Origin of the sequence: Cobetia sp. 14N.309.X.WAT.E.A4, assembly GCF_030397495.1 — a bacterium.
GTDB lineage: Bacteria > Pseudomonadota > Gammaproteobacteria > Pseudomonadales > Halomonadaceae > Cobetia > Cobetia marina.
In genome coordinates, this window is record NZ_JAPNXT010000006.1 from 1 (window position 1) to 57516 (window position 57516).

The window sequence follows — 57516 nt, forward strand, 5'->3', positions numbered from 1 at the left end:
AACCGCTGACCTCAACACTGCCAGTGTTGCGCTCTCCCAGCTGAGCTAAGGCCCCACTGCGCGCTCAAGTTGCGCGCCATACTTCGCAGAGTTGACCCTGCATGCCGGTATGCTGGCATCTCGTGACATGGTGGAGCCTAGCGGGATCGAACCGCTGACCTCAACACTGCCAGTGTTGCGCTCTCCCAGCTGAGCTAAGGCCCCGTGCTCACGATGCAGCGAATACTACAGACCACATGACAAGCCGTCAACCCCTTATTTTTGCAGCGATTTCCCGCGTTCACCGTCACGAAGCACGCTGATGAAGGGTGGTCATCTTGCATGCGACGCACGGGATGACAGTGGCATCGACAAGCCCATGGCCAATGGGTACATTGAAAGCCATACTAACTAACACGCCTGATGACATCTTTACTGGAGCCGCCTTGATCAAGGTTCTTGTCGCTGATGACCACCACCTGGTGCGTACCAGCATCGTCCGTACCATTGAGCTAGAGGATGGGCTCAAGGTGATTGCAGAAGCCTCGGATGGCGAAACCGCGATCAAACTCTGCCGTGAGCACAGTCCGGATATCGTGCTGATGGACATTCGCATGCCCGGCGTCGATGGACTTGAAGCCACGCGCAAGATCGTTCGCAGCCTGCCGGAAGTTCGCGTGATCGTCCTGACCGCCTATCTCGAGGAATCCTTCGCCAAACGCCTGCTGGAAGCAGGGGCCTTCGGTTTCATCTCCAAGGGCACGCCCTTCGATGAAATGATTCGCGCCATTCGCCGAGTCGCCGGTGGCGAACGCTACCTGACCCCGGAGATCGCGCAACGCCTGGTGTTCTCGGGCATGGACACCGGATGCAGCAATCCCTTCGAGCAACTCTCGACCCGCGAGATGCAGGTGGCGCTGATGATCGTCAACTGTCATCGCGTCAACGAGATCTCCGACCGCCTTCACCTGAGCCCCAAGACCGTCAATACCTATCGCTATCGCATCTTCGAGAAGCTGGGCGTGACCAGTGACGTCGAGATGACGCATCTGGCCATGCGCCATCAATTGCTCGACGACTATGCTCTCGAGGCTCGGCCGCTGTCGGATTGAGCCACGCAGGCGACAGCGAAGTGATTCGCTGACGGGAAAGCCCACGGCCCGATGACACCATCCCTCAGGGGAGGCATCATCGGGCCGTGGGCTTTTTTCTTATCGTCTTGCTGGCCTTTCCTTCTCTCCACTGACATCTCTCCACGGGCATCGCTCGCCTGGCATCTCTCGATGGGCATGGCGGCGCCCGACATCGCCGGGCATCCCACCCCGCCGCGTCTCCTGCCCCCTTGCTGCGCGGGACACCCGCCCCAATCTGATCTGTTTGCCTGCCGATGCGCATTGCCCCTGAAGACAGCCACGGCACCTGAAGATGGACATGCAGCTCCCTTGATCGGGCCTTCGGCTTGTTTGATAGACTGGCGACATCTCCGAACGAGGAACCCCATGGCCAAGCAGCATCCCGATTCCACGCCACCGGAATCCGCCAACGAGTCCAACGCGAACCGCGAGCGCAGTGACGCCGCTCGGGTGTCCAGTCGTCTGATCACCAGCGATGCCTCCGTCCCGGCGGCCGAGGCGAATGATTTCGATCCGCGCCACTTCCTCAAGCATGTCAGTGATGCGCCCGGCATCTATCGCATGCTGGATACCGCCGGCGAGGTGCTCTATGTCGGCAAGGCAAAGCGCTTGAAGGCACGCCTCTCCAGCTATTTCCGCAATACCGGCCTGAATGCCAAGACCCAGGCACTGGTCGGGCGCATCGCGGATGTCCAGGTCACCATCACCCGTAGCGAAACGGAAGCGCTGCTGCTTGAGCAGACCCTGATCAAGGAGCTGCGCCCGCCGTACAACATCCTGCTGCGCGACGACAAGTCCTACCCTTACGTCTTCATCAGCCAGCATCACGACTATCCGGCGCTGGAGTTCAAGCGCGTGCGCCACAAGCGCAACGATGGCCGGTATTTCGGCCCCTATCCCAGCAGCGTGGCAGTGCGGGAATCGCTGACGTTGATGCAGAAGATCTTCCGGCTGCGCAATTGCGAGGATTCGGTATTCGCGCATCGTGAGCGTCCGTGCCTGCAATATCAGATCAACCGCTGCACTGCGCCGTGCGTCGATTACATCAGCAAGCAGGATTATCGTCGCGACATGGAACACGCGGTGATGTGCCTGAACGGCCAGAGCGATCAGGTCACCGATGAGCTGAGTCGGGCGATGGAAGATGCGGCCATGCGCCTGGAATTCGAGGAGGCGGCACGCCTGCGCGATCAGGTCGCCCAGCTGCGTCGGATGCAGGAGAAGCAATATGTCGATACCGGCACCGGCAATGCCGACATTCTGGCACTCGCCGAGCGCCCGGGTGGACTGTGCATCAGCGTGCTGTCAGTCCGCCAGGGGCGCATGCTCGGAGCGCGTCATTTCTCGCCGGGCAACGGACTGGACCTCACCAGCAGCGAGCTGTTGACCGGCTTCGTCAGTCAGTACTACCTGGGTCAGGATCGCGAGATGCCCGATGAGGTGCTCACCTCACTGGCACTCGAGGATGCGCCGCTGGTGGAAGGTGCACTGAGCGAGAAAGCCGGTCGCCGCGTTCGCGTGGCACACCAGGTACGTGGCCATCGCGCCCAGTGGCTCACGCTGGCACAGACCAACGCCGAGCAGTATCTGGCCACTCAGCTGGCCAGCCGCCAGCAGCTCTCCAATCGCTTTCTGTCATTGCGCGATGCTCTGGGACTCGCGGAAGTGCCCAAGCGCCTGGAGTGCTTCGACATCTCCCACAGCCACGGCGAGGCGACCGTGGCCAGCTGCGTGGTGTTCGATCACGAGGGCCCCATCAAGTCGGATTATCGACGCTTCAACATCGAGGGGGTGACGGCCGGTGATGACTACGCCGCCATGCAGCAGGCGCTGACGCGACGTTTCAAGCGTCTGCAGGAGGGAGAAGGCAAGCGCCCTGACATCCTGCTGGTCGATGGCGGCAAGGGTCAGCTCAACATGGCGCGTGAGGTCTTCGTGTCGCTCGGCGTGACCGACATCATCCTGCTCGGGGTCGCCAAGGGCACCACGCGCAAGGCCGGCCTGGAGACGCTGTTCATCGAGACGGTGCATGACACCCTGGATCTCGACAGCCATTCACCGGCGCTCCACTTGATCCAGCATATCCGTGATGAATCGCACCGCTTCGCGATTGCCGGCCACCGCGCCAAGCGTGACAAGGCGCGCCGCACCTCGAGTCTCGAGGGCATCGCGGGGGTCGGGCCCAAGCGCCGCCGGGAACTGCTCAAGTTCTTCGGGGGACTCCAGGGGGTCAAGCAGGCCTCCAAGCCGGAACTGGCGCGGGTGCCCGGCATCAGCGAATCCCTTGCCGAGGTGATCCATCAGGCACTGCACGGCTGACCGATCATGCAGCAGGGGATACATCGACACCCCACGCCGACCTCTGTCACCCTCAGCCTGCCGCACAGGCAGGGGTAACGGAAGTCGGCTTGAATATCCTGCGGTTTGGCATGGCTGAATACCTCACCGGCAGGCTAGAATAGACGACTTGTGCGGCGCTAGCGGAGCGATCTGCCCTTTCGGGGCGTCGCCCTTGATTTCGCCCAGCCACCCGACGCTTCATGCAAGGACTCGTGCCGTCACGATGAGCATTCCCAATATCCTGACTCTGATCCGCATCCTGTTCATTCCGCTGCTGGTGGTGTGCTTCTATCTGCCATATGACTGGAGCCTGCCCGTCACCGCCCTGCTGTTCGCCCTGGCGGCAGTGACCGACTGGTTCGATGGCTATCTCGCGCGACGCTGGAATCAGACGACGCCCTTCGGCGCCTTCCTGGACCCGGTGGCTGACAAGCTGATGGTCGCCGTGGCATTGGGACTGTTGATCGAACGCTACGACAGCCTGTGGATGACGATTCCCAGCTTGATCATCATCGGTCGCGAGATCGTCATCTCCGCACTGCGCGAATGGATGGCCGAGATCGGCAAGCGCGGCAGCGTGGCAGTCTCGTGGGTCGGCAAGCTGAAGACCGCTGCCCAGATGCTCGCCCTGTTCATGCTGCTGTACTTCTCCCCAGGCAGTCTCGGGGGCGATGCTGGCCTCGGCCTGCTGTATATCTCCGCTGCCTTGACGTTATGGTCGATGATCAGTTACCTGCGTGCGGCATGGCCGGAACTGATACGTTCCGTCTGACACGCGGCACATGTTCAGCACGACAAATGCTCAGCACGACGAATGTTCAGTACGACGCGGGCCCAGCAAGTTGCCCGACTGGCAGAGGCCAGTTCTCGAGACGCCCACCCGCCCTTTCGGCAGGTGGGCGTCGTCGTTTCCGACCACCAGGTCTGCGAGACATTTTTTCATTAACTGTTTGACAGCATGGGAATTATCCGTATAATTCGACCTCGAGTTCAGCGGGAATAGCTCAGTGGTAGAGCACAACCTTGCCAAGGTTGGGGTCGCGAGTTCGAATCTCGTTTCCCGCTCCAATGAAACAGGTGGCCTTGACGGCACTTCGACATTGACTCAATTCTCTTGCGCAACGCGCAGAGAAACCTCGGATCAGACATCAGTTTCGACTGACATCTCGATCATTGAGGCTGGATGGCAGAGTGGTCATGCAGCGGACTGCAACTCCGTGTACGCCGGTTCGATTCCGACTCCAGCCTCCATTTCAGAACGCCTGACATCCCCTGTCCTGCACTGAAATGGACAAGACACCTTCCCTCCTGGTCGTCTTGCTTTTCTACTTTATCCATCTCGTTTCATCTGTTGAATCACTGACACTCCCTGTCGGTCTTCTCTGATTTTCGCCTTCAGTACCTGCATCATTTCCCGCTGGTCTTTTCATTCCTCATCCTTGCCTGAACCCCTGTCGCACACGTCTTGTGCAGAGGATTCATTGCGCCTGTCCGCCGGATACCCGAACGCGCGTCATGTGCACCACTGCCCTCAGTGATGAGGCAAAGGGATTGCAGAACAATCAGTTAACCCTCGTATGTCACGCATTAAAGTTGACCTTGTTCTGAAATATGCTAAGTTATGCGCCAGTCTGCGCGGCCATGGTGGAATCGGTAGACACCGGAGACTTAAAATCTCCTGCCTTCGGGCGTGCCGGTTCGAGTCCGGCTGGCCGTACCATCGCTTCAGGCAGCACCACGCCAAGCAGGACAGACTCAAGCAGCATTCAAGAGCGTCGCCATGTCATGTTCATCATGTCCGGGCGGCGCTTTTTCATGCCTGTCGTCCAGAAACCTCGCCAGATGCCACCCCCTGCTGAGCTGCCATTACCTGCTCGATACTCACCGCCAGGTGCCCTGTGCGATTGAATTGGCTTCTCTGCTCCCCAAAGTCTATTTCCTCTGAGCCCACGTGAGTGTGCATTATCTCATTGCCGCCCCACCTCATTGCCGCCTCATGAAATGGCCGAAGGAACTCCCCATGTCCGACGATTCGTCCCACCGCCCTGCCGCCCAGTTCATCGCTTCCCGTGATGTGGCACAGGAAATCTGTCGAGAAGCCTGCGAACACATCCATACCCTGTCAGCCCCCCGCATTCTGGTACTGGCCATTCTGGGCGGCGCCTTCATCACCATGGGGGCGCTGTTTTCCATCCTGCTGTCGACCGGGGTCGAGACACATGGCTTGCAGCTGCTGCTTCAGGGGGTCGGGTTCTCGGTTGGCTTCTTCCTCGTCATCCTGACCGGTGCCGCCCTCTTTACCGAGGCCAATGTCATCCTGCCGGTCAGTGCGCTCAACTGCTCCCGCAGTGACATGCTGCGGCGCGGCCTGAAGTTCTGGGTACTGGCCTGGATAGGCAATCTGCTCGGCACGATGCTGACAGGCTGGGTGATCTCGGTGGCACAGGTCTACTCCCCCCAGCACTATCAGCTGCTGGCCGAACTGGTGGCGAAGAAGATGCACTATCAGCAGACAGGAGGTCCCGAAGGCTGGTTCTCGCTGGTGCTGTCGGGAATGCTGGGCAACTGGATGGTCGGGATGGCGGCATTTCTCGCCGTGATGGGCAGGACCATCATCGACAAGTTCGTGCCCATCGTGCTGGCCGTCAGTCTGTTCGTGGCAGGCAACTTCCAGCACAGCCCGGCCAACATGGCCTATTTCTCGATGATCATGCCGACGGGAGAAGGCCCCGGCTGGTGGGACGCCATGCGCTGGAACATCCTGCCGGCAGGCATCGGCAACCTGCTGGGCGGCAGCCTGCTGGTCGCGCTGCCATTGTGGTACGGACTGCGTCCGAAACGGTGTAAGTGACAGGCCGGGGTACGCCGTCATGACGCCCTCCCCGTGATGCTGGCGCGCAGATGCGCCTGCTGCGATGGCTACATGCGACTACACTGAAATGTGTCACATCGCTGTCAGAGTGGCTGTGTGACCCACTCCCCCACCACGCTCACGTGCAGGAGCCCAACATGCTGACATTGCTCAAGAGTCCCGCTGATCACGTCGTCGCCCTGCGGCTGGAAGGCAGCATCGATCAGGCGTCGCTCGCTCCCGTGATCCGCGAATGTGATGAGCGCCTCGCGCGCCATGAGCGCATCTCGTTGCTGGTGGAAATCGAGCGCTTCGGGCTGATCACGCCGGCCGCGCTGCTCAACGATATCGGCTACGCCCTGCGTCATCTTGGCGACTTCGAACGCGAGGCCATCATCAGCAAGGCCGAGTGGTTGCGTCACGTCACCGAATTCAGCAAGCATCTGGTGCGCTCCATCGAAGTCCGCCACTTCTCGCCTGCCGAGCGAGAAGCCGCCTATGCCTGGGTGGCCGAGTCGCCCCGTGGCAGCACTCCGAGCACCGATCCGCACGCCTCGGCAGAAGCCCGCCATCAGCACGACGAGGCCTGACAGCCTCCAGTCCGCACCTTGCTCCCTCGCCCTACGGCTTTCAGGGCAAGGTGCGGGTCAGCACCAGTCCCGCCAGCAGCATCACTCCCATCGCCATGGCCCACAGCGTCATCGCGCGCTCCACGGCGGGACGCTCAGGCACACGCAGCAGCTGGTACACGGTGATCAACGGCAGCATGTAGCGCGTCTCGATCAATTCCCGCGTGCAGATCATCAGCGCGAGCATCACCAGCAGCAGCCCACCATGCCCCAGTCTCAACGGTGCTCTCAGCCACCAGAAGGCCACGCTGGTCGACATCAGCAGGGTGATCCAGCGCGCGACCGGGTGCTCGTTCCACCACATCAGCCAGACATTACGAATCGTCCAGCGCTGGAAGTTGTAGTCATGGGTCAGCTCGAAGCTCATTGCCAGCACCAGCCACAGGCCGACCGCCAGCAGCAGCAACGGCATTCCTCGCCGCCACCCCTCCCGCGAACATGCACGCTTCATCCCCTGCCATTGACGCGGCAGGTCCGAAAGCCACAGCGGCAGGAACACCATGCCGATCACCGCCAGGTAATAGCCGAGATTGCCGGTGTGCCAACCGGCCTGATGGCGCGTGGTATCTCCCATGGCGATGCCGCCATTCCAGAGAAGGAAGCCGAGAAAGGCGACCACCGGTAGCCCGAGCACCCACCACCAGTTGATGAACAGTGCCCACCAGGTGGAGAGCCGAGAGAGCGGCGCGCGCAAGGGAGTCGCCAGTCCTGCCATCCGCGCCTCGCTCACGGCCTTGTGATGGGTCAGACACAGCAGCAGGCCGCCCCACAACCCCAGCAGCACGATGCTGTCCTGACGCAACCCCAATCCCGCCATGATCAATACCAGCAACAGCAGACGCTGTTCTCGCACCAGTGCGACGAGCTGCAACGCGACCAGCGCGATGATCCAGGGGTCGGTATACACCAGCGCCAGATAGGGAAAGATGATCGGCAGCCACAGCCACTGCCAGCACTGACGGCTGGCCTGGTGACGAGCGTCGTGCGCCTCCAGCGAAGGAGCGAGACGCCGGTAGCCCTGCGGCAATGCCCGCCAGAGGAGGAACGCCATGACGCTGAAGCCCACCAGCGAAAGACCGCGCACCCAGTCCACCGACGGCATCTGTGGCCAGCGTCCCGTCATGGTGGCTGTCGCCAGCGGCAGATTCAGCCAGTCCCCGAGCGTCTGGAGCGTCATCAGTACCAGCGCCATGCTGGCGTGATAGAGCGTCAGCGTGGTCAGCTTGGGATGCTGATGCCAGTCGCCCTCCAGAAACTGGCGGATCTGCGCGAAATGGACTCCCTCATCGACGAAGGGAATCGGCAGATGGTGGCTCACCAGCCACAGGGAAAGCCCCAGACATGACATCAGCACCATCAGCACCAGAGCGGTCCGCCACCGCGGGTGTCGTCTGACGGGCGCGCATCCTGCGTGATGATCCTGTGACGCCATGTCCACCTCTCCTTGTGCGACCCTCCCCGTCACCTGACGAGGCAGTCTTCGTCCTGCAGTGCCCTCATGCCTCTGACACAGGACGCCCTGCGCCCTGCACCAGTATCGGCAGGCCGGCGCACTTTTTTCCAGTCTGTCGCAGCACTTTGCCCCACAAAGCCTCGCGGCAGTACAATGCCCCCAGTCTGCTTCGCTGATACGCCCGCCGTTGGCGTGCCGAAGTCCTGCCTGTTCTTGCTTCGCGATTGCGAAGCGTACCGATCAAAGCGACAAGTCGAGGGATCGCTGAGCCCATGCGTGCCAGTCAACTGCTGATTTCCACTCTCAAGGAAACCCCGTCCGATGCTGAAGTCATAAGCCACCAGCTGATGCTGCGTGCCGGCTTCATTCGTCGCCTGACCTCCGGGCTCTACACCTGGATGCCGCTGGGTCTGCGCACCATGCGCAAGGTCGAGCGCATCGTCCGTGAAGAGATGGACCGCGCCGGCGGCCAGGAAGTGCTGATGCCCGCCGTGCAACCTGCCGAGCTCTGGCAGGAATCCGGTCGCTGGGAACAGTACGGCCCGGAGCTGCTGCGTGTCGTTGATCGTCATCAGCGCGACTACTGCGTCGGCCCGACCCACGAGGAAGTCATCACTGACCTCGCGCGTCGCGAGCTGAACAGCTACAAGCAGCTGCCGGCCAACTTCTATCAGATCCAGACCAAGTTCCGTGACGAGATTCGTCCGCGCTTCGGTGTGATGCGCTCCCGTGAGTTCATCATGAAGGATGCCTATTCCTTCCACCTGAGCGAAGACTCGCTCAAGGACACCTATCAGGTGATGTACGACACCTACGTGCGCATCTTCACGCGCCTGGGTCTCGACTTCCGCCCGGTCATTGCCGACAACGGCTCCATCGGTGGTACCGGCTCCCACGAATTCCACGTGCTGGCCGATTCCGGAGAAGACGCCATCGCCTTCTCTACCGGCTCCGACTTCGCTGCCAACATCGAGAAGTGCGAGGCTCTGCCCGCACCGCTGGGCGAGACGCCGCAACGCGCTGCACCGACTCAGGACATGCAGCTGGTCGATACGCCGAATGCCAAGACCATCGCCGCCCTCGTCGAGCAGCATGGCCTGGCCATCGAGAAGACCGTCAAGACGCTGATCGTCAAGGCGGCCGAAGGTGTCGAGGGAGGGCTGGTCGCGCTGATGGTACGCGGTGATCACGAGCTCAACGAGATCAAGGCCGAACACCTGCCACAGGTCGCCGAGCCGCTGACCATGGCCAGCGATGAGGAAGTGCGTGCCGCCGTCGGCGCCGGCTTCGGCTCGCTGGGCCCGGTGGGACTCGAGATGCCGATCATCATCGATCGCAGCGTCGCTCTGATGAGCGACTTCGGTGCCGGTGCCAACATCGAAGGCAAGCACCACTTCGGCCTCAACTGGGAGCGCGACCTGCCGCTGCCGGAAGTCGCCGATATCCGCAATGTCGTCGCGGGTGACCCGTCACCGGACGGTCACGGCGTGATCGACATCGCGCGCGGTATCGAGGTGGGTCATATCTTCCAGCTGGGCACCAAGTACTCCGATGCCATGAACGCCACCGTGCTCGACGAGAACGGCAAGGCCAAGCCGCTGTGGATGGGCTGCTACGGCATCGGCGTGACCCGCGTGGTGGCCGCGGCCATCGAACAGGGCAACGACAAGGGCGGCATCGTGCTGCCGGAAGCCATCGCGCCCTTCCAGATCGCCATCGTGCCGATGAATGCCCACAAGTCCGTGCGCGTCAGCGAGACCTCCGAGCGTGTCTATCAGGCGCTGACCGCCGCAGGCTACGATGTCCTGCTGGATGATCGTGACCTGCGTCCAGGCAACAAGTTCGCCGATGGCGAACTGCTGGGCATTCCGCATCGTCTGGTGATCGGTGATCGCGGTCTCGACAACGGCGAGTATGAGTACAAGGGCCGCACGGACGCGGACGCGACCATGGTCCCCGTCGACAACCTGATGGACTTCCTGGCCGAGCGCAGCGGCAAGTAAGCCTCAGGCGCCGCCCAGGGTGCTTCCTTGACGCGAAGCACGACAGCCCGCCTCCCTCTCGGGGGGCGGGCTGTCGTCGTTTCAGGCGGCTGATTGACTGGGTCATTAACGTCAACGCCGCGAACACGGCATAATGCCGGCATGACCGATACGCAGGGACTGCGCATGACCACACCACGCCCCGAAGGCGCTCGTACTCCACACCAACAACGCCTGCTCCGCCACCTGGCGGGAGCAGCCTGTCTCGTGGTGGGCAGCATGGTAGCCATGCTGCAGAGCGCGCCCCTCCATGCTGCGGCCGCCATCCCCGAGCACGGCCTCTCTCCGGCACTGCGTGAAAGCCTGAGAGAAGCGCTGGCAGAGCCTGAAGCCTTCGACGACCCCATCGATGCCCTGCACTGGGTGCTGAGCATGCAGCAGCGTCTGGAGCGCTACATGCCCGATCGCGCCGCCCGGATCGACCTGCTGCGCAAGATCCGCCGCGAAGCCACCCGCACGGGGCTGGCACCGGAGCTGATTCTGGCCGTGATCCAGGTGGAAAGCGCCTTCAAGCCGACGGCGGTATCCCATGCCGGCGCACGAGGGCTGATGCAGGTGATGCCATTCTGGAAGCGCGAGATCGGCGAGCCGGGCGACAACCTGCTCGACCAGGACACCAGCCTGCGCTACGGCGCCACCATCCTCGCCCACTACCTCAAGCGTGAGAAGGGCGACATCACCGATGCACTGGCCCGCTACAATGGCAGCCTCGGCAAGACCTGGTACCCGGAACGGGTGATGCGCGCCTGGACCACCCGCTGGTGGTATCAGGCTCCCGCTCCCTTCGTCGCCGAGCGCCTGCCGGACAGTGAAATGCCCGGAGAGAACATGCCCGAGCCTCCTGATACGGCCCACGACGAGCGCAGGATGGCACCACAGGACGCCTTGGCGACGGAGGCCATCCTGAGCGCCAACACCACCGGCAACCCGCTATCAGACGAAGAGGCGCTGGATGCGCCTGCCAGTCGCTCTCTGGCCGCCGGTGGCAGCCCCTGAGCCACGCCATGTCGCAGCCGTGATCCGAAGGCGGTGTCATCGCTGTCCGGACATGAAAACGCCTCGCTCGGTCACCCGAGCGAGGCGTTTTCGTCTGGCGTATCACGAGAACGGCGGTCGATCAGACCAGCGTCGGGCCCGCCGCGATGATCGCCTCATCCACTCCGGCGAACTTCTTGAAGTTCTCGACGAACTTGGCGGACAGGTCACGCGCCTTGCTGTCATAGGCAGCGCGGTCTTCCCAGGTCTCGCGCGGGTCGAGCAGACTGGAATCGACGCCCGGCACACGCACCGGCACATCCAGGTTGAGCACGTCGATGTGACGCGTCTCGATATCGGCGAGTGCGCCGTTCTGGATCGCGCTGATGATGCTGCGGGTGGTCGGGATGGAGAAGCGTGAGCCGCCCTCTCCGTAGGCACCACCGGTCCAGCCGGTGTTGACCAGATAGACGCGCGAGCCGAACGCCTCGATGCGCTTGATCAGCAGATCCGCGTACTCACGCGCCGGGCGCGGGAAGAACGGCGCGCCGAAGCAGGTGGAGAAGGTCGCCTCGAGACCGGCGGTGGAGCCCATCTCGGTGGAGCCGACCTTGGCGGTGTAGCCGGACAGGAAGTGATAGGCGGCCGCCTGCTTGCTGAGCACGGACACCGGAGGCAGCACACCGGACATGTCGCAGGTCAGGAAGACGATGGCATTCGGCTCACCGGCACGATTTTCCGGAACGCGCTTCTCGATGTGCTCCAGCGGGTAGGCCGCACGCGAGTTCTGGCTGAGAGTGTCGTCGCCGTAATCCGCACCGCGACGGTCGTCCAGCACCACGTTTTCCAGCACGGCGCCGAACTTGATGGCATTCCAGATGACCGGCTCGTTCTTCTCGGAGAGGTCGATGCACTTGGCGTAGCAGCCCCCTTCGATGTTGAAGACGGTGCCTTCGCCCCAGCCGTGCTCGTCATCGCCGATCAGATGGCGCGCCGGATCGGCGGACAGAGTGGTCTTGCCGGTGCCGGAAAGACCGAAGAACAGCGTGGTCTCGCCGTCATCACCGACATTGGCGGAGCAATGCATCGGCAGCACGTCCTTTTCCGGCAGCAGGAAGTTCTGCACCGAGAACATGGCCTTCTTCATCTCGCCGGCATAGCGCATGCCAGCCAGCAGAACGCGACGACGTGCGAAGTTGATCAGCACCACGCCATCGGAGTTGGTGCCATCGCGCTCGGGCTCACACACGAAGTGCGGCGCGTTGAGGATGGTCCACTCGCTCTTGTCCTTGGCATTGAAGCTGTCCGGACGCACGAACATGGTACGCGCGAACAGGTTGTGCCATGCCGTTTCCGTGGTGACACGAATCGGCAGGTAATGCTCGAGATCGGCGCCGACGTGCAGTTCGGACACGAAGCTTGTCTGCGCACCGAGGTAGTCCTCGACCCGGTCCCACAGCGCGTCGAAACGCTCAGGGCTGAACGGGCGGTTGACGCTTCCCCAGTCAATGGCGTCCGAGGTGGACGGCTCATCGACGATGAAGCGGTCGTTCGGGGAGCGACCACTGCGAGCCCCCGTCTCCACGACCAGCGCGCCGTTGTCGGCCAGACGTCCTTCGCCGCGAGCCACTGCCAGCTCGATCAGCTCTGCGCTGCTGAGATTGGTGTGAGTGGTCACCGCACTGTCTTGATGCTTGCTCATTCGCGTCTCCGCGGCTCAGGGCCGCCCTCTCTCTTGATGGCTCTTGCCAGATGCCGGCGGTACATGCCGCAGGCTTATTTTGGGGTATCGAACGATGCTGCCGGAATCGACCATGGCCTACAGGCCATGTTGCCGCAACGGAGCGTCCAGCCCCGTACTGGCAAGGCATTATGGCAAAAAGGGACTCGGGCGGAAACGCTGATTGCTGCAACGCCCGACAGCGCATTGACTGACACTCGAGACGTGAAATGTCCGACAATTTCACCTCGCTCGCTGCCCACCCCTGCCGCTGGCCTCATGATGGGCGTCCCTCCTGCACTCCTGCCCATCGTCGACAGCACCTGCCCATCGACAGCTGCTGCGCATCGACAGCCTACGCTCGAGACTTCGGCCAACACTGCCCGAGCTGACGCAAGGCAGGCCAACAGGCCGCGCTGGCGCCAGCGCGATTGCTGGACTCAGTGGACGATCGGGCTGCCTGCGGCCGGGTCTTCGATGATGGCTTCGACTTCCGCGGCATTGAAGGAATACCGGGTATGGCAGAAGTGGCATTGCGTGGCCAGCTCACCATGCTCGGCGACGATCTGGCGCAACTCGTCCGCGGCGATGCTGTGCAGTGCCGCGCCGAGACGCTCACGAGAACAGGTACAACCGAACCGCAGCGCCTTGGGTTCGAAGATGCGCACGGTCTCTTCGTGATAGAGACGGTGCAGCACGTCCTGCTGATCAAGCACCAGCAGTTCTTCGGCCTTGAGGGTGTCGGCGAGATGGACGACTCGCTCCCAGGCATCGGGGTCCTTGTTGGCATCGTCGTCAGGCAGCTGCTGGAGCATCACGCCACCGGCACGCTGTGCATCGGCCATCAACCACAGACGCGTCGGCAGCTGCTCGGACTGACTGAAGTAGCTTTCCAGGCAGCCGGCGAGGCTGTCCTGATCGATCGCCACGATCCCCTGGTAACGCTTGCCGTCACGCGGGTCCAGCGTGATAACGATCTGCCCCTGCCCCACCAGAGCCTGGAGCGTGGCTTCATCGGTCGGCAGCACGTCCTCGTCACTGAGACGGGCAATGGCACGCAGCTCACCGCCGGGATTGGACTCGGCCATCAGCTGACGCACGATCCCCGTGCCACGCACTTCCAGTGTCATGGTGCCATCCAGCTTGATGGTCTCGGTCAGCAGCGCCACCGCTGCCAGCATCTCGCCCAGCTGGCGCGAGATGGCCTGGGGATAGGCATGACGATCAAGGACTTCGGCATAGGCCTTGTCCAGGGTGACGATCTCGCCGCGCACATTGGTGGCGTCGAACAGGAATCGCTGGATCTGATCGAAATTCGGCGCCGTCTCTTCGTGGGCGTCGCCGGCTTGCTTGTCAGGGTCTTGCATGTCGTGATCACTCATTGGGGGCTCCTCGAACCGGGCCAGCGCTGCCACCAGCTCGTGGACCACGAGCGACGGACCGCGATGTACCTCGGCGACGACGCAGGCCTGCCTCGGCTTCGGCACCGAAGGCCGGGCCGTGCGTCATGAATTGGGTAAGTATCAACGTGACGTCCACAGGCTTTCCCCCTGCAAGGGTGGCGAGAGCCTGTGTCGTCAGCTTTCGGAATCCTGGCGCTGGAAGCGGTGGATGCTGCGCCGCTGCTTCTTGTCGGGACGTCCCACGGGCGGGCTCATGCCCTGATTGCCAAGGCGACGCACCTCGGCCTCCCGTTCGCGGCGCGCACGCGACTCCTGCGTCTCCTGATAGAGTGCCTGCGCCTGGGGCGCGCCACGGCGCTGGTCGCTGAGTGCCAGCACTTCGACCACCAGCCGATCCCAACCTTGCGGCACTTCGATCAAGGCGCCGACCTCGACGGTCTTGGACGTCTTCACCTTGCTGCCGTTGTACTGGATCTTGCCACCTTCAATGGCTTTCTTGGCCATGCCGCGCGTCTTGAAGAATCGCGCCGCCCACAGCCACTTGTCGATGCGTACCTGGTCACTCATCAAGACTCCTTGCGCTCCTCGTGTTCCAGATGAAGGCCGCCACCCGCCGTCAGCACGGCAAAGCCGTCCAGTCCGTGCACGTGCTCGAAGTCACGCGCTTTGCGCTTCGAGTCTGGCTGACGCACGCCCAGCAGATGCGCGATACCGTAGGTGCGCGCACTCTCCAGCACCTGGGGATTGTCATCGATGAACAGGGTACGTGCCGGCTCGAAGGGCTCGATCTCGTTGAGCCGATGCCAGAAGGCCTGCTCCTCCTTGGCGTGTCCGAGATCCGCCGAGGAGACGACGGCATCGAAGTAATCGCCCATGCCGGTCAGACCGAACTTGAGCTCGATCCCGTGACGGTCCGCGTTGGTCGCCAGTACCACGCGCTGCGGTTGATCCCGTAGCCAGGCGAGAAAGTCCTCTGCCTCGTGGCGATACCCGATCAGATGCTGCACCTCACGCTTGAGCGCGACGACATCCAGCTTCAGCTCGCGGCTCCAGTAATCGAGGCTGTACCAGTTGAGCGTGCCGGATTCGCTGATGATGCGCGCCTTGAGGTCCGCCTGCAGCGCGCTATCGAGACGATGCAGCTCACAGTAGCGGCGTGGCAGGTGCTCCAGCCAGAAGTGGCTGTCGAAATGCAGGTCCAGCAAGGTGCCATCCATGTCGAGCAGCACGGTGTCGATCGTGGTCCAGTCAATCATCGGTAGTCTGTCAGCCGGCGGGGAATTTGGGGTTGTATAGTGTAAAGCATGGTCCTGCGCTGCGCATGTGCCCACATGGGACATCAGCGATGCCGGCAAGCTCACGACAATTGCCCTGCCCGGCACAGCCTGCCACGATGGGCGCGACAGCTCGATGCTCGGGCATGACAGCCTGCCCGGCGCCCGCTTCTTGATCTCTGCCTTGAGGACTTCCGATGGATGATGCGCCACGCCCCGATCACTCGACCATCGGGCACTACGCCGATGGAGACGCGCTGACACCCCCCCGTATCGACTCGCGACGCGAGGTGGCTCGCTCGCGGCTGTTTACCGTCGAGGCACTGGAACTGACCTTCTCGAATGGCGCGACGCGCAGCTTCGAACGTCTCAAGAGTGGTGGCCATGGTGCGGTGATGATCGTCGCCATGCCAGACCCGGATCACGTACTGCTGATCCGTGAATATGCCGCCGGGCCGGAGCAGTACGTGCTGACCCTGCCCAAGGGGCTGATCGACCCCGGCGAAGACCCGGTGACCGCCGCCAACCGTGAACTGATGGAGGAGTGCGGTTTCGGCGCTCACGACATCGAGCCGCTGGCCGAACTGAGCCTGGCGCCCAACTACATGGATCACCGCATGAACGTCATGCTGGCGCGTGACCTGTACGAGAAGCGTCTGCCGGGGGATGAGCCGGAACCTCTGGTCGTCGAGCGCCATCGCCTCGACGAGCTGCCGGCATTGCTGGCACGCGAGGACTTCCACGAGGCGCGGGCCATCGCCGCCCTCTTCATGGCCAGGGAACGCCTGCTGGCCGGCGAGGAGCTCCATAGCCCCGACTGGTGGTAAGGCGTCGGGCGTGCCCTGGCCCTACCCTCTCGCGCTGTTCTTCAGACAACGACAAGCCCCCGCCAATGGCGGGGGCTTGTCGTTTCACCCGTGATGTCAGTGGACGGATCGTGCTGGCGACCTGCCCGGACACACCACGAGATCATGCCGTACCCGAGTCAACCTCGGGATCAGAAGACGTTCACTCGGTCTTCATGCTGCCATCGGCAGTGTTGGCCGAGCCGGACTCCGGGCTCACACCCATGTGGTCCTCGCCTTCGTCCATCACCTTGCCGTGCTTGGCGGATTCAGACTGTGCGGTCCCGCCTTCCACCATCATGGAATCCTTCTTGGTGTTGGCAGAACCACTTTCGGTATTGCGTTCGGCATCGTCTTGCACCATGCCACCTTCATGGCCAGCGGCTGTGCCACCCTCTACCTTGGTGGAGTGAGCACCGGTATTGGCGGAACCGGTATTGCTGGATTCGTGGTGATCGGCATAGGCAGCGGCGGTCGGCAGTGCAAAGGCAGTTGCGATGAGTGCAGCAGTCAGCTTGTTCATGATCCATCCTCCAGTAGCGGTCTGATGCAAAAGGCGAGCAGATGATTCACTCGACCGTTGCCGTTGAGCCGCGGCATGCATCGGGATCGAAGTGATCCTCTGTCATCCGGGCCAGGCAAGACGACGGGCGAGCGATTCACCTGCGTCTTGCGGATAAGGGTTGCCAAGACATCCTGTCGTGACATCGTCAGCGCTCGTGATCACTCGAAAACCGTCACTAGAGTTGTACCGTGAAAGCGTGACGAGCTGGCGAGTGATGACATTGATCTGATTGAGCGTGTTCCATCACACAGCGTCTGATGCCTAAAGATATGGAACTACTTGGGCTGAGTTTCAAGCACAGGAAGGAAAGAAAAATGATCTGCCAGAGAATTACTTGTACAAGAGTGAATTGTCGCGTCGCGTTTAATTAGCGCCCACCCCGCTCCAGGACAGCACGGCAGCAGGCTCCAGCCCGACGATGCAGCCATCCAGTGCGATCGGATGCCCAGGATTCGCTTGCAGTATTTTACTCAACGAAACATTTTGTAACTCTGTTTGAGAAGCAAGGACACTTCCTCGCGGCCACTCGCAGTGCACAGCACCATCCTCTCTACGGGCACCGCCACCGACATGCTGACCACGACAGGAGAATCACATGCCAGATGTGCTGATAGGGGGCCGCGCGGGACAAGGTTCGGCAGGCCACATCGCGCTGGACGCAGCATTGGCCAATCGCCATGGGCTGGTGGCGGGCGCGACGGGCACCGGCAAGACCGTCACCCTGCAGGTACTGGCCGAGGAATTCTCGCGCATGGGGGTGCCGGTGTTCACTGCCGACATCAAGGGCGATCTTTCCGGCATCGCTGCCGCCGGCACTCCCCATCCTCGCATCGATGAGCGCTTGAACAGCCTGGGGATCGATGATTGGCAGCCGCACGCCGCCCCCGTCAGACTATGGGACCTCCATGGCAAGAGCGGCCACGCGGTTCGCGCAAGCGTGGCATCGATGGGGCCCGAGCTGATGGCTAGTCTGCTGGAGCTCAACGAGACCCAAGGCGGCCTGATGCATCTGGCCTTCGATCACGCCGAGCGTGAGGGTCTGGAGCTGGTCGACCTCAAGGACCTGATCAGCCTGCTGAAGCACATCGAGCGCGAGCGTGACAGCTTCGAGGCGCGTTACGGCAGCGTCAGTCCGCAGAGCCTGGGGGCGATGCTGCGTCGGGTCCACGTCCTGGCCACGCAGGGCGGCGAACGCTTCTTTGCCGAACCGGCACTGGATATCCACGACATGCTGGCGACGCGCGGGCATGCAGAGCAGGCCCGTGGCTATATCAATCTGCTCGACGGTCGCGAGCTGATGCAGAGCCCTCGTCTCTACACCACCTTCCTGCTGTGGTTCCTGTCCACCCTGTTCCGCGAGCTTCCCGAGCGCGGGGATGCCGACCGGCCAGTACTGGTGTTCTTCTTCGATGAAGCGCACCTGCTGTTCGATTCAGCCCCCAAGGCACTGCTGACGCGCCTGGAGCAGACGGTCCGCCTGATTCGCTCCAAGGGCGTCGGTGTCTATTTCGTGACCCAGTCACCCGCCGACATCCCCGATGAGGTGCTCGGTCAGCTGGGCAATCGCATCCAGCATGCGCTGCGCGCCTTCACACCGCGTGACCAGAAGGCCGTCAAGACGGCCGCCGACACCTTCCGCCCCAATCCGGAACTCGATACGGCGCAGGTGATCACGGAACTGGGCGTAGGCGAAGCTCTGGTCTCGGTACTCGATGCCAACGGCACACCGACGCAGGTGGAACGCACGCTGATCGCCCCGCCGCGAGGACGCATCGGTCCATTGAGCGACGCGGAGCGTGCCACGCTGCTGGCCGATTCCTCCCTGGCCGGGCGCTACGACGAGCGCGTGGATCGTGAGTCCGCCCATGAGCGACTGGAGGCGCGACTTGCCGCCCAGGCGCAAGCCTCACATGCCACGAATCCCCGTGAGCCTGACAAGACCAGGCCCGGGGAGGCAGACCGCGACCCAAGCCAGCGTCCATCGGAAAACGTTGATTCTGAAGAAGCCCGGTCTGAAGGGGCGCAAGCCACCCGGCCGCCCGCTGCCGCCAGGCCCTCTCGGGACACCGGAGGTGGCCGCAAGCGCCAGGGCGTCATGGAAACCTTGCTGAAATCGGTGATGCGCGCGCTGGGGTCGCAGCTGGGACGCTCCCTGATTCGCAGCCTCCTTCGCTCATTCACACGTCGTTGACGCGCTGACCGGGCAAGACAATGACCGCCTCGCCCTTCCAGCTGCCACGAAGGGCTGCCCACGCTTCGGCATGGGTAGGCATACATGGTCAATGTCCTGCAGGTTTGCCTGTCTTTGACTGACATCAAGGCATCACACGATCTTCACTCGCGTCTTCCCGGAACCAGCCATACTGGAGAGTGCTGCTTACCGGCAGCACACCCATACACTCAATGGCTCGCCAACACTCTCGGGGAGGCTTCACGATGTGCATGAACGAAGAAGTGATCGATCACTGGCTTGACAGCAGCTGGTTCAGTATCGAACTGGCACTGGAAGACCTGGAAGCTCAGCAGCAGCCGGCACTACCGCTGGCCGAGGCGGCCTGACTCCCGCCCACGACTCGTGAGCAGTACCAGCAGACCGCCATCAACGTCCTTGCGAAGACACGCCAACCCATGGCGAAGGCAAGGAGCCCTCATTTCGGAGCCCCTCATCGAGACCCTCGCTGAGGGGCTCTGCCCTTGTCAGCCTGTAAAGACTGCCCGCTGCGTTTGCGAAAGGTTGAGACAATCGATTTCCTCGCCTGTCACGTCTCACGGCAAGTCGTATATTGAGGTGTGGTATGGAAAGCCCTCCCTCTCCTGCAGCATGTCAGATAAGGATATCGCATGATGCCAAGCTCATTCTCTGCCGTGCCCTTGCCTTCGGGCAACGCCGGACACCCCCATGATTCCCTGCTGCCAGAGCACCTGCAGGCACTGCTGGCGCTCAGCCTGACACCTGAGCCCTCCCACGAACGCCACGTGGAAGCCCATCTGGATGCCGGTTGCCGTCTGCTTGGCATGACCACCGCCATCCTCGGACATGCAGAATCCAGTCGCTATGAGATCATGGCGGCGGTCAATCCCCCTGCTGGGCGAGAAGTCGGAGGCGAATGCCCACTGGAAGAGACCTGGTGTTCCAGCGTCATCGCGCAGGCTGCCTGCGTGGCTCATCGCCACATCAGCGCTGAAGAAGACACTCGCGCTCACGCTGCCTATTCCTGCATGCCCTTTGAAAGCTATGTGGCAGCGCCACTCTGGTCTGAAGGTCGCCTGACCGGCACGCTGTGCTTCGGCGATGAAACACCGCGCCAACAGGACTTCACCGCCAGTGAGCGAGCCCTGGTGGAGACGCTTGCCACGGCACTGGGCCAGCTGCTGGATGTCCAGCGCGCGAAAGAGCGCACACGCAGTGAGCTCGACAACCTGCGTCTCGCCTACCAGAAAATGGAAGGACTGTTCTCCCATTGCAGCCTGCCCATGGCCCTGATGGACTTTCATGGCCACTGGACCCGCATGAATCCGGCCTTTTCCCGACTGCTGGGCATGGAGCCAAAGGAACTGACATGCAGTGCCCTGGAAGACATCTCGCACCCACAGGACATGCTGTCGTGCCGCGAGGCATTGAGCGCCATGCGGACGGGCGACATCAGCGAATATCGGCAGCCACACCGTTATCTCGGGCGTCATGGCCAGATGATCGACGTGATGCTGGAGCTGAAGGTGATCGACAGTCGCGCCGGGATCATTCTCTCCCAGCATGAAGACATCAGCGAGCGCCGTGCTCATGAAGCGAGCCTGACCAAGCTGCGCCACCAACTGGAAACTCGCTCGCCTGCCGCTGGCCGACTCCCCGGCTCGACACTCGACAAGCTGATGCCGTTCGAATTGATCGAGCAACAGCTGGACAACGAGATCGCGCGCAGTGCACGCCATGGCCAGCCATTGTGCATCCTGATCCTCAGCGTGGATGACCTTGAGGATTACACGCGCGAATATGGCCACGTGGCGGGAGAACGCCCTCTGCAGCAGGTGGCATCCATCCTGCGCAACGCCAGCCGCAAGAGCGATCTCCTTTGCATGCGTGAGGACAACTCCTTGATGGCGATCCTCACCAGTACCGATGCCAGCGGCGCGATCATCCTTGCCGAACGCGTCCGCCATGCCGCCGCCGAACTGTCAGGGCTGGATCGGCCGATCACCTGCAGTGTCGGCCTGACCGGCTATCATCCGGCCCCCGATACCATGAGACTGGCCAATCGACTCGAGTTGATGGACCGTGCCCAGCAGGCGCTCAAGAAAGCCCAGCGCCAGGGATGCAACCGGGTACGGTTTCTCGACCCAGACCCGGTCATGCCGCTTGACGCCGGTACGCTGACCAACCTGCCGCCAAAGCCTGCCGGTACTGACTGACTCAGGGCCCGAGGCGGCTGAAATGCACGGCAACCACTTCGAATGCCAGACATGCAAACGGCCACCCCTCGGGGTGGCCGTTTGCATGTCATTGGCGTCCTGCCTGGTGAATCAGTGCTGCCGGTCTTCAACAGGCACTGACCGCCAGCACCTTCACGGCGGCACTGGCGGACGGGATCAATCCAGCTTGCTCAGATCACGCACGGCGCCCTTGTCAGCCGAGGTCGCCAGCAAGGCATAGGCCTTGAGCGCGGCGGAGACACGACGATTGCGCTGGATGCTCGGCTTCCAGGCATCCTTGCCGCGCGCATCCATCGCTTCACGACGCGCATGTAGCTCGCTATCGCTCAGCTGGACATTGATGGTGCGATTGGGGATGTCGATCAGGATGGTGTCACCGTGCTCGACCAGGCCGATGGCGCCACCCGCCGCCGCTTCCGGAGACGCATGGCCGATGGACAGGCCAGAGGTACCGCCGGAGAAACGACCGTCGGTGAGCAGCGCGCACGCCTTGCCAAGTCCCTTGGACTTGAGATAGGACGTCGGGTAGAGCATTTCCTGCATGCCCGGACCGCCCTTCGGCCCTTCGTAGCGGATGATCACGACATCGCCTTCCTTGACCTTGTCGGCCAGGATGTCTTCCACCGCCTGATCCTGAGATTCGCAGACATAGGCACGGCCTTCGAAGACGAGGATGGAATCATCGACGCCTGCCGTCTTCACCACGCAACCATCCAGCGCGATGTTGCCGTAGAGCACAGCCAGGCCGCCCTGGGTGGAGAAGCAGTGATCGTAATCGCGGATGCAGCCCTGGGCGCGGTCACCATCCAGGCTCGGCCAGCGCGCGCTCTGGGAGAAGGCGGTCTGGGTCGGGATCCCCCCCGGACCTGCACGATAGAACTCGATCACCTCATCGGTGGGCGAGCGCATGATGTCCCACTCTTCCAGCGCCGCAGACAACGAGTCGCCATAGACGGTCGGCACCGAGGTATCCAGCACGCCGGCGCGGTCCAGCTCGCCCAGAATCCCCATGATGCCACCGGCACGATGAACATCCTCGATGTGATACTTCTGGGTGTTCGGCGCCACCTTGCACATCTGCGGCACGCTGTGGGACAGCTTGTCGATGTCGGACATGGTGAAGTCGACACCGGCCTCCTGAGCGGCGGCCAGCAGGTGCAGGATGGTGTTGGTCGAGCCCCCCATGGCGATATCCAGCGTCATCGCGTTGGCAAACGCCGCCCGTGAACCGATGGCACGCGGCAACAGGTGCTCTTCGTTGCCTTCGTAGTAACGGCGTGCCAGCTCGACGATACGATGCCCGGCGTTCTCGAACAGGCGACGACGATCGGAGTGAGTCGCCAGCACCGTACCGTTGCCCGGCAACGCCAGACCCAGCGCTTCCATCAGGCAGTTCATGGAGTTGGCCGTGAACATGCCCGAGCAGCTGCCACAGGTCGGGCAGGCGCTGCGCTCGATCTCGGCGACCGTCTCGTCGTCGACGCTGTCATCGGCCGCGATGACCATCGCATCGACCAGGTCGAGACCGTGGTCCAGCAGCTTGGTCTTGCCGGCTTCCATCGGGCCGCCGGAGACGAAGATGACCGGGATGTTGAGGCGCATGGCGGCCATCAGCATCCCGGGGGTGATCTTGTCGCAGTTGGAGATGCACACCAGCGCATCCGCACAGTGGGCATTGACCATGTATTCGACGCTGTCGGCGATCAGGTCACGCGACGGCAGCGAATACAGCATGCCGTCGTGCCCCATCGCGATGCCATCGTCCACCGCGATGGTGTTGAATTCCTTGGCGACACCGCCGGCCTTCTCGATTTCGCGCGCTACCAGCTGTCCCATGTCCTTGAGGTGGACGTGGCCGGGCACGAACTGGGTGAAGGAGTTGGCAACGGCGATGATCGGCTTCTGGAAGTCACCATCTTTCATGCCGGTGGCGCGCCACAGGGCGCGGGCGCCGGCCATGTTACGACCTGCGGTGGTCGTACGGGAGCGATACTCTGGCATGGTGTCCTCGTCAATGATGCTTGGCCACTCTCCTGCGCAGAATGATCGACGGAGAACATCCCCTAGCGCGGGGCTTGTCCGGGTGATCCTTCGCACGGGAGTGGCTTCTGTTTTGATCAGGCTGCGCTTCGCTTGTGAAAAGACGCAGACCTGGTGTCCAGTGGAGATGCGGGGCATGTGAGCCACCGCTATCTGCCTGAGCTCAATTCTGTCATGTCCCGCCCCTGCTTGCCTACCAGATAGCATCGCATGTACGCGGCGGCAGCGTGAAAGAAGCCGCGATGGCTCCCGAACGTTGAATGCCGCAACTCCTAGCGTGGGTTTCCCACGAGAGGCGCTGTTTACACTGGAAGACGACATATCAGGCAGTGTCAGACATCCCTCAAGGAACAGGAGTCATCCATGGCCGGAAAATTCGTCATCACCCGCGGCAAGGACAGCAAGTTCTATTTTGCACTCAAGGCCGGCAACGGTGAAAAGATCCTGCAGAGCCAAGGCTATGCCGACAAGCGCGGCTGCCTGAACGGCGTGGAATCCGTGCGCAAGAACGCCGCCGAGGAAAAACGCTTCACGAAGGAAGTCGCCAAGGATGGTCGCTTCTATTTCACGCTGCTGGCCGCCAACAGCCAGCAGATCGGCCGCAGCCAGATGTACAAGTCGGAATCCGGCCGCGACAACGGCATTGCCAGCGTCGGACGCAATGCACCGGAAGCCGCCGTGCTGGAACAGCTCGATACCGCCTGAATGCCCGCGAGCGCGACGTCTGCATGCACACGACGCCCCACGGAAAAGCAGAAGCCCCGCCGATTGGCGGGGCTTCTGCTTTTCGTCGGATGTCGCCATCCATTCTGCGCCGTGCATTGTCAGTGGCGCTGCGCGTTGTCGCTGTCAAAGACCACTCGTGCTACATCCGCGTAGCGGGCCGCGAAGTGGACGATCATGCCCTCCTTCAGATAGTCCGGCAGCTCATCATAATCCCGCTGGTTGGCCTGTGGCAGGATCAGTTCGAAGATGTCACTGCGGCGTGCGGCAATGACCTTCTCACGGATACCGCCCACCGGCAGCACCTGCCCGGTCAATGTCAGCTCACCGGTCATCGCCAGTCCCTTGCGCGGCGCCTGATGCCTGGCCAACGACATCAACGCCGTGGTCATGGTCACGCCAGCGCTCGGGCCATCCTTGGGCGTCGCCCCTTCCGGCACGTGCAGGTGAATGAAGGACTCATTGAAGAAGTCAGCCTCGGCATCGTAGGCCTCAAGATTCGCCAGGGTATAGGAATAGGCGATATTGGCCGATTCCTGCATCACTTCCCCAAGCTTGCCGGTCAGCTTCAAGCCACGCGTCAGGCCGTGCACACGTGTGGCCTCGATGGGCAGGGTCGCGCCGCCCATGCTGGTCCAGGCAAGCCCGGTCACCACGCCTTCGCCGGCCAGGACCTTCTCGCGACGGAAGATCGGCGCCCCCAGGAATTCCTCGAGATTCTTGACCGAGACCTTGACCGTCGGCAGGTCCTCCTCGAGCAACTTGACCGCCGCCTTGCGCACGATGCGGTGCAGCTGCTTCTCCAGCTGACGCACGCCCGCCTCGCGAGCATAGCCCTCGATCACCTGACGCAGCGCGGCGTCACTCAGATTGATGCGCTTCTTGGGAATGTTGTCGCGTGTCAGCAGCTTCGGCCACAGGTGATGCTTGGCGATCGCCATCTTCTCTTCGGCGATGTAACCGGAGAGGCGTATCTGCTCCATGCGGTCCAGCAGCGGCCCCGGGATGCTATCCAGCGTGTTGGCGGTACACACGAACAGCACCTTGGACAGATCGAGGCGCACGTCGAGGTAGTGATCGAGGAAGTCGACGTTCTGCTCCGGGTCCAGCACCTCGAGCAGCGCCGAGGCCGGATCGCCCTGGAAGGACTGCCCCAGCTTGTCGATCTCATCCAGCATGATCACCGGGTTCTCGACCTTGACCTCCTTGAGTGCCTGCACCAGCTTGCCGGGCATGGCGCCCACGTAGGTACGGCGATGCCCCTTGATCTCTGATTCATCGCGCATGCCGCCGACCGAGAAGCGATAGAACTCGCGCCCCAGTGCCTGGGCGATGGAGCGCCCGATCGAGGTCTTGCCCACACCGGGCGGGCCCACCAGCAGCAGGATCGAGCCACCGACATCGCCCTTGAAGGTGCCTTCGGCCAGGAACTCGATGATGCGTGATTTCACGTCATCCAGCCCGTCATGGTCGCGATTGAGCACCTTGCGCGCATGGGCGAGATCCAGCTGGTCGGTGGAGGTGATGCCCCAGGGAAGCGAGGTCAGCCAGTCCAGATAGTTGCGCGTGGTGCCGTACTCCGGCGAGCCGGTCTCCAGCACCGAGAGCTTGTCGAGTTCGTCGTCGATGCGCGATTGCACCCGTTCGGGAACCTTGAGCTCATCGAGGCGACCGCGGAAGGTATCCACATCATTCTCGCGATCATCCTTGGAGATGCCCAGTTCACGCTGGATGACCTTGAGCTGCTCACGCAGGAAGAATTCACGCTGATGCTTTTCCATCTGCGCGTTGACCTGCTGAGAGATCTCGGTCTGCAGCTGGGCGACCTCGATCTCCTTGCGCAGCAGCGGCAGTACCTTCTGCATGCGCTCCATCACCGGCAACGATTCCAGCACCTCCTGCAACTCCGGCCCCTTGGCCGAGGTGATGGCAGCGGCAAAGTCGGTCAGCGGGCCGGGTTCATGCGGGCTGAAGCGATTGAGGTACTGCTTGAGCTCTTCGCCGTACAGCGGATTGATCGGCAGCAGCTCCTTGATGCCATTGATCATCGCCATCGCGTAGGCACGTGCCTCATCGCTCTCGGCATCCACCGGCTCGCGCGGGTAGGTCACCTCGACCAGATAGGGCGGCTTGCGTGACAACCAGCGGGTGATCCGGAAGCGGCGCAACCCTTGAGCGATGAACTGGACCTGATCCTGGCCATCTTCGGGCTTGTGGACACGCACTGCCGAACCGATCTCGGGAAAATGCTCAGCCCCCATCTCGTCGACTTCGACATCACCGACGAAGGCCAGCCCCACTGCATGGTGTGGCGTGTTGCCGACCCGCTCCATGGTCTCTGCCCAGCGCTGCTTGTTGATGACCAGCGGCTGGACCTGAGCCGGAAAGAAGGGACGATTGTGGATCGGCAGCAGGTAAAGGCGCTCAGGTAGCTGATCACCACTGGGTACCAGCCCACCAGCCCCCGGGGAATGCTCAGGCTCTTCCTGACTGGCATCTTCAAAACCGGACAGAACGTTGTCGTGATCGGAGGTATCTTCGTGACGTGACATGCAACCCTCGTGAAACCGGGCCTCGGTTGAGGCGATCATCTTCACCAATGTGGTCTGTCGTGCACTTTATCAAGTACTGTCGGGCACTTGTCTGACGGGATACCTGTCTATCGGCACCGGTTCGCCACCTGCCGACGGATACGACAAGGCCCGCCAGAAGGCGGGCCTTGTCAGCTGTCCAGCACGATGGCAGACAGAAGGGTACGGTCAGATCCGAAGGTGGCTCAGTCACCTGTGAAAGACAGGTCGGCTCAGTCAGGCTGGCTCAATAGATCGGCTTGCCATTGACGAGCAGCGCATCCCCATCGATGGTCAGCACCAGGTTCTTGTCAGCGGAGTCCGGCGGGATGCCCGCCATCATCGCCAGCATCGGCGGCACATTGCGGAATTCGAAACGTCCACTCATGCGATCCAGGAAGGCACGCTGCCCTTCGATGGTCTGCAGTTCGGCGATGCTCAGATCGGTCATGCCGGCCCCATCGAGAATCAGCTGCCCCTCACCCTGCATGTCGACACCGAAGACTTCGCTGCGCGCCTTGAGGGACTCCAGCGTCAGACGAGGAGACGTGCTCAGCATGGTGAACAGCGGCGCCTCGACCTTCTCGAGCATGGCGACCTGCTGATCTTCCGTCAGCTCTTCAAACGGCTTGCCGGCTTCTTCCAGCAGGCCCTGCAGCTGAGTGATGAAATCATAGACCGCCGCGCCCTGAAGACGGTCGATCGACAGCGCCAGACTGCCGCTGGCCATCTGCTGATCACCGGCACTCACGTCCTGCACGGCCAGCTTCATCAGATAGCGAAGCTCGGTCGGGTCGAGCCGCGTCTCGCCGGAATAGCTGATATCGGTCGCCACCACCGGCGGCTGCCCCATGCCATTGTCGATGGTCAGCGTATCCAGCTCGATCTTGTCATCCTGGCGGAAGTCGTTGTCCGCACCACGATAAAGACCGTTCAGGCTCAGGGTACCGACGCTGATCTTCTCGTCACCATTGGTGATCTCGAAGGGAGAGACCTCGCCGTCGACGGTGATCTCGGGAGTATCACCGCCATCATGTGACGCCGTCAGCTCGCCGCCCTTGAAGTTGAAGCGCGTGCCGCTTTCCGGGTCCTGCCATTCAAAGACAGGCAGTGTCACCGTGGTATCACTGGCACCGCTGAAATTGTCGACGCTGCCGTCGAAGGCGATGGCCTTTCCATCCCCGATGACCTCGGAAAGCACATCGCGGGCCGGTGTACCGTACTGCAGCTTGATGTTGCCCTTCATGCTGGTGGAGAGCAGGCCATGACCGGCTTCATAAGGCAGCACGACACGCACGGGCCCTTGCTGCTCCCCCGTGGCAAGCTCCATCTTGAGTCGACCGCTCGAGTCGAACCAGCCGCTCTGCACGTCATCGCGGCTGGCCTTGATGTCGGCGCTGCTGTCGAGCTCCGCCACCATTCGCGCCATCTCGTCTTCGAAACGCTGACTGGAATACGCCACGCCACCGACATAGCCGGCAGCACCGATGACGACGACAGCCGCCGCAGTTACGAGTCCCTTGCCCATCGTTGTTATCCCTTGTTTATCATTGTTGAAGCGTCACACCCACCACGCAGTGCCTCGCTTCCTGTTCAATGCAGCCACAGCCATAGATGCATGGTCGACCAGGCGAAGATGCCGGCGAAGATGTCATCGAGCATGATGCCGAATCCCCCCGCCACACGACGGTCAGCCCAGCGGATCGGCCATGGCTTGAGAATGTCGAAGACCCGGAAGACCACGAACCCCCAGAGGGCAGCCTGCCATGAAAACGGCACGGCGACCATGGTGATCCAGTAGCCGACGAATTCATCCCAGACGATGCCGGAATGATCGTGGACGCCCAGATCCTTCGAGGTGCGATCACAGATCCAGATCCCGAGAACGGAGGCGGCCACCACGATGGCGATGTAGGGCCAGAGCCCCAGTCCCGCCATCATCCAATAGAACGGAATGGCGGCCAGGGTGCCGAAGGTGCCGGGCGCGAAGGGCGCCGTGCCACTGCCGAGCCCGAAGGCCAGGAAATGGACGGGACGACGCCAGACACTGGCAGGTGCACGATTCATGAGCTCACCTCCGTGGCATCCGCCGGTGGGAAGTGCTGCCAGCTGCGTCCCGCGGCGGCCTGCTCGACCCCTTCCTGCTCGAGGATGACACGCGGCTCGCTTCCCTCCACTGCCTGCATGCGCCCGATGACACTCAAGGACAGATTCAGGGGGCGCAGCGCGTTGATGGCGCTCTCGAGATGCTCTTCCGGCATCGTCAACAGCAGCTCGTAATCATCACCGCCATTGAGGACCGCCTCGCACGCGCCCTGCTCGCCCAGCGCCGCCATCAGCTCCGGCGCCAGCGGCAGTTCGCCAAGCTCCAGCGCCGCCGACAGCTGACTGGCACGACAGATGTGTGCCAGGTCACCCATCACGCCATCGGAGACATCCAGGCCCGCACTGGCCAGCTGGCGCAGTGCGAGGCCCGCCTCCACACGCGGCTCCGGACGCAGATAGGCGGCCAGACACGGGTCCAGCACATCCCGCGTGCCGGACTGCCATGCCTTCAGACCGGCATGCGCCATTCCCGGTGCGCCCGTGATGACCACCAGGTCGCCTTCACGGGCACCATCACGTCGCAGGATGGGGCGGGATACGCTATCCGGATGGACTGCATCCTCCAGCACCAGCGGCAGCTCGCCATGCACGGTGATCGTGATGGAGAGCGGGCCGCGTGTGACATCGCCCCCGACCAGGGCGATGCCATGACGTTCGGCCAGCGCATGGAAGCCGGCAGCGAAGCCATGCAGCCAGTCCTCGTCGACCTCCGGCAGCGTCAAGGCCAGCAACGCCCAGCGCGGCGTCGCCCCCATGGCGGCCAGATCGGAAAGATTGACCGCCAGGGCGCGATGCCCGATCGAGGACGCCGGAGCATCCGGCGGGAAGTGAACGCCCGCCACGGAGGTATCGACACTGATCGCCAGCTGCATGCCATCACCGGCGGCGAGGAGCGCACAGTCGTCACCCGGCCCCAGCAGCACGCCCGGAGCCCCGGACAGATCGCGCTGGAAGTAGCGGGCGATCAACTCGAATTCGCCCGGCATGTCAGCGCAGGCGGGCCTGGGTCACCTCGGCGCTGCGCAGCTTGACTGCCAGCTTGTCGAGGATCCCGTTGACGTACTTGTGACCATCGGTGGCACCGAAGGTCTTGGCCAGCTCGACCCCTTCGTTGATGGCGACACGGTACGGCACTTCCATGCGCTTGGAGAGCTCGTAGGCGCCCAGACGCAGGATGGCCAGCTCGATCTCGTCGAGATCCTGAAGACGACGATCCAGCAGCGGGCTGATGCTGGCATCCAGCTCTTTCTGGAAACGCGGCACGTTGTGCAGCAGCTCATGGAACAGCGCCTGGTCAGCGATGCGCATCACCTCGACCCAGTTCTCGTGCAGCTCGACATCGTCATCGACCTGCTGACCGCGAAACTCGGCTTCGATGGTGGTCATGCTCTTGCCGGTCATCTGCCACTGGTAGATGCCCTGGACCGCCAGCTCACGCGCGGCACGGCGTGCCTGCTGCTGCTTGGACGGCTCACGCTCGGAACGTTGCTGACGTTCGCTCATGCATCACCTCCCATGGCCTTGAGCAGCGAGACCATTTCCATGGCGGCCATCGCGGCTTCAGTGCCCTTGTTGCCGGCCTTGGTGCCCGCACGCTCGATGGCCTGCTCGATGGAGTTGACCGTCAGCACGCCATTGGCCACCGGCGTGTCGAACTCGAGCTGCAGACGAGACAGGGCGGAGTTGCATTCACCGGCGACATATTCAAAGTGCGGCGTGCCACCACGAATCACCGCGCCCAGCGTGATGACGGCGTGCGGCTTGACCTTGGCCAGCACGGCCTTGACGGCCAGCGGGATTTCCCAGGCGCCCGGCACGTGGATCAGGTCGATGTTTTCCTCATCGACGCCGTGGCGTACGAGGGAATCGACCGCGCCTTCCACCAGGCTATCGACGACGTGGTGGTTGAAACGCCCGACGACGATGACGTAACGGCCATCGACATTGGTGAAGGTGCCTTCGAGTTGAGCAATCGGTTGCATGGTCAGTCCACAATGCTAGCGCCCCGGCGAACCGGGGCGGAGATATCAATCATACCGGGAGCGACGACCGCGACTGGTCCCCACTCCCGCCATTTGGGTAGTGCCGGGGCCTTATGCACCCACGGTGTCTGTGCCACTGGCCGCGTCATCACTGCCGATCAGCTCGACCACTTCGAGGCCGAAACCGGACAGCGCAGAGAACTTCCACGGCGAGCTGAGCAGACGCATCCGGCCGACGCCGAGATCCCTGAGGATCTGGGCACCGGTACCGGTAGTCAGATAGTTGCCCGCACCATCGGATTCGTTGGTGCGCGGCGTACGACGTCGTCCGAGGAAGACATCGAGACGTTCCTTGTAATCCTGTGAATCACTGCCGGTGTCCAGCAGCACCAGCACGCCCGCATCAGCGGCAGCGACCTGTGACAGTGCATCATGGAGCGCCCAGCTGCTGCTGCCCGGCTGACGCAGGGTCAGGAGGTCACGCATCGGGTCCTCCACATGCACACGCACGGTGGTCAAGGCGTCAGGCGTCGGCGTGCCCTTGACCAGCGCCAGATGGTGACGGCCCTGGATGCGATCGCTGAAGCAGTGCAGCGTCAGCTCGCCGAAGGCCGTCTCGACCTGCTCGCTGTCCAGCACTTCCACGGTCTGTTCGTTGTGGATGCGGTATTCGATCAGGTCCGCGATGGTGCCGACCTTGAGATCATGCTCGGCGGCAAAGCGCTCGAGCTCCTCACGACGCGCCATGCTGCCATCGTCGTTCATGACCTCACAGATCACGCCGGTCGCGCCAAAGCCCGCCATGGAGGCCAGATCACAGGCCGCCTCGGTGTGGCCGGCACGACGCAGCACGCCACCCGGCTCCGCCATCAGCGGGAAGATATGCCCCGGCTGGACGATATCCTGCGGACGGGCGTTGCGGGCGGCAGCCGCCTGCACGGTACGTGCGCGATCAGCGGCGGAGATACCGGTGGTGACGCCTTCGGTGGCTTCGATGGAGAGCGTGAACTTGGTGCCGAAGCCGGAACCGTTGGCCTGCACCATCAAGGGCAGCTGGAGCTGCTCGCAATGCTCACGCGACATCGGCATGCAGATCAAGCCACGCGCATGACGCGCCATGAAGTTGATGTGCTCGGCTGTCACGGCTTCCGCGGCGATGATGATGTCGCCTTCGTTCTCACGATCCTCGTCATCCATGAGGATGACCATCTTGCCCTGCCGGATATCCTCGACGAGTGCTGCGATGCCTGATAGCGCCATGCTTGCTCCACATTTCGGACCGCGCCGACGGTTGCCCGGCCCACGCGTGTTATCAAAAAGTCGGGCGTCAGGGTACCCCGCCACCCGGTTTTGCGCCAGCGCCCCGCGACGCCACTGTCGCCAGACAGCGGCAAGTCCTTGCGCTGGCTGGCAATTTCTCTCAGTCAGTTCAGCCGACAGACTCGCCGTTGTCGGGCACTGCCGTGATGCGCCAGTCGCGCCCCACGGCACGAATCTCGCGGATCTCGACCCGCCGCTGCTGCGCCATGTGCTCGAGTCCGGGCAGGGCCAGCAACGGACGCGCCTCCCCGCCCAGCAGCGTCGGCGCCATGAACAGCTGCATCTCATCCACCAGCCCGGCACTGAGCATGGCACCGGCAAGCACCGCACCGGTCTCCAGCAGGACCTCATTGGCCTGCTCGTGCTCGGCCAGATGGCGCAACAGCGCCTCGAGATCCACACGTCCCTCCGGGCCCGCCGGCAACGCCAGCACCTCGGCGCCGGCCGCTTCCAACAGTCTGCGCCGTTCTGCCTGAGCCGCTGTCTCATCCGCGACACAGACCACCAGGGTTCTGCCGTCCTGCTCAAGGATTCGCGCCGCCAGTGGCAGACGCAGATGCGTATCCACCACCACGCGCAACGGCTGACGCGCCACCAGCGCCTCGAGCCCCAGCGGATGCGCCTCCAGCCCCAGCTGCTCGGCGCGCACGTTGAGGCGCGAATCATCGAAGATGACCGACTCGATACCGCTCATCACCACGCTGGAGCGTGCGCGCAGTCGCTGAACGGCGCTGCGCGCTTCCGGGCCGGTGATCCACTGGGATTCACCGGAGGCCATCGCGGTGCGACCGTCCAGACTCATGGCCTGCTTGAGACGCACGAAGGGGCGCCCGCGCTCCATGCGCGACAGGAAGCCGGGATTGAGCGCACGCGCCTCCTGCTCCAGCACGCCCACCGTCACGGCGATGCCAGCGCCCTGAAGCATGGCGATGCCACGCCCGGCCACCTGCGGATTCGGGTCCCGCATGGCGATCACCACCCGCGAGATGCCCGCCGCGATCAAGGCGCGTGAGCATGGTCCGGTTCGCCCGGTGTGCGAGCAGGGCTCCAGCGTCACGTAGGCCACGCAGCCCAGGGCTTGCTCACCGGCGGCGGCCAAGGCGTTGACCTCGGCATGCCCTTCCCCGGCGCGCACATGAAAGCCGGTGGCGATCACCTTGTCAGTGACGGGGTCGACCAGCACGCACCCGACCCGTGGATTGGGATGGGTGGTGTAGCTTCCCAGGCGCGCAAGGCGCAAGGCATGCGCCATGTGGCGAATATCGTGACCAGGCTCCTGGCCGACTGCGGTGTCATGAGAGGTGAGGGACATGCAATACCTATCGGCGTGTGACGACAACATGGACCGCCCCGACAGTCAGACCGCAGGACGGTCGGGCGATGCGCGGATCAGGAGCGGCTGTCTTCCTCGCCGGGCAGGAAACTGGGCTCCTGGGCGAGGCGGTCGATCTCGGCACGGAATTCGTCCAGATCCTGAAACCGGCGATAGACGGAGGCAAAGCGGATATAGGCGACCTGATCCAGCCGCTTGAGCTGCTGCATCACTTCGTCGCCGATCCGGCGCGCCTCGATCTCACGCTCCCCCGTGGCGCGCAGACGCTGACGGATACGCTCGACAGCCGCCTCGATCAGCTCCGAGGAGACAGGACGCTTCTCCAGCGCGCGCAACATGCCTGCCCGCAGCTTGTGCTCATCGAAGCTCTCACGGGAACCGTCACCCTTGACCACTCGCGGCATGACCAGCTCTGCCGTCTCGTAGGTCGTGAAACGCTCGCCGCAGGCCGCGCACTGGCGACGACGACGCACCTGGTCACCCTCGACCACCAGCCGGGAATCCGTGACCTTGGTTTCATGAGTTCCACAGAAGGGACAGTGCATTGTTGGGAGCCTGCTTGAGTGCGAGGTGGCGGCGTTGCGTACTTCGGCCTCCGGTACTGCCGAGCAGCGTCGGGCCACGGCAGCACAGCCGAAAGACATGGAATGGGCGCCATTGTAACCGTTAAGACTCGTGCACGGGAGCCTATGTCAGTCAGATCCTATCTGCGTTAGCCTTGAGGAGCGGAAGAGGAATCCGCATAGACTCCCGAGAACCGAGGCCGGCGAGAAACTCCCACAAGGATGCTCGCCACATGAGTGAATGATCTTCACGACCAAGTGCTTACTAATGACGCAAGGAGACGCGACATGGGAATCATCGCCTGGATCATCTTCGGACTGATCGCCGGCATCATCGCCAAGGTCATCATGCCCGGCAAGGACCCCGGTGGCATCATCGTCACCAGCATCATCGGCATCCTGGGTGCCGTGGTAGGGGGATGGATCGGCACGCAGCTCGGCTTCGGAGATGTCACCGGCTTCAATCTGGCAAGCTTCGTCATCGCCGTGCTCGGTGCCATCATCCTGCTGATCCTGTATCGAGTCGTTCGCAGGTAGCCCGCGACCCGCTCGCAGGCACTTCGCGAGCACGTCGCAAGCAGTGCGGGTGGTCCTGATCGGCTCCATGGCCTGACAGGAGCTGATCACATGGCTTTCCCCGCCGGTTTCACCCGCCATGACTCGACGACGGCCAGCCTGCACCAGTGGGCTGGCCGTCGTCTTGCATGGTCAAGTCACATGCACTGATGACTTCGAGGACCGCTCATGCCCGACATGCCACCTCCCGATCCTTCCACCTCTTCCTCACACGCCGCTCGACCGGGCCCACGCTCCCTGTCACACCCGCTCTCGAACGATGCCTTCGCCCGCCACGCCGAGACGCTGCTGGCGGTGATCTATCCCGAGCGCAAGGATGAGGTGCTGCGGCGTCTCGAGACACTGATGGAGCTGCATCGTTCGCGTCTTGCCCCCCGGGTTCCCGAGGGCGAACCGCTGTGGAGCGAACGCGATCAGTGGCTGATCACCTACGGCGACAGCGTGCAACAGGAAGGCGAGGCCCCGCTGGCCACCCTGAATGACTTCCTCGCGAGCCGTCTGGGTGACTGCCTCTCCGGGGTGCACGTCCTGCCCTTCTTCCCCTGGAGCAGCGACGACGGCTTCAGCGTCATCCACTACCGTGAGGTCAATCCGGCCCTCGGCGACTGGCAGGACATCCAGCGTCTGAGCGAGCAACGTGACCTGATGGCGGACCTCGTCATCAACCACTGCTCGCGGGAATCGCTGTGGTTCGCCGATTATCTGGCCGGCGTGCAACCCGGCCGCGATTACTTCATCGAGATGGACCCGGAAACGGACGTCTCCAGCGTGGTGCGACCACGCCCCTCGGCCCTGCTCACGCCGGTGCATACCCGTCGTGGCCTGCGTCATCTGTGGGCAACCTTCTCGGATGACCAGATCGACCTCAACTTCGCCAACCCCGACGTCCTGCTGGAGTTCATCGGTATCCTGCTCTATTACCTCGAGCAGGGCGCGCGCATGATCCGCCTCGATGCCGTGGCCTTCCTGTGGAAGCGTCTGGGCACCTCCTGCGTGCATCTGCCGGAGACGCATGCCGTGGTCCGCCTGCTGCGCGCCATCGTGGATCATCTGGCCCCCGGCAGCCTGCTGATCACGGAAACCAACGTGCCCCACGCCGAGAACATGTCGTATTTCGGCCTCGACCGCCTTTCCGAGCAGGACCTGACCTCCCTCGAGGGCAGCGCCCAGGCCGATGAAGCCCACATGATCTATCAGTTCACGCTGCCGCCGCTGACTCTGCATACCCTGACCTCCGGGGATGCCAGTGCACTGACCGAGTGGGCCGCCAGCCTGCCCTCTCTGCCGGCGGGATGCAGCTACTTCAACTTCACGGCCAGCCACGATGGCATCGGCGTGCGTGCGCTGGAAGGCCTGCTGCCGGACCATGAGCGCGATACCCTCGTGCGCCTGGTGCATGACTTCGGTGGCTACGTCAGCATGCGCGCCAACCCGGGACGCGCCGACACCCCCTATGAGCTGAACATCAGCTATTTCGATGCCCTCAAGGGCACGCGGCGTGGACGGGACCCGTGGCAGATCGAGCGCTTCATCGCCAGTCAGACCCTGATGCTGAGCCTGCAGGGCATTCCCGGCCTCTATCTTCATTCACTGACCGCCACCCCCAATCATCAGGAAGGGGTCGAACGCGACGGGCATCTGCGCGCCATCAACCGCCGCAAGTGGCAGCGCGATGAACTGGAAGCCCTGCTGTCCAGTCCCAACACCGCGACCCATGAGGTCTTCCATGCCTTGAAGCGTCGCATGACGCTGCGCCGCGAGGAGCCGTGCTTCCACCCCGATGCCCATCAGCAGGTGTTCGACCTGGGGCCGGACTTCTTCGTCTTCGAGCGCGTCACCCACGAGGGACGCCGCCTGCTGTTCGCTCTCAATGTCACCGACCAGCCGCGTGTGCTGCCCTTGCCGGAAAGCTGGCAGGGCCTCGCGTTGACCGACCACCTGTGTCATGACAAGGCCTTCGACCCCGCCATGGCGCGCCGCCCCTATCAGGCAGCCTGGCTGATGGAGCAGTCGGTGCGCCCACCGGCCATCGAGGTCGTCTGACCTGACGACGTGCCCGCCAACGACAACGGGGCTGCCAGTGGCAGCCCCGTTGTCGTTTTACCTTCCCGTGTCTGCCGCAACATGCGTGACCCACGTGAGCGGTTGGTGAAAGGTGTCGTTACTGGTTGTCCAGCTCCACCGCTTCATGCATGCGCTCGAGCAGGTCCGGCACCGCGGACTGCACCCGGTTCCAGCTCGGAATGAAGGGCTTGTCACGCGGGTTGTCGAGGAAGGCGCTGCCGGCATCCATGATGTTGGCGGCGAACAGCTCCACTGCCGCTTCCTCGCTGTGACGATCCACCGTCAGGCCATTCATGACGGCGTCGTTGTAATAGGTCTCGATCAGATCCAGCGCGATGCGATAGTAGGTCGCCTTGATGGTGCGGAAAGTCTCGCCATGGATCTCGACCCCCAGCGTCGCCAGCTTGCGATACATGGCCTTGGCGATATCCAGACTCATGCGATTGAGGCCGCCCAGCGCATCTTCCTCGGACAGCGGCTGATGCTTGTGATCATAGGCATCGGCGATGTCCACCTGGCACAGACGCTTGGTGGAATAGTTGCGATGCACCTCGGAAAGCACGCCGATCTCCAGCCCCCAGTCGCTGGGGATGCGAATGTCCGCCAGCACGTCGGTGCGCATCGAAAACTCACCGGACAGCGGATAACGATAGCTGTCGAGATAATCCAGATACGGCAGCGGGCCATAGACCTTCTTGAGCGCACGGATCAACGGCGTGACCATCAGACGTGCCACGCGACCATTGAGCTTGCCCTGGGCGATGCGCGAATAGTAGCCCTTGCAGAATTCGTAGTTGAACTGCGGATGGGCGACCGGGTAGATCAGGCGCGCCAGCAGGCCGCGATCATAGGTGACGATATCGCAGTCATGCAGTGCCACCGCCTCGGCGATGCCTGATGACTGCACGTAACCGGAGCAATACCAGACGTTGCGCCCCTTGCCGGCCTCCATCGGTGCCAGACCATGCTCGGTCAGCTCTTCATCCAGTGCACGCAGGCGCGGCCCGTCGTTCCACAGGATACGGTGATGCTGTGGCAGGTGAGAGAAGAACTCCTTGGCATGCTCGAACTGGTCGCGGTCGGCACGATCCAGCCCGATCACGATCTCGCTGAGATACGGCACCTGCGCCAACTCATCGACGATGTGCTTGAGCGCGGGGCCTTCCAGCTCGGAATACAGCGACGGCAGAATCAGGCTCATCGGCCGCTTGCGGGAGAAGCGCATCAGATCCGCTTCAAGGTCCTCCACCGGACGGTCGGTCAGGTTATGGAAGTTGGTGATGATGCCATTCTGGTAAAAATCGCTCATGTCAGCTCCTTGTCATACCGAAGACACGCATCAGGCAGGCGTCAGGCGCGCAGGCCTCTGGATGTCCATTCTTCCGGCTGGCCATTGGCCAGCCAGTGACGCAATCCCTCGACCCATCCCTGCGGCCCGGGGTGATTGGCGCGAAAACAGCGGCGTTCATCCGCCAGTAGCGGATACTCGGCAAGCTCCCGATCGCGCTGTGAGGTATCACCGACGCCGGGGATCAGGACAGCGTTGTCGACCGCGGCCAGCAATGGCAGGTCATTGGCGCCATCACCGAAGCCCAGTGTCCAGGGACGCACCCGCTCACAGAGCCGGTAGCGCGCGATCAGATAGCGCGCCGCCACCCCCTTGTCAGTGTCGCCCGTCACATGATGGAAACGCCCGCCCCGCGTCAGCTTGAGGCCATGGCTGGCCAGGCGCGTGCGGAATTCCTCGAGGCGCTCCGGCGCGTCCTGCCATACCAGCGGTTCACTGGCATCACGCTCCCCCGCCAGCGCCGCATCCGCCTCTCCCAGCCCCGTCAGCTCGCTGATTCTTGCCACCGACATCGCGGCAAAGCCTTCAAAGGCGAATTCCTCGCTCAGTCCCTCCAGCACCTCGAGAATCGCGCGGCGCGGCATGGCCACCGCGATACGGCACAGACCGTGCGCATCCGGGGCACTGGCCTCCTCCAGTGGATAGGCACTGAGCCAGGAGGCCGGCAGCGCCACGACGCCTCCGTTCTCGGCGATCCAGGGCTGACCCGCCAGCCCCAGCGAGCGCATCAAGGGCGTGAGTTCAGCCGCGGTCTTGGAGGTATTGGGCACGACCCAGGCGCCGCGAGCACGCAGGCGGGTCAGCCAGCTGCGCGCCGGACCCGGCGAGTAATCGTGATGGTCCAGCAGCGAGCCATCCAGGTCGGTCAGCAACAACAGCGGTGCTTGAGTCTCTGACATGTGAACTCTCCTCATGAAGTGCTGCAGCGTGCCAGGCATCCCCGCGGTGCGGTCTCGTTGCGCCAGGCAAGCCTGCCAAGAGCATTGCAGGGAATGTGCCAAGATGGTGCAGTCGCAATGACAGTCTGGCCTCTCAACTCTCAACTCTGATTCACCGCCGGCTTGCTTGCACCAACAATGAGCACAAATCCCCTGATGCATGTCGCGTCGCCACATTGCAGCGCAAACCTGTCGTCACGAACGACGACGCCCTCGCATCTGCGAGGGCGTCGAGTCTTCGGCCATCAGCAACATCTGTTGAGACTAGACCAGCCACAGTGACAGTTGCGGCCACAGCAGCAACATCGCCAGCACGCACAGCTGGATGGCGATGAACGGCAGCAGCGAGACGAAGATATCCTTGAGACTGATGCCTTCCGGTGCCACGCCTTTCAGATAGAAGGCGGCAGGCCCGAAGGGAGGCGACAGGAAGGACACCTGCATGTTGACCGCGAACAGCACGCCGAACCATACCGGGTCATAGCCAAGTTGGATGATGATCGGCACGAAGATCGGCAGGGTCAGCATCGCGATGCCGATCCAGTCGAGGAACAGCCCCAGCAGCAGCAGGATCGCCATCATCACCATGATGATCGCCAGCGGCGGGATATCGAGGCCGAGAATCATGCTCGACACGAAGCGGTTGCCGCCCATCAGGTTGTAGACCCCGACCAGCGCCGCCGCCCCGATACCGATCCAGATGATCATGCCGCAGGTGTTCATGGTCTGGGACAGCGCACGCTGCATCAGGGTGATGGAGAATTCACCCCGCAGCATCACCGCCACCAGCACGCCGAAGCTGCCCATCGCCGCTGCCTCCGTCACCGAGGCCACCCCACCATAGATGGAACCCAGCACCAGTCCCGCGATGATCGCCGGCACGCCGACGGCCTTGAGCAGCTCACGCTTGCTCTGGAAGCTGGCACGCCGTTCCTCCTCGGGCATCACCGGCCCCAGCGCGGGATTGCGCAGGCAGCGGATCAGCACATAGAGGATATAGCTTGCCATCAGCACGATGGCCGGGGTGATCGCCGCGGTGAACAGATCGGCAATCGACTGGTTGGCGATCAGGCCATAGATGATCAGCACGATGGAGGGCGGCATCATGGTGCCCAGCGAGCCCCCGGCACACACCACGCCGATGGCGATGTGCTTGTCATAGCCGAGCCGGAGCATCTGCGGCAGCGCCAGAATCCCCAGCAGCACGATCTCGCCGCCGATGATGCCGGACATCGCCGCCAGGAAAAACGCCACCACGATGGTCTGGATCGCCACGCCGCCGGGCAGGCGACCTGCCATCACGCGCATGGCATTGAACAGGTCCTTGGCGATCCCCGAGCGATCCAGCAGCGAGGCCATCAACACGAACATCGGCACCGCCACCAGCGAATACTCGGTGACGAAGCCATAGACACGACTGGTGACCAGCGGCAGCGCCATCGGGCCGAACCAGCCGAAGGTGTAGGCCAGCGCGACCAGGCCGGTGACGAAGGCCAGCGGCAGGCCGGTGACCAGCAGCGCGAAGATGCCGCCGACCAGCAGCATGGTAGCCGTTGCGATATCCATCAGCGCTGCTCCTTGTCTGACGTGGTACGCGTCTCTTGTGCCGGGTGGGCAGCGGCGTCACTTTCCCCTTCGGGCGGACGGGGAGAGAAGAAGGTCTGGTAGAGATGCCACAGCGCCTGCAGGGTCATCACCGCCAGCGCGAACAGGATCACGCCCTTGGTCAGCGCTGGAAACGGCGGGTTCCACGAGGTACCGGAGCGCTCCAGCTGCCATTCGCCCAACGGGCTGTGCGAGGCGCGCCAGAACATCACCCAGCCTGCGTAACTCATCGCCATGCAGAACACGAGCGTCATCACGTCATTGAAGCAGTCCAGCACGTAGCGAAAGCGCGTGCCGACCAGGTCGTAGAGCACACGCACGCGAATATGGCGGTTGTTGGCCAGCGCCGCCGGCCCGCCCAGCGCGAAGCTGGTCGCGACCAGGAAGATCACCGTCTCGTGGACCCAGGAGGTCGGCGAGTCGAGGCCATAGCGCATCACCACCTCGAACACGCTGATCGCCATCGCCAGCAATACCAGCCACGCCGCGGCGCGCGTGCCCTTGCCGACCAGTCGGTCCAGCGGCGTGCGCGTGCCCAGATTCGGGTCGTGGTCATCCGACGCCTCCGGCAGGCCCGGCGACGCCACATCATGTTCTGCCATATCGAATTCCTTGCTAACTGGCTTGCTCAAGGAGGATCGGCGCGCCCAGTGAGCACGCCGATCATCATCTCCCGCGTCTTTCCTGATCGTCTTGATCCTGTCGACGTCTCGCCCCGGCGACTCTTGTCACGCGGCCGATGACAGCGAGTGGACGCTTACATCAGGTTGCGGTCGGTGAGGAAGGTGACCACGGACTCGTAGACCTTGCCGGTCAGCTCGTTCTTCTCGGCCCATACCTTCCATTCCTGCTGGGCGATGCGACGGAACTTGGCGCGCTCTTCCGGTGCCATGTCGATCACCTCGATATCCGGATTGGCTCGCGCCGCGCTCACCGCCTTGAGGTCACGCGCCTTGAGGGTGAAGACCATGTCGTAGGCCATCGAGTCAGTCGCGGTCTCCATGATCGCCTTGAGATCCGCCGGCAGGCCGTCCCAGATGTCCTTGTTCATCGACACCGCCACCATCGGCAGCGAGTGGAAGCCCGGATAGGACGGGTACTTGGCGAAGCTGTGCAGGCCCTGGTCATCATTGGTGGCGAACACGGTGTAATCCGCCGCGTCGATCACGCCCTTCTCGAGACCGGTGTAGACCTCGGAGCCCGGCAGGTTGACGGGGGCTGCACCGGCCTTCTGGAAGATGTTGTAGACCATGCCTTCCGGCGCACGCACTTTGAGGCCCTTGAGATCATCGACGGTACGCACCGGCTTCTTGGAGACGAAGGACTCAAGCCCGGTGGCGCCTGCGCCGATCAGATGCACGCCGTAGGGCTCGACCAGCTCGTTGTAGAGCGCCTCACCGCCGCCGTGCTGCATGTACTCGAGATATTCCAGCGGATCCCCCCAGGCACCCACCAGGTTGCCCAGCATGCCGAAGGCCGGATTCTGGCCCGAGAAGTAGGACGGGTCCGTCAGGTGGCCCTGCAGGATACCGGAGCTGACGGCGTCCAGCGTCTGGTTGGCCTGTACCACGGCATTGACCGGCAGGATCTCGATGGCGATGCGCCCATCCGACATGGTCTTGATGTTCTCGGCCCAGGCCTTCTTGACCTCGAACTGCGGCTCACCGGCCGTTTCCGAGGTCTGGAAGGTCCATTCGTACTCGGCCGCCCAGCTGGGCGCGGCCATCGCACTGGCGGCCAGCGCCGTGGAAAGGGCAAGCGCCTTGAGCGCGAAACGCCCGGAGGCGAGGGACAGACGGTGAGACGTGGTGGAATGCGGCATAGTGGAACTCCTGGCGTGTTGTTATGACGTGTTATGACGTTCTTTGGCGGAGGGAAGACGTGCAGACACTTCCCGGCGTGGCGACGCCCAGGGCGCGGGTCACTCTCTTGACAGGGGGGCGGAGAGACTGGGCAGCTGACCGAAACGACGTAGCAGCTCCAGCGGCTCCTGGGCGCGCCCGACACCGTGCGGCCCATCGGCCACCTCGGGCATGGCGAGCCCGAGATCGCGCCCGGTGCGATCCAGCACATGCAGGGTCGCGGCATGGGCCGCCTCCGGCTGGCGCAGACGAATCGCCTCCATCACTGCGCGATGGCGGCCGAGGCTGTCACCCAGCTCCGAGGCGTTGTGGTTGGAAGTCGCCACCAGCAGGCTGATCGAGGGCTTGAGCACATGGCCGAGCTGCGCCCAGATGACGTTGTGGGTCGCGGCGAAGATGGCGTCATGGAAGGCGATATCGGCGCGATCGAACTCCTCCATGGCGCTGCCGCCATGCACCGCCGCCGCCATGCCGTCGTAGGCCTGCTCGATGGCGGACAGGTCCTGGGCGGTGGCCTCGGTGGCCGCCAGTGCGGCTACGAAGGGTTCGATGGAAATGCGGAAGGCGTAGATATCCCGTGCCAGCTGCGGATGCGGCATCGCGTAGCGCGTCATCCAGCCGGTCACGCGCGGATCGAGCAGATGCCACTCGCTGAGCGGATTGACGCGGGTGCCCTGGCCGGTGGTGCGGGTCAGGATGCCGGCATTGACCAGACTCTGGATCGCGGTGCGTACGGTGGCACGGCTCTGGGCGTGCTGATCGCAGAGATCCAGCTCACGAGGGATCAGACTGCCCGGCGGATAACGATTCTCGAAGATGGCCTGCGCCAGCCATTCCGCCACATCGACACGGGCGGTGGTCGACGATTCACTGGCGGTCGCTGACGCTGGGGATGACGTGCTGGCGCGCGGGTGGCCGCCTGCAGCACTCCTGGGTGGCGTGGGCATGATCGAACGTTCCTTGATGGCGTGGCGCGTCAATTGTGGCTCGCTCACCTTCCTCGCAGGATGGGTCGCGGTGCGCTCTTGTCCGTCAAGGAATAGCCCATGTCAGACATGCCAACAAGACACCTTAGACCAAGGGTGAGACCCGACTTTGGTCACACCTTTACGCAACTCCATGTTGCGCAAGGATTATTCAACTTCACCAGACTTCGCGCCATCTTCGCTCATGTCGCGAACCGGACACGACCGATCATCACCGTTCGCTCGGCGCCGCTGTCGGCCACCACCGTTCTCACCGCGGCCTCGCCTGCCGCGCCGAAGCTTGCCGAGAGCTCGATCTGACTGACCCCCTGAGCGATCAGCTCACTGACCAGTCGCTCGGCCGCCTTGAGCGAGCCCAGTGTCGCGACGGAGAGTCGCATCTCCCCGCTCCCCTGGCTGCTCAGCGAGGTATTGCCACTGTGCTCGACCAGAATCAGGAAGGCATGGTGCATAACGTCGTGCGTCTTCACGGCCATGAAAGTCTCCTCACCACGAGATGGATCACGCATCAAGAAGCCTAGCGTGTCCCCGCGAGCATCAGGACTGATCTTTCTGAGCGCTTGTGGACCACGGATCAACGACATGTCGTCCTATCTGGACGTGAGCCGGGCACAAAAAAACGCCTGCCGCTTTCGCGACAGGCGTTCTCGAGCACCTCATTCCGAACCGGTGGCCAGCTCCCTCATGATGCGAACATCATGTGTCGGCAAGCGCCATCCGTCAGGAACTCAGGCGTAGACCGGCAGACGTGCACAGACCTCGGAGACCTTGGCCTGTACCTCGGCTTCGGCAGCGGCGGAATCGCCGGCGACCATCGCCTCGAGGATGTCGCAGATCCAGCCCGCCAGATCCAGACACTCCTGCTCCTTGAAGCCGCGTGTGGTGACGGCCGGAGTGCCGATACGCAGACCGGAGGTGACGAACGGCGACTGCGGGTCACCCGGCACGGCATTCTTGTTGACGGTGATGTGGGCACGGCCCAGTGCCGCGTCAGCGTCCTTGCCGGTCAGGCCCTGCTTGACCAGTGACAGCAGGAACAGGTGATCCTCGGTGCCGCCGGAGACGACTTCGAAGCCACGCTCCAGGAACACGGATGCCATGGCCTGGGCGTTCTTGACGACCTGCTGCTGGTAGGTCTTGAAGGACGGATCCATCGCTTCCTTGAAGCAGATCGCCTTGGCCGCGATGACGTGCATCAGCGGGCCACCCTGGCCACCCGGGAAGACGGCGGAGTTCAGCTTCTTCTCGATGTCGGCATTGCCTTCGGCAGACAGGATCAGGCCGCCACGCGGACCGCGCAGGGTCTTGTGCGTGGTGGTGGTGACGACATGGGCGTGGGGCAGCGGGCTCGGGTAGACACCGGCGGCGACCAGACCGGCCACGTGGGCCATGTCGACCAGCAGATAGGCACCGACTTCGTCGGCGATCTTGCGGAACTCGGCCCAGTCGATGATCTGGGAATAGGCGGAGAAGCCGGCGATGATCATCTTCGGCTTGTGCTCACGCGCCAGACGCGCGACTTCGGCGTAGTCGATCAGGCCGTTCTCGCCCAGACCGTACTGCACGGCGTTGTAGTGCTTGCCGGAGAAGTTCGGACGTGCACCGTGAGTCAGGTGACCACCCGCGTCCAGGCTCATGCCCAGAATGGTGTCACCCGGCGAGACCAGCGCCTGGAAGACAGCGCTGTTGGCCTGGGAACCGGCGTGCGGCTGAACGTTGGCGTAGGTGGCACCGAACAGTTCGCAGGCACGATCGATGGCCAGCTGCTCGACCTTGTCGACGAACTCGCAACCGCCGTAGTAACGCTTGCCCGGGTAGCCTTCCGCGTACTTGTTGGTCAGCTGGGAGCCTTGCGCCTGCATGACGCGGGGGCTAGCGTAGTTCTCGGAGGCGATCAGCTCGATGTGAGCTTCCTGGCGAACGACTTCGTCGTCCATGGCGCTCAGGAGCGCATCATCAAAACCGGCAATCTGCATGTCACGGGTGAACATCGGGTGTCCTCGCCTGAAGGGTGATGACGACAGCGAATTCCGGCGCGGCCGGATCGCCATCTAGGGGTAAGATCAGGACCAGCATGATACCTCAGCCGGCGGTCCGATTCACATGAATCAGCATCATTGTTAACGCAGGATGGCCTCACGATCGACACGACGATCCCGAGGCCATCCTGCGGCGGCGTCATGCACTGCGCTGATGCTGCCTTTCCATGCTCACTGCAGGGCGCGCAGCCCTGCCATGGGCGGCTGGCGGCGCACTTCCCGCGACAGCCAGAAGCCCAGCCCGCCGACCAGCACAGCGCCGATCAGCGGCAGGCCGAGCCACAGCCACGGATGCAGCACCACCGGCAGGCCCAGCCAGCCGGAATAGAGCCCGACCGCCGCCCCTTCCGCCAGCATCGCGCCCAGCAGACCGCTCAACGCCCCCAGCAGCACGAACTCGGCAGCCTGCAGGCGGGCCAGCAGGCTCTGCCCGGCACCGAATACCTTGTAGAGCGCGCCTTCGTGTTCTCGTGCGGGGCGGCTGGCCACCAGGGCCGCGTAGAGCACGCTGGCACCGGCCAGCAGTACCAGACCGAGAATCAGCTCGACGGCCCGCGAGACCTGGGCGATCAGCTCCTGCACCCGCGTGAGAATCGCGTCGATGTTGATCAGGGACACGCTGGGGTAATCGCGCACCAGCGGTGCCAGCGCTCCCTCCTCCTCGAGATGAAACGCCGTCATGTAGCTGTGGGCGAAGCTCTCGAGCGCCCCGGGCGGGAAGATCACATAGAAGTTGGGCATGAAGCTGTCCCAGTCCACATGGCGCAGATTGACCACCTGCGCCTTGAGGGTCTCGCTGCCGATGGTGAACGACAGGCTATCGCCGATGGACAGTCCCATGCGCTGCGCCAGGTCTTCCTCCATCGAGACCGGCACCCCCTGCGCCTCGGCGATGGCCTGACGGCGCGAGGGTTCGGCATCCGCGAAGTCCTCGAGCGGCGCCCAGTCACCTGCCGTCACGCGGTTGTGATCAGGCAGATCACGATGCCAGGTGAGATTGAGCTCACGCTGGGGCACGCCGCGTGAGGATTCAGCCTCCCCGGTGCCTTCCTGCATGCCACCGGCCGCCTGTTCCGTGTCCGGCTGACGTTCACGGGTAGCGGCATTTTCCAGCGCCCGCTGCTGTGAGCGACCCAACAGGGATTCGCCTTTCAGGGCGGTGATGCGCCCCCGCACCATCGGATAGAGCTCACTCAGGCCGTCTTGGGGCGACTCCGCCCCTTGCGCCTCCACGATGGCCGACAGCTCCTCGCCGAAGGCCTGCTGCTGGCCCGGCTGGATGTTGATGGCGAAGTGGTTGGGGGCATTGGCCGGAATCTGCGCCTGCCAGCGGCTGATCAGATCACCACGCACCAGCGCGATCAGTGCCACGGCCGCGAAGGTGACGGCGAAGGCCACCAGCTGACCGAGACTGGCGCCGCGACGCCGCGCCAGCAGCCCGCCCGCCAGACGGACCGGCCGACTCCAGCCGCCCTGTCCCCGCGTACGCGCCACCACCTTGACCATCAGTGACAGCAGCAGCTGCCCCACCACCAGCAACAGTCCCAGCCCGATGATGCCACCGACCAGCAACCCGGCCGCCAGCATGAGATCGCCCGAGTAGAGCCACATCAAGGCGCCGAACACCAGACTGGCCATCGCCACCACCACCCACGCCGAAGCCGGCAGCGGGGCCAGTTCACGCCGCAGCACCTTGAGCGCACTGACCTGACGCAGGCGCAGCAGCATCGGACCGGCGAAGCCGGCCAGCACCGCCAGTGCCGTCAAGATCCCCAATGCCAGCGGCAAGGGGCCCGGCGCCGGCAGCTCCAGCGGCAGGAAGCGCTCCAGCAGTGCCACCAGCCCCATCTGCCCCAGCAGCCCCAACACGGCCCCCAGGGTGCTGGCCAGCAGCGCCAGCCAGCCAAGCTGAGCGGCAAACAACCGTGACAGCTGACGCTGGGAAGCCCCGAAGCAGCGCCATAGCGCGGCACTGTCCAGATGGCGTTCCACATAGCGGCGCGTCGACATCGCCACCGCGACCCCGGCCAGCAGCACCGCCACCAGCCCGGCCAGACTCAGATACTTGTCGGCACGCTCCAGTGAGCGCCCCAGTCGCGGGCGATCCTCGCGCACGTCCTTGAGGCGCACCTCGGCATTGTCGGCACTCGCCAGCAGCGGCGCGATGGCATCGCGCGCCTGCTGCACCGCCGCCGGATCGCCAGCGGCCAGCAGGCGATATTCCATGCGTGAACCGGGCTGGATCAGACCGGTCGCCTCGAGATCCGCCATGTTGAACATCAGGCGCGGGCTGAATTCGGAGAAACCGCCCTGCTGGTCCGGCTCACGAGTGATCAGGCCGGTCAGGGTCAGGGTCTTGCGTCCCATGGTGAGGGTATCCCCCGGCGACACTCCCAGCGCCGTGGCCAGGCGTGGTACCAGCCAGGCCTCCCCGGGTGGCGGGATGGCGGGGCGTGTGGCGGCTCTCTCACCGTCAGCCGACCCGTCGTCGGCAGGCTTGCCGTCCGCCCCCGCGATTCGGGTCTCGGGCGTATCGGAGGCAAGCTCGATCTGCCCCATCAGCGGATACCCCGGCGAGACTGCCTTGAGGCTCGAGAGTACGAAGCTGTCGCCATGCGAGGCCATCGAGACCATGCCCAGCTGCGGCGACATCTCGAGCCCGGCCTCCTCGAAGGCCTGCCGGAAACGCGGGTCCAGTGGATTGCTGGACTCCAGCACCAGATCTCCCCCCAGCAGCTGTCCCGCCTGGCGCGTGAGGCCACGATCCAGACGATCCAGAAAGAAGCCGATCATGGTGGTCGCGGCCACCGCCAGCATCAACGCCAGAAACAGCGCCCGCACATCACTGGCACGCAGGTCCCGCAGCAGGCCACGCAACGCAAGCGGCAGACGCATGGCGCCCCCGCGCGGCGATCGCGCGTCAGATGTCATGCTGGCATCAGTCATGCTGCCCTCCTTGCGGTGTGGCCACCGCAGGTGCCGAGGCATCGTCCTGCCATTCGACCAGCTTGCCGGCTTCCAGCGTCAGACAGCGATCACAGCGTCTGGCCAGGGTCAGATCATGGGTGACCAGAATCAGCGTGGTGCCGCGCTCACGGTTGAGGGTGAACAGCAGCTCCGCGATGCGATCACCGGTAGCGGTATCCAGATTGCCGGTGGGCTCATCGGCGAACACCAGCCCCGGTCCCGCCACGAAGGCGCGGGCGATCGCCACCCGCTGCTGCTCGCCACCGGACAGATGACGCGGCAGGTGATCAAGACGCTCTCCCAGCCCGACCCGCGCCAGCCAGTCACGTGCCTTGGCCTCGATATCGCCCCGGGGCGCCAGCTCCAGCGGCATCAGCACGTTCTCCAACGCCGTCAGGGTCGGCAGTAGCTGGAAGTTCTGGAACACGAAGCCCACCTGCCCCGCGCGCAGCGCCGCACGCCCGTCTTCATCCAATCCGGCAAGCGAGGTGCCGAACAGGCGAATATCGCCCTGGGTCGGACTGTCCAGCCCCGCCAGCAACCCCAGCAGCGTGGATTTTCCGGAACCGCTGGCCCCGATGATCGCCACGCTCTCGCCGGCTGCCACGGCAAGCTCTAGATCTTCAAGAATGGTCAACTGGCCGTCACCGCTGGTGACACGCTGGGTCAGACCCGTGACATTGAGGACTGCCGTCGGCGCCTGCGGATTCGCTGCTGACGGTGCCGCGACTGACGCTTGATCCGACGCAAAGGGGGCGTCGTTAATGGAGGCGTTATGTGACATCGTGTCTGCTCGCTTATGGTTGTGAACGGGATGGCCATGAACGCCAGTCCCCGAAACGGATGTGAAACGTGTGCAGATGATGGAGATGAGGAATGCAGAGATGGCTGGTGAATCGCCGTGAAACGCAACGTCTGTCCCGAGTCGCCGAACCGCGCGTCACGCGCAAGACTGCCGGACTCACGCGGCTGCGCAATGCGCTTGCCAGTTCGGCACTGACCCTCGTGGCCGTGCTGGCGCCTCAGGTGGCGCTGGCAGATGCGCCGGCTCCCTGGCTGGTGGTCGGCGACTCCCTCTCGGCCGGCTACGGCATCGACAGCAGCCGGGGTTGGGTCGCGTTGCTCGACGAGCGCCTCGAGGACACCCTGGGCAACGATGCGCCGGAGGTCATCAATGCCAGCATCAGCGGCGATACCACCGAAGGCGGCCTGAATCGCCTGCCGGCACTGCTCGACCGACACGACCCTTCGCTGGTGATGATCGAACTGGGCGGCAACGATGGCCTGCGCGGCCTGCCGCCTGCGCGCATGCAATCCAATCTGGCCAGCATGATCGATGCCGTGGAGGATGCCGGCGCCCAGCCCGTGCTGCTGGGGATCGAGATCCCGCCCAACTATGGCCCGGCCTATACCGACGCCTTCCGCCAGGTCTATCGAGACCTGGCCGACGAATACTCCGTGCCGTTGGTGCCCTTCATTCTCGAGGGCATCGCCACGGCACCGGCCGGCCAGAAACTGATGCAACAGGACCGTATCCACCCGACGGCCAAGGCCCAGCCGAGGTTGCTGGACAACATCTGGCCGACGCTCGAGCCGCTCGCGCTACCTTCCACACAGTGACCCTGCACGTGTCTACCTTGCCTGAACATGACATGGGGCATCCCGGTCAGAATCAAAGGTGACGGTGGTTTCCCGAAGGGCGTGTCCTCTCGATACGCCCTCTCGACAAGCCCTCCCGACAAGCCCTCTTGTCATGCCCTGCCGCCACGCTTCTCATCACGCTCGTCCATCGTGCCCCGCCCGGGGCGCTTCGCCCTTCAGAGCACTGAGGATTCCACCATGAGCCAGTCCCGCAAGGCAGTCCCCGGCAAGTCAGCCCCCACAGCGACACCCGCGCATGCGGCAACCGGGCAGCCCCCGTCGGCCCCCGAGACTCCCCACATGACGCTCGGGCCGGTCTCCAGCGACGCCTACCCTTACGACAAGCGGCTCAAGCGCAAGGTCTACGAGGCCGAGAAGCGGGCCCTGCAGATCGAGCTGCTCAAGGTCCAGCATTGGCTGCGTGACAGTGGCGAGCGGCTGGCCATCGTGTTCGAGGGGCGTGACGCCGCCGGCAAGGGCGGCACCATCAAGCGCTTCATGGAATATCTCAACCCGCGTTTCGCGCGCATCGTGGCACTGGACAAGCCCAACGAGACGGAGAAGGGACAGTGGTACTTCCAGCGCTACGTCTCGCGCTTTCCCACCAGTGGTGAAGTCGTGCTGTTCGATCGCAGCTGGTACAACCGTGCAGGAGTCGAGGCGGTGATGGGCTTCGCCAGCCCTGACGAAGTCGAGCGTTTTCTCATCCAGGTGCCACAGCAGGAGCGCCTGTGGGTCGAGGATGGCCTGCATCTGGTCAAGCTCTATTTCTCGGTCTCCCGGGAAGAGCAGTCCAATCGTTTCGCCAAGCGCGCCGCCGACCCGCTGACGCGCTGGAAACTGTCACCGATGGACGCCGTGGCCCAGGAGAAGTGGGACGACTACACCACCGCGGCCGAGGCGATGTTCGCGCGTACCCACAGTCGCCACGCGCCCTGGACGCTGATTCGCTCCGATGACAAGCGTCGTGCTCGCATCGGCGCGCTGCGCCATGTGCTCAGCCAGCTCGACTACCCCGGCAAGGACACACGGCTGATCGGCACGCCGGACCCATTGATCGTGGTGGATGCCGGCCGTCTGATCCTGCCCACGGACTAGTACGCCCCTGAGGATGCAGGCGCGGGCGGAGCGCGCTCATGTCGTGTGTGACAGTGTCTCCGGCGCCTTCTGCAGCTGCTGCAGGCCCAGGCCTGCCAGAATCAGCACCAGCCCCGCGAGTGTCGAGGTCAGGATCGGCTCGCCGACGATGAAGTGCAGCAGCGTCAACGACACGGGGGGAGACAGGAAGATCAGATTGGAGACCTTGGCGGTACGCGACACCTTGTGGACCGCCAGCTGCCAGAGCACGAAGGCGATGCCCATCTCGCACAGGCCGACATAGAGCCCGGCCATCAGCGCCTGAGGATTGGCGTCTTCCCCGATGAAGTTGCCAAACCCCGGCCCGATGGCCACCAGCAAGGTCAGGACCGGCAAGGCGACGCTGAAGTTCTGCCACTGGGCGACCAGCGGGGCGCGGGCATCCCGCGCGTTCAGCAGCCAGTAGAGGGCCCACAGCAGGGTCGAGCCCAGCGCCAGTCCGACGCCGAGGGGATCGGCGAAGGCGACATCGAACACCTGCCCGCGGGTGGCGATGGTCCACACCCCGGCGTAGGCGATCAGCCCTGCCGCGACATCGATGCGCGTCAGGCGCTGCGCGAGGATCGGCACGGCAAGAAAGGCCATCGCCAGTGCCCAGGTATAGTTGAGCGCCATGGCCTCCTGCCCCGGCAGACGTGCATAGGCGCCGAACAGCACCAGATAGTAGCCGACCGGGTTCATCAGTCCGGCCCAGGCCGCTGTCCGCCAGCCGCCTTTCCAGCCGCTGGCGAGCGCCTCGCGCAGCCGACCCTGACGCCACATCAGCACGCCGATCAACAGCCAGGAGACCAGCGCTGCCAGCCACACCAGCTCCAGCGGCGACATCTGCGCCAGCGCCAGCTTGAAGGCCGTTGCCACGGTCGACCACAACCCGACCGCTCCCAGACCATAGAGCATGGCCTCCCTGTCCTGACTCATGGCATGCTTCCTCGCAATTCGGACACCGCCATCCTGGCGGTGTCGACCTGACGCCCATGCCCGCCATGCGCGTCGCAGGCTTGAGCATCGCGCGCGTGGCGTGCAGCTGCAAGCCCGTGTACGCAAAGGACGCTTTACGATGACCACCAGCCCCTCTTCGCAGCTACCGCACGCCAACCCGCAGCCCGATCCCCCCTCCACGGCGCTGGTCAGCGCCTACCGTCTCGACGGCAAGGGCAGCGCGACCCTCTTGAGCGATGATGAGCTGCGCCAGGCCTGGCAGGAGCCGGAGGCCTTGATCTGGATGCACCTCGATTACACGCGAGGCGACGTCAATGATTATCTCGCTGGCATCGCGCAGCTGGATGATCCCAGCATCGAGGCCCTCACCGAGCTGGACACACGCCCACGCGTCGCACGTTTCGGCGGCGGCATCGTCACCACCCTGCGCGGCATCAATCTCAACCCGGGTGCCGCGCCGGAAGACCTGCTGTCACTGCGCCTGTGGATGAGCCCGACTCGCCTGATCACCCTGCGCCGCCGCCCCTTCCAGTCGATCACCCAGGTGCGTGAGCTGCTGGAAGCCGGCCAGGGAGCCGAAAACATCTCCTGGCTGCTGGCGATGATCAGCGATGCGCTGGTCGATCGCGTCGCCGAGCTCAGCCACCGTCTTGACGATCAACTGGCGATCCTCGAGGAGGATCAGCTCAATGACGTGGAGATCGATCCCGACGACATCACGCGGCTGCGCCGCCCGTTGATCACCCTGCGGCGCTTCATGGGGCCTCAGCGCGACTGCCTGGCCCAGCTGGCTCAGGGGCCCTTGTGGATCGATGAGCAGGCGCGACTGGACCTGCGCGAGATCGCCAACCAGCTGTCGCGTTACGTGGAGGACTTTCAGGCCATGCAGGAACGCGCCCTGATCCTTCACGAGCAGCGCATGAGTGAGCACAACGAACAGCTCAACCAGCGCATGTACCTGCTCTCCGTCATCACCGCCGTCTTCCTGCCGCTGGGCTTCCTCACCGGACTGCTGGGCGTCAATGTCGGCGGGATTCCCGGCAGCGAGAGCCCATGGGGCTTCACGCTGTTCGTCGGCATGACGCTTGGGGTGGTCGCGATGCAGATGTGGCTGCTCAAGCGCAAGAAATGGTGGTGACGCGGATCGGGGCACTCGTCACGGTGTCGGAGTGCCCTGTTCGCGGCTGGCGCGGTCGATATGGCCGAGATCGCGCTCCGGGTCGAGCACATCACGCACGCGTTGCTTGAGGTCACGGCTGTCCGGGAAGCCGCCATCCCGCTTGCGCTCCCAGAGCACCTGCCATTCGGCGTCAGGCGCAGGCTGGCAGAGCACCTCGAAGTGCCCGCCGTGACTGGGTGCGAGAGCGACCTCATCCAGCGCTTCCCCGAAGGTGGAGAGCAGTTCCTGGGCATACCAGGCCGCGCGCAGCAGCCAGTTGCAGCCGGTGCAGTAGTGAATGCGAATCTTGAGCGTGGACGGTTGATCCATGAGAGCGAGCGTTCCAATCGTGAGTGAAGAGTTGCCGTTCCCACTTCACTGCAGCGAGGCGTTCGGGTCAATGCCGAAATGCGTGCAGGGATGAGAGCGTCGACAACTGGCACTGGGCATCCCCGCACGGGCACGGAATAATGAGGTTTCAGCCGCCGACCTTCGGAGCCATGCATGTCAGACCCGTCATCGTCCTCGTCCCCATCGTCTCCCTCCTCGCGCTCGGCCTCACGCTCGGCCTCAAGCCCCTCGTCAGATGCCTCGACGGAGGCCACGATGACAGGGACGCCTGCCCCCCAGAAGGAGCACGCCACGGGACAACGCCCGGAGCAGGACCAGGACAAGGACACCACCAGCGGCGCCCAGAGCCGCTTCTTCGAGCGCATGACCGGCGATGAAGACTCGCGCATGTGCAAGGATATCTCCGAGGATGCCTGCCATCAGCAGCCCGGCAATGTCTGGCGCCATCTGCTGGCCTCGCTGGGGACCAAGCTGGCCGACGAGCTGGCAAGTGCACGCCTGGTGCTGCCGTGGCTGCTGGGATTGATCGGCGCCCCGGTGTGGATGGTGGGGCTGCTGGTGCCGATTCGTGAAGCCGGCGCCCTGCTGCCGCAACTGGTGGTGGCGGGCTTCATCCGCCCGCTCCCGCGGCGCAAATGGGTCTGGGTCGCGGGGTCCGTGCTGCAAGCGCTGATGGCCTTCAGCCTGGTGATCATCACGCTGCTCTCTCGAGGCGACGGTGACAGTGGCCTGGGCGGCAGCCTGGCCGGTGGCCTGGTGCTGGGGTGTCTGGTCGTGCTGTCACTGGGGCGTGGCGTGGCCTCCATCGCCACCAAGGACGTGCTGGGCAAGACGATCGCCAAGCAGCGCCGTGGCCGCCTGATGGGATGGAGTGGCAGCCTGGCCGGCGCCATGACGTTGCTCGCGGGGGGTGTTCTGATGCTGCTGGGCGAACAGCCCGGTCAACAGGTGCTTGCCACCCTGATGGCGATCGCGGCACTGGGCTGGAGTTTGAATGCTTTCTGCGCGGCGCTGATCAAGGAAGATCGCGGCGCCACCAGCGGCGGTGCCAATGCCTGGGACACCGTGCGCCAGGGGTTCAGCCAGCTGCGCCATGACGCCGCCTTCCGCAATTTCAATCTGGCGCGTGCGCTGTTGCTCTCAAGTGCCCTGGCCCTCCCCTACATCGCGCTGCTGGGCCAGCAGCAGAGTGGCGAAAGCCTCGGCGGACTCGGGGTACTGGTGGTCGTGTCAGGCCTGGCGGGCATGGTCGCCAGCCCCATCTGGGGCAAGCTTGCCGATACCTCGAGTCGGCGCGTGATGCGCAACGCCGGCGCCGGTGCCGCCGTGTGCTGCGCGCTGGCCGGCAGCATGGTGTGGTGGCCCGGAGCGCTTTCCGACAGCGTCTGGAGTTATGCCGTGGTCTACGGGCTGCTGGTGATCGCACATTCCGGCATCCGCCTGGGACGCAAGACTTACGTGGTGGATCTCGCCAGCGCTGACAATCGCGCGCTCTACGTGGCTCTGTCCAATACCCTCACCGGCGTGCTGATGCTGGTGCTGGGTCTGGCCATCGGCGGTCTGGCCCAATGGCTGGGCAGCGAGTGGCTGCTGCTGATTCTGGCTGGTGTCGCCACGGCGGCCGCCCTGTGTGCGCAACATCTGCCAGAAGTGGAAGACGACTGATACCGGACAGAGCGGTCTGCCAAACCTCGCGACGGGGGCCCGGGACAGGCGCTGGCCCCCGACACATTAGCGGCTGCGATTGCATAAGCCGCGTCTCCCCGCCATAGTGAAACCGATGATGGTGCTGGAATGTCCGGGCACACGGACAGGCACCCGATACCCGTACTCTCGGGCTCGGTCACAAGGGCCGGGTTCTTTAGCCGCAAGGATCAGTGCCAGATGAAAAGACCCCACATGATCAGCCCCGAGCTGCTCGAGAGAGTGGTGAATGCCTCGGACGATGGCATCGTGGTGGCCGAACAGGAAGGTGACGAGAACATCCTGATCTACGTGAATCAGGGCTTCGAGCGCCTTACCGGTTACAGCGCCGACGAGATTCTCTACCGCGATTGCCGTTTTCTGCAGAATGACGACCGTGACCAGCCACAGCTGGACAACATCCGTGCCGCGCTGCGCGACAAGCGCCCGTGCCGCGAGATACTGCGCAACTATCGCAAGGATGGCAGCCTGTTCTGGAACGAACTCTCCATGACACCGGTCTTCGACGAGCACGACAATCTCCAGTACTTCGTCGGTGTCCAGAAGGATGTCACCAGCCTGATGACCGCGCATGAGGAGCTGGAGCGCCTGCGGGAAGCCCGCAAGAGCGATGTCGAGTGACCACTGACACGCTCCCCTCCTTTCGGTCATGAACGACTCGCCAACGCCCACCACCCGGTGGGCGTTGGCGTTCGTGCGCGGACGAAAACTTCCCCGCGACCCACCAGAGCATGCTTCCACGCACACAGGACTTGTCATCGAACTTCACCAGCGCTATATAGCGAAGGAGCCTTCGGCAGGTCGCCGCAGGCGGTGTCTGACGCCTCGCGTCTGGCAGACTGATTCATGATCGGGAGGTCCGCCCATGGCCCGCGAACAATTCCTCGACGATATCGATGCTACCGCCCTGGCGGAGGAAGCCACCAACGACGTGGACTTCGAACTGTCTTCCAGCTCCACCCCCGCCAGGCCCCAGCGCAGCGACTCGCGCCAGCGTCTCGAAGCCCTGCTGGAAGAACGTGCGCTGGCACGCTCCATCCGTGAAGGCTGGGACGATGAAGCGGATGATGATGACCTGCTGGACGCCAGTGACTGGGGAGAGGAGGAGTGAGCGCCTCGCGATGAGGCCGGGGCTGGCCTCGAGATGCCCCTTCAGGGAAGGTTCGCCACACCGCTTCCCGGTGAAGGCCAGGGGGTTCAGCCCCGTCAGCGAACCGGCCATGGAATGGCCGCCGTCACGCCAACGATGGCCTTGACTGGTCAAGCGTGACCACGGGCACTATCATCAGCGCGTCATTCCATTCTCCAACCAAATTGGGATTCCATGGCGCAATACGTCTATACCATGAACCGGGTGGGCAAGGTCGTCCCCCCGAAGCGCGAGATTCTCAAGGACATCTCGCTGTCCTTCTTCCCGGGTGCCAAGATCGGTGTGCTCGGTCTCAACGGCTCGGGCAAGTCCTCGCTGCTGCGCATCATGGCCGGCGTGGATCAGGACTACAACGGCGAAGCGCGTCCCATGCCGGGCCTCAATGTCGGCTACCTTCCCCAGGAGCCGGAGCTGGATGATTCCAAGAACGTGCGCGAGTGCGTCGAGGAATCTCTGGCCCACATCAAGAATGCCCAGGCGGAGCTGGATGAAGTCTATGCCGCCTACGCCGAGCCGGACGCCGATTTCGACGCCCTCGCCGCGCGTCAGGCCAAGCTCGAGGACCTGATCCAGGCCTCCGACGCCCACAACCTCGAGCGCAAGCTGGAAGTGGCCGCCGAAGCGCTGCGCCTGCCGCCGTGGGATGCCAATGTCGGCGTGCTGTCCGGTGGTGAGCGTCGCCGTGTCGCCCTCTGCCGTCTGCTGCTCTCGAGCCCCGACATGCTGCTGCTGGATGAGCCGACCAACCACCTGGACGCCGAGTCCGTCGCCTGGCT

Annotated in this window: 48 protein-coding genes and 4 tRNA genes (1 of these 52 only partly in view); 23 read left to right on the plus strand and 29 right to left on the minus strand. The window is 63.6% G+C overall.

Annotation, left to right across the window (positions count from 1 at the left end; genetic code table 11):
• Nucleotides 1-128: 128 nt before the first annotated feature.
• Nucleotides 129-204 (minus strand) — tRNA-Ala (locus OW493_RS09580).
• A gap of 221 nt (nt 205-425) precedes the next feature.
• Between OW493_RS09580 and uvrY the strand changes: the two genes are divergently transcribed.
• The 8 genes from uvrY to OW493_RS09620 all read left to right on the plus strand — a co-directional run bounded on the left by uvrY (nt 426) and on the right by OW493_RS09620 (nt 6893).
• Nucleotides 426-1091, plus strand: coding sequence for a UvrY/SirA/GacA family response regulator transcription factor (gene uvrY, locus OW493_RS09585; protein WP_077374938.1), 666 nt, complete (start codon nt 426-428; stop codon nt 1089-1091).
• Between the two features lie 387 nt (nt 1092-1478).
• Entirely contained in the window at nt 1479-3431 is a 1953-nt protein-coding gene (gene uvrC / locus OW493_RS09590; RefSeq protein WP_289863985.1) for an excinuclease ABC subunit UvrC, read from the plus strand.
• 244 nt (nt 3432-3675) lie between these two features.
• Nucleotides 3676-4224: a CDP-diacylglycerol--glycerol-3-phosphate 3-phosphatidyltransferase gene (gene pgsA / locus OW493_RS09595; RefSeq protein WP_077374945.1), complete on the plus strand. Its 549-nt coding sequence runs from the start codon at nt 3676-3678 to the stop codon at nt 4222-4224.
• A 221-nt stretch (nt 4225-4445) separates the two neighbouring features.
• Nucleotides 4446-4520 (plus strand) — tRNA-Gly (locus tag OW493_RS09600).
• Nucleotides 4521-4629: 109 nt separating this feature from the next.
• Nucleotides 4630-4703, plus strand: a tRNA-Cys gene (locus OW493_RS09605).
• Between the two features lie 384 nt (nt 4704-5087).
• Nucleotides 5088-5172: transfer RNA gene (locus tag OW493_RS09610), tRNA-Leu, on the plus strand.
• A 300-nt stretch (nt 5173-5472) separates the two neighbouring features.
• The gene (locus OW493_RS09615) at nt 5473-6303 is read left to right on the plus strand and encodes a formate/nitrite transporter family protein (protein ID WP_289863986.1); all 831 of its coding nucleotides are present in this window, start codon (nt 5473-5475) and stop codon (nt 6301-6303) included.
• 158 nt (nt 6304-6461) lie between these two features.
• A complete protein-coding gene (locus OW493_RS09620; protein WP_167592971.1) occupies nt 6462-6893 on the plus strand; it encodes an STAS/SEC14 domain-containing protein in 432 nt (143 codons plus the stop codon).
• A gap of 40 nt (nt 6894-6933) precedes the next feature.
• Here the strand turns inward: OW493_RS09620 and OW493_RS09625 are convergent, their stop codons facing one another.
• On the minus strand, nt 6934-8364 hold the full coding sequence (locus OW493_RS09625) for a hypothetical protein (protein WP_289863987.1): 1431 nt from the start codon (nt 8362-8364) through the stop codon (nt 6934-6936).
• Between the two features lie 293 nt (nt 8365-8657).
• On the opposite strand from OW493_RS09625, the gene OW493_RS09630 reads away from it, so the two are divergent.
• Nucleotides 8658-10388 carry a proline--tRNA ligase gene (locus OW493_RS09630; protein ID WP_077374956.1) on the plus strand — a complete coding sequence of 577 codons (1731 nt, stop codon included), beginning with the start codon at nt 8658-8660 and terminating at the stop codon, nt 10386-10388.
• Nucleotides 10389-10553: 165 nt separating this feature from the next.
• Nucleotides 10554-11423, plus strand: a complete 870-nt coding sequence (locus OW493_RS17220; protein WP_354670151.1) for a lytic transglycosylase domain-containing protein — start codon at nt 10554-10556, stop codon at nt 11421-11423.
• A 121-nt stretch (nt 11424-11544) separates the two neighbouring features.
• Here the strand turns inward: OW493_RS17220 and OW493_RS09640 are convergent, their stop codons facing one another.
• The 4 genes from OW493_RS09640 to OW493_RS09655 all read right to left on the minus strand — a co-directional run bounded on the left by OW493_RS09640 (nt 11545) and on the right by OW493_RS09655 (nt 15781).
• A complete protein-coding gene (locus OW493_RS09640) occupies nt 11545-13104 on the minus strand; it encodes a phosphoenolpyruvate carboxykinase (protein ID WP_077374959.1) in 1560 nt (519 codons plus the stop codon).
• 458 nt (nt 13105-13562) lie between these two features.
• The gene (gene hslO / locus OW493_RS09645) at nt 13563-14489 is read right to left on the minus strand and encodes an Hsp33 family molecular chaperone HslO (RefSeq protein WP_176493583.1); all 927 of its coding nucleotides are present in this window, start codon (nt 14487-14489) and stop codon (nt 13563-13565) included.
• Between the two features lie 210 nt (nt 14490-14699).
• Nucleotides 14700-15092 carry a S4 domain-containing protein gene (locus OW493_RS09650; RefSeq protein WP_077374962.1) on the minus strand — a complete coding sequence of 131 codons (393 nt, stop codon included), beginning with the start codon at nt 15090-15092 and terminating at the stop codon, nt 14700-14702.
• On the minus strand, nt 15092-15781 hold the full coding sequence (locus tag OW493_RS09655; RefSeq protein ID WP_289863988.1) for an HAD-IA family hydrolase: 690 nt from the start codon (nt 15779-15781) through the stop codon (nt 15092-15094). Before OW493_RS09655 ends, OW493_RS09650 begins: the two co-directional genes overlap by 1 nt.
• Nucleotides 15782-15996: 215 nt before the next feature.
• On the opposite strand from OW493_RS09655, the gene nudE reads away from it, so the two are divergent.
• Nucleotides 15997-16626: an ADP compounds hydrolase NudE gene (nudE, locus tag OW493_RS09660; RefSeq protein ID WP_077374968.1), complete on the plus strand. Its 630-nt coding sequence runs from the start codon at nt 15997-15999 to the stop codon at nt 16624-16626.
• Nucleotides 16627-16807: 181 nt separating this feature from the next.
• On the opposite strand, the gene OW493_RS09665 is transcribed toward nudE, so the two are convergent.
• Nucleotides 16808-17167 carry a hypothetical protein gene (locus tag OW493_RS09665; RefSeq protein ID WP_065392586.1) on the minus strand — a complete coding sequence of 120 codons (360 nt, stop codon included), beginning with the start codon at nt 17165-17167 and terminating at the stop codon, nt 16808-16810.
• A gap of 637 nt (nt 17168-17804) precedes the next feature.
• Between OW493_RS09665 and OW493_RS09670 the strand changes: the two genes are divergently transcribed.
• Together OW493_RS09670 and OW493_RS09675 are read left to right on the plus strand one after the other, a co-directional pair.
• Nucleotides 17805-19400 (plus strand): helicase HerA-like domain-containing protein, encoded by a 1596-nt coding sequence (locus OW493_RS09670; protein ID WP_289863989.1) that lies wholly within the window; start codon nt 17805-17807, stop codon nt 19398-19400.
• 650 nt (nt 19401-20050) lie between these two features.
• Complete coding sequence (locus OW493_RS09675; protein WP_289863990.1) at nt 20051-21616, plus strand: diguanylate cyclase; 1566 nt, start codon at nt 20051-20053, stop codon at nt 21614-21616.
• A 177-nt stretch (nt 21617-21793) separates the two neighbouring features.
• Here the strand turns inward: OW493_RS09675 and ilvD are convergent, their stop codons facing one another.
• A complete protein-coding gene (gene ilvD / locus OW493_RS09680) occupies nt 21794-23638 on the minus strand; it encodes a dihydroxy-acid dehydratase (protein WP_136938759.1) in 1845 nt (614 codons plus the stop codon).
• 402 nt (nt 23639-24040) lie between these two features.
• Between ilvD and OW493_RS09685 the strand changes: the two genes are divergently transcribed.
• Nucleotides 24041-24382 carry a YegP family protein gene (locus OW493_RS09685; protein ID WP_077374980.1) on the plus strand — a complete coding sequence of 114 codons (342 nt, stop codon included), beginning with the start codon at nt 24041-24043 and terminating at the stop codon, nt 24380-24382.
• A gap of 119 nt (nt 24383-24501) precedes the next feature.
• Here the strand turns inward: OW493_RS09685 and lon are convergent, their stop codons facing one another.
• From lon to nrdR, 9 genes are all read right to left on the minus strand, one after another.
• Nucleotides 24502-26952 carry an endopeptidase La gene (gene lon, locus OW493_RS09690; RefSeq protein WP_077374983.1) on the minus strand — a complete coding sequence of 817 codons (2451 nt, stop codon included), beginning with the start codon at nt 26950-26952 and terminating at the stop codon, nt 24502-24504.
• A gap of 265 nt (nt 26953-27217) precedes the next feature.
• On the minus strand, nt 27218-28498 hold the full coding sequence (locus tag OW493_RS09695) for a DUF945 family protein (protein ID WP_271302186.1): 1281 nt from the start codon (nt 28496-28498) through the stop codon (nt 27218-27220).
• Nucleotides 28499-28563: 65 nt separating this feature from the next.
• Nucleotides 28564-29037 (minus strand): phosphatidylglycerophosphatase A, encoded by a 474-nt coding sequence (locus tag OW493_RS09700; protein WP_077374989.1) that lies wholly within the window; start codon nt 29035-29037, stop codon nt 28564-28566.
• Entirely contained in the window at nt 29034-30062 is a 1029-nt protein-coding gene (gene thiL, locus OW493_RS09705) for a thiamine-phosphate kinase (protein WP_289863991.1), read from the minus strand. Before thiL ends, OW493_RS09700 begins: the two co-directional genes overlap by 4 nt.
• A 1-nt stretch (nt 30063) precedes the next feature.
• The gene (gene nusB, locus OW493_RS09710) at nt 30064-30579 is read right to left on the minus strand and encodes a transcription antitermination factor NusB (protein WP_084208057.1); all 516 of its coding nucleotides are present in this window, start codon (nt 30577-30579) and stop codon (nt 30064-30066) included.
• Nucleotides 30576-31058 (minus strand): 6,7-dimethyl-8-ribityllumazine synthase, encoded by a 483-nt coding sequence (gene ribE / locus OW493_RS09715; RefSeq protein ID WP_043331374.1) that lies wholly within the window; start codon nt 31056-31058, stop codon nt 30576-30578. Before ribE ends, nusB begins: the two co-directional genes overlap by 4 nt.
• A gap of 111 nt (nt 31059-31169) precedes the next feature.
• Nucleotides 31170-32318 carry a bifunctional 3,4-dihydroxy-2-butanone-4-phosphate synthase/GTP cyclohydrolase II gene (gene ribBA, locus OW493_RS09720; RefSeq protein WP_077374998.1) on the minus strand — a complete coding sequence of 383 codons (1149 nt, stop codon included), beginning with the start codon at nt 32316-32318 and terminating at the stop codon, nt 31170-31172.
• Between the two features lie 169 nt (nt 32319-32487).
• Nucleotides 32488-33630: a bifunctional diaminohydroxyphosphoribosylaminopyrimidine deaminase/5-amino-6-(5-phosphoribosylamino)uracil reductase RibD gene (gene ribD, locus OW493_RS09725; RefSeq protein WP_289863992.1), complete on the minus strand. Its 1143-nt coding sequence runs from the start codon at nt 33628-33630 to the stop codon at nt 32488-32490.
• Between the two features lie 137 nt (nt 33631-33767).
• Nucleotides 33768-34256, minus strand: a complete 489-nt coding sequence (gene nrdR / locus OW493_RS09730) for a transcriptional regulator NrdR (protein ID WP_077375003.1) — start codon at nt 34254-34256, stop codon at nt 33768-33770.
• A gap of 306 nt (nt 34257-34562) precedes the next feature.
• On the opposite strand from nrdR, the gene OW493_RS09735 reads away from it, so the two are divergent.
• Entirely contained in the window at nt 34563-34811 is a 249-nt protein-coding gene (locus OW493_RS09735) for a GlsB/YeaQ/YmgE family stress response membrane protein (protein ID WP_077375006.1), read from the plus strand.
• 207 nt (nt 34812-35018) lie between these two features.
• Nucleotides 35019-36893, plus strand: coding sequence for a sugar phosphorylase (locus OW493_RS09740; RefSeq protein ID WP_254696543.1), 1875 nt, complete (start codon nt 35019-35021; stop codon nt 36891-36893).
• Nucleotides 36894-37011: 118 nt separating this feature from the next.
• Here the strand turns inward: OW493_RS09740 and OW493_RS09745 are convergent, their stop codons facing one another.
• The 10 genes from OW493_RS09745 to OW493_RS09790 form a co-directional block, all read right to left on the minus strand.
• Entirely contained in the window at nt 37012-38223 is a 1212-nt protein-coding gene (locus OW493_RS09745; protein WP_077375009.1) for a glycosyl transferase, read from the minus strand.
• A 41-nt stretch (nt 38224-38264) separates the two neighbouring features.
• Nucleotides 38265-39161, minus strand: a complete 897-nt coding sequence (locus tag OW493_RS09750) for an HAD-IIB family hydrolase (RefSeq protein ID WP_170212637.1) — start codon at nt 39159-39161, stop codon at nt 38265-38267.
• Between the two features lie 303 nt (nt 39162-39464).
• Nucleotides 39465-40766 carry a TRAP transporter large permease subunit gene (locus OW493_RS09755; protein ID WP_077375014.1) on the minus strand — a complete coding sequence of 434 codons (1302 nt, stop codon included), beginning with the start codon at nt 40764-40766 and terminating at the stop codon, nt 39465-39467.
• Complete coding sequence (locus OW493_RS09760; RefSeq protein WP_077375017.1) at nt 40766-41407, minus strand: TRAP transporter small permease; 642 nt, start codon at nt 41405-41407, stop codon at nt 40766-40768. Before OW493_RS09760 ends, OW493_RS09755 begins: the two co-directional genes overlap by 1 nt.
• Before the next feature lie 155 nt (nt 41408-41562).
• Nucleotides 41563-42531, minus strand: coding sequence for a TRAP transporter substrate-binding protein (locus OW493_RS09765; RefSeq protein WP_205632764.1), 969 nt, complete (start codon nt 42529-42531; stop codon nt 41563-41565).
• A 195-nt stretch (nt 42532-42726) separates the two neighbouring features.
• Complete coding sequence (locus OW493_RS09770) at nt 42727-43614, minus strand: FCD domain-containing protein (RefSeq protein WP_289863993.1); 888 nt, start codon at nt 43612-43614, stop codon at nt 42727-42729.
• Between the two features lie 221 nt (nt 43615-43835).
• Nucleotides 43836-44129: a DUF6506 family protein gene (locus OW493_RS09775; RefSeq protein WP_084208052.1), complete on the minus strand. Its 294-nt coding sequence runs from the start codon at nt 44127-44129 to the stop codon at nt 43836-43838.
• A gap of 252 nt (nt 44130-44381) precedes the next feature.
• Nucleotides 44382-45644 (minus strand): serine hydroxymethyltransferase, encoded by a 1263-nt coding sequence (glyA, locus tag OW493_RS09780; protein ID WP_077375029.1) that lies wholly within the window; start codon nt 45642-45644, stop codon nt 44382-44384.
• A 219-nt stretch (nt 45645-45863) separates the two neighbouring features.
• On the minus strand, nt 45864-48587 hold the full coding sequence (locus tag OW493_RS09785) for an FtsX-like permease family protein (protein WP_289864105.1): 2724 nt from the start codon (nt 48585-48587) through the stop codon (nt 45864-45866).
• Nucleotides 48588-48630: 43 nt separating this feature from the next.
• The gene (locus OW493_RS09790) at nt 48631-49443 is read right to left on the minus strand and encodes an ABC transporter ATP-binding protein (RefSeq protein ID WP_289863994.1); all 813 of its coding nucleotides are present in this window, start codon (nt 49441-49443) and stop codon (nt 48631-48633) included.
• A 92-nt stretch (nt 49444-49535) separates the two neighbouring features.
• Between OW493_RS09790 and OW493_RS09795 the strand changes: the two genes are divergently transcribed.
• Complete coding sequence (locus OW493_RS09795; RefSeq protein WP_289863995.1) at nt 49536-50279, plus strand: arylesterase; 744 nt, start codon at nt 49536-49538, stop codon at nt 50277-50279.
• 219 nt (nt 50280-50498) lie between these two features.
• Nucleotides 50499-51398 carry a polyphosphate kinase 2 gene (gene ppk2, locus OW493_RS09800; RefSeq protein ID WP_289863996.1) on the plus strand — a complete coding sequence of 300 codons (900 nt, stop codon included), beginning with the start codon at nt 50499-50501 and terminating at the stop codon, nt 51396-51398.
• 36 nt (nt 51399-51434) lie between these two features.
• Here the strand turns inward: ppk2 and OW493_RS09805 are convergent, their stop codons facing one another.
• Nucleotides 51435-52355, minus strand: coding sequence for a DMT family transporter (locus OW493_RS09805; RefSeq protein WP_084208049.1), 921 nt, complete (start codon nt 52353-52355; stop codon nt 51435-51437).
• A 139-nt stretch (nt 52356-52494) separates the two neighbouring features.
• Between OW493_RS09805 and OW493_RS09810 the strand changes: the two genes are divergently transcribed.
• Nucleotides 52495-53514 carry a zinc transporter ZntB gene (locus OW493_RS09810; RefSeq protein WP_289863997.1) on the plus strand — a complete coding sequence of 340 codons (1020 nt, stop codon included), beginning with the start codon at nt 52495-52497 and terminating at the stop codon, nt 53512-53514.
• An 18-nt stretch (nt 53515-53532) separates the two neighbouring features.
• Here OW493_RS09810 and OW493_RS09815 read toward each other — a convergent pair whose 3' ends face one another.
• A complete protein-coding gene (locus OW493_RS09815) occupies nt 53533-53865 on the minus strand; it encodes a SelT/SelW/SelH family protein (RefSeq protein ID WP_077375047.1) in 333 nt (110 codons plus the stop codon).
• Between the two features lie 384 nt (nt 53866-54249).
• Between OW493_RS09815 and OW493_RS09820 the strand changes: the two genes are divergently transcribed.
• From OW493_RS09820 to ettA, 4 genes are all read left to right on the plus strand, one after another.
• Nucleotides 54250-55551, plus strand: coding sequence for an MFS transporter (locus OW493_RS09820; RefSeq protein ID WP_289864107.1), 1302 nt, complete (start codon nt 54250-54252; stop codon nt 55549-55551).
• 219 nt (nt 55552-55770) lie between these two features.
• Nucleotides 55771-56211 carry a PAS domain-containing protein gene (locus OW493_RS09825; RefSeq protein WP_077375053.1) on the plus strand — a complete coding sequence of 147 codons (441 nt, stop codon included), beginning with the start codon at nt 55771-55773 and terminating at the stop codon, nt 56209-56211.
• Between the two features lie 244 nt (nt 56212-56455).
• Nucleotides 56456-56701, plus strand: a complete 246-nt coding sequence (locus tag OW493_RS09830; RefSeq protein WP_077375056.1) for a PA3496 family putative envelope integrity protein — start codon at nt 56456-56458, stop codon at nt 56699-56701.
• Between the two features lie 213 nt (nt 56702-56914).
• Nucleotides 56915-57516 carry the 5' portion of an energy-dependent translational throttle protein EttA gene (gene ettA, locus OW493_RS09835; RefSeq protein ID WP_077375059.1) on the plus strand. It continues 1060 nt past the right edge of the window, so the window shows 602 of its 1662 coding nt (coding positions 1-602); it begins with the start codon at nt 56915-56917; its stop codon lies off the right edge, out of view.

What these genes read in the sequence shown, in the direction of transcription:
- uvrC (WP_289863985.1), top strand. Translation starts at nt 1,479, where the DNA reads ATGGCCAAGCAGCATCCCGATTCCACGCCACCGGAATCCGCCAACGAG.
- pgsA (WP_077374945.1), top strand. Translation starts at nt 3,676, where the DNA reads ATGAGCATTCCCAATATCCTGACTCTGATCCGCATCCTGTTCATTCCG.
- OW493_RS09615 (WP_289863986.1), top strand. Translation starts at nt 5,473, where the DNA reads ATGTCCGACGATTCGTCCCACCGCCCTGCCGCCCAGTTCATCGCTTCC.
- OW493_RS09620 (WP_167592971.1), top strand. Translation starts at nt 6,462, where the DNA reads ATGCTGACATTGCTCAAGAGTCCCGCTGATCACGTCGTCGCCCTGCGG.
- OW493_RS09625 (WP_289863987.1), bottom strand. Translation starts at nt 8,364, where the DNA reads ATGGCGTCACAGGATCATCACGCAGGATGCGCGCCCGTCAGACGACAC.
- OW493_RS09630 (WP_077374956.1), top strand. Translation starts at nt 8,658, where the DNA reads ATGCGTGCCAGTCAACTGCTGATTTCCACTCTCAAGGAAACCCCGTCC.
- OW493_RS17220 (WP_354670151.1), top strand. Translation starts at nt 10,554, where the DNA reads ATGACCACACCACGCCCCGAAGGCGCTCGTACTCCACACCAACAACGC.
- OW493_RS09640 (WP_077374959.1), bottom strand. Translation starts at nt 13,104, where the DNA reads ATGAGCAAGCATCAAGACAGTGCGGTGACCACTCACACCAATCTCAGC.
- hslO (WP_176493583.1), bottom strand. Translation starts at nt 14,489, where the DNA reads ATGCAAGACCCTGACAAGCAAGCCGGCGACGCCCACGAAGAGACGGCG.
- OW493_RS09650 (WP_077374962.1), bottom strand. Translation starts at nt 15,092, where the DNA reads ATGAGTGACCAGGTACGCATCGACAAGTGGCTGTGGGCGGCGCGATTC.
- OW493_RS09655 (WP_289863988.1), bottom strand. Translation starts at nt 15,781, where the DNA reads ATGATTGACTGGACCACGATCGACACCGTGCTGCTCGACATGGATGGC.
- nudE (WP_077374968.1), top strand. Translation starts at nt 15,997, where the DNA reads ATGGATGATGCGCCACGCCCCGATCACTCGACCATCGGGCACTACGCC.
- OW493_RS09665 (WP_065392586.1), bottom strand. Translation starts at nt 17,167, where the DNA reads ATGAACAAGCTGACTGCTGCACTCATCGCAACTGCCTTTGCACTGCCG.
- OW493_RS09670 (WP_289863989.1), top strand. Translation starts at nt 17,805, where the DNA reads ATGCCAGATGTGCTGATAGGGGGCCGCGCGGGACAAGGTTCGGCAGGC.
- OW493_RS09675 (WP_289863990.1), top strand. Translation starts at nt 20,051, where the DNA reads ATGATGCCAAGCTCATTCTCTGCCGTGCCCTTGCCTTCGGGCAACGCC.
- ilvD (WP_136938759.1), bottom strand. Translation starts at nt 23,638, where the DNA reads ATGCCAGAGTATCGCTCCCGTACGACCACCGCAGGTCGTAACATGGCC.
- OW493_RS09685 (WP_077374980.1), top strand. Translation starts at nt 24,041, where the DNA reads ATGGCCGGAAAATTCGTCATCACCCGCGGCAAGGACAGCAAGTTCTAT.
- lon (WP_077374983.1), bottom strand. Translation starts at nt 26,952, where the DNA reads ATGTCACGTCACGAAGATACCTCCGATCACGACAACGTTCTGTCCGGT.
- OW493_RS09695 (WP_271302186.1), bottom strand. Translation starts at nt 28,498, where the DNA reads ATGGGCAAGGGACTCGTAACTGCGGCGGCTGTCGTCGTCATCGGTGCT.
- OW493_RS09700 (WP_077374989.1), bottom strand. Translation starts at nt 29,037, where the DNA reads ATGAATCGTGCACCTGCCAGTGTCTGGCGTCGTCCCGTCCATTTCCTG.
- thiL (WP_289863991.1), bottom strand. Translation starts at nt 30,062, where the DNA reads ATGCCGGGCGAATTCGAGTTGATCGCCCGCTACTTCCAGCGCGATCTG.
- nusB (WP_084208057.1), bottom strand. Translation starts at nt 30,579, where the DNA reads ATGAGCGAACGTCAGCAACGTTCCGAGCGTGAGCCGTCCAAGCAGCAG.
- ribE (WP_043331374.1), bottom strand. Translation starts at nt 31,058, where the DNA reads ATGCAACCGATTGCTCAACTCGAAGGCACCTTCACCAATGTCGATGGC.
- ribBA (WP_077374998.1), bottom strand. Translation starts at nt 32,318, where the DNA reads ATGGCGCTATCAGGCATCGCAGCACTCGTCGAGGATATCCGGCAGGGC.
- ribD (WP_289863992.1), bottom strand. Translation starts at nt 33,630, where the DNA reads ATGGCGCATGCCTTGCGCCTTGCGCGCCTGGGAAGCTACACCACCCAT.
- nrdR (WP_077375003.1), bottom strand. Translation starts at nt 34,256, where the DNA reads ATGCACTGTCCCTTCTGTGGAACTCATGAAACCAAGGTCACGGATTCC.
- OW493_RS09735 (WP_077375006.1), top strand. Translation starts at nt 34,563, where the DNA reads ATGGGAATCATCGCCTGGATCATCTTCGGACTGATCGCCGGCATCATC.
- OW493_RS09740 (WP_254696543.1), top strand. Translation starts at nt 35,019, where the DNA reads ATGCCCGACATGCCACCTCCCGATCCTTCCACCTCTTCCTCACACGCC.
- OW493_RS09745 (WP_077375009.1), bottom strand. Translation starts at nt 38,223, where the DNA reads ATGAGCGATTTTTACCAGAATGGCATCATCACCAACTTCCATAACCTG.
- OW493_RS09750 (WP_170212637.1), bottom strand. Translation starts at nt 39,161, where the DNA reads ATGTCAGAGACTCAAGCACCGCTGTTGTTGCTGACCGACCTGGATGGC.
- OW493_RS09755 (WP_077375014.1), bottom strand. Translation starts at nt 40,766, where the DNA reads ATGGATATCGCAACGGCTACCATGCTGCTGGTCGGCGGCATCTTCGCG.
- OW493_RS09760 (WP_077375017.1), bottom strand. Translation starts at nt 41,407, where the DNA reads ATGGCAGAACATGATGTGGCGTCGCCGGGCCTGCCGGAGGCGTCGGAT.
- OW493_RS09765 (WP_205632764.1), bottom strand. Translation starts at nt 42,531, where the DNA reads ATGGCCGCGCCCAGCTGGGCGGCCGAGTACGAATGGACCTTCCAGACC.
- OW493_RS09770 (WP_289863993.1), bottom strand. Translation starts at nt 43,614, where the DNA reads ATGCCCACGCCACCCAGGAGTGCTGCAGGCGGCCACCCGCGCGCCAGC.
- OW493_RS09775 (WP_084208052.1), bottom strand. Translation starts at nt 44,129, where the DNA reads ATGGCCGTGAAGACGCACGACGTTATGCACCATGCCTTCCTGATTCTG.
- glyA (WP_077375029.1), bottom strand. Translation starts at nt 45,644, where the DNA reads ATGTTCACCCGTGACATGCAGATTGCCGGTTTTGATGATGCGCTCCTG.
- OW493_RS09785 (WP_289864105.1), bottom strand. Translation starts at nt 48,587, where the DNA reads ATGCGTCTGCCGCTTGCGTTGCGTGGCCTGCTGCGGGACCTGCGTGCC.
- OW493_RS09790 (WP_289863994.1), bottom strand. Translation starts at nt 49,443, where the DNA reads ATGTCACATAACGCCTCCATTAACGACGCCCCCTTTGCGTCGGATCAA.
- OW493_RS09795 (WP_289863995.1), top strand. Translation starts at nt 49,536, where the DNA reads ATGCAGAGATGGCTGGTGAATCGCCGTGAAACGCAACGTCTGTCCCGA.
- ppk2 (WP_289863996.1), top strand. Translation starts at nt 50,499, where the DNA reads ATGAGCCAGTCCCGCAAGGCAGTCCCCGGCAAGTCAGCCCCCACAGCG.
- OW493_RS09805 (WP_084208049.1), bottom strand. Translation starts at nt 52,355, where the DNA reads ATGAGTCAGGACAGGGAGGCCATGCTCTATGGTCTGGGAGCGGTCGGG.
- OW493_RS09810 (WP_289863997.1), top strand. Translation starts at nt 52,495, where the DNA reads ATGACCACCAGCCCCTCTTCGCAGCTACCGCACGCCAACCCGCAGCCC.
- OW493_RS09815 (WP_077375047.1), bottom strand. Translation starts at nt 53,865, where the DNA reads ATGGATCAACCGTCCACGCTCAAGATTCGCATTCACTACTGCACCGGC.
- OW493_RS09820 (WP_289864107.1), top strand. Translation starts at nt 54,250, where the DNA reads ATGACCGGCGATGAAGACTCGCGCATGTGCAAGGATATCTCCGAGGAT.
- OW493_RS09825 (WP_077375053.1), top strand. Translation starts at nt 55,771, where the DNA reads ATGAAAAGACCCCACATGATCAGCCCCGAGCTGCTCGAGAGAGTGGTG.
- OW493_RS09830 (WP_077375056.1), top strand. Translation starts at nt 56,456, where the DNA reads ATGGCCCGCGAACAATTCCTCGACGATATCGATGCTACCGCCCTGGCG.